This is a genomic window from Streptomyces sp. NPDC052682 (genome assembly GCF_040678435.1).
In the GTDB taxonomy this organism is placed as follows: Bacteria; Actinomycetota; Actinomycetes; order Streptomycetales; family Streptomycetaceae; genus Streptomyces.
The window spans coordinates 260,637-318,307 of sequence record NZ_JBFATS010000001.1 but is presented as its reverse complement, the minus strand read 5'-3'; the positions used below and the strand labels follow the sequence as shown (position 1 = coordinate 318,307).

The 57,671-nt window shown below is 73.5% G+C and carries 44 protein-coding genes and 3 tRNA genes (1 of these 47 only partly in view); 21 read left to right on the top strand and 26 right to left on the bottom strand.

Translation table 11 applies throughout. The features are described 5' to 3' along the window. A protein-coding gene (locus tag AB0K80_RS01370) for an MFS transporter (protein WP_365664616.1) crosses the window boundary here: on the bottom strand, positions 1-394 show its start. It extends 1,037 nt beyond the left edge of the window; the window shows 394 of its 1,431 coding nt (coding positions 1-394); it begins with the start codon at positions 392-394; its stop codon lies off the left edge, out of view. A gap of 111 nt (positions 395-505) precedes the next feature. Here AB0K80_RS01370 and AB0K80_RS01365 point away from each other — a divergent pair, with 111 nt between their 5' ends. Further along, the gene (locus tag AB0K80_RS01365) at positions 506-1,435 is read left to right on the top strand and encodes a helix-turn-helix domain-containing protein (RefSeq protein ID WP_365664949.1); all 930 of its coding nucleotides are present in this window, start codon (positions 506-508) and stop codon (positions 1,433-1,435) included. 468 nt (positions 1,436-1,903) lie between these two features. Here AB0K80_RS01365 and AB0K80_RS01360 read toward each other — a convergent pair whose 3' ends face one another. Further along, a complete protein-coding gene (locus tag AB0K80_RS01360) occupies positions 1,904-3,349 on the bottom strand; it encodes an MFS transporter (protein ID WP_365664615.1) in 1,446 nt (481 codons plus the stop codon). Between the two features lie 103 nt (positions 3,350-3,452). On the opposite strand from AB0K80_RS01360, the gene dusB reads away from it, so the two are divergent. Beyond that, positions 3,453-4,613: a tRNA dihydrouridine synthase DusB gene (dusB, locus tag AB0K80_RS01355; protein ID WP_365664948.1), complete on the top strand. Its 1,161-nt coding sequence runs from the start codon at positions 3,453-3,455 to the stop codon at positions 4,611-4,613. A 66-nt stretch (positions 4,614-4,679) separates the two neighbouring features. Here the strand turns inward: dusB and AB0K80_RS01350 are convergent, their stop codons facing one another. Further along, on the bottom strand, positions 4,680-5,681 hold the full coding sequence (locus AB0K80_RS01350; protein ID WP_365664613.1) for an AsnC family transcriptional regulator: 1,002 nt from the start codon (positions 5,679-5,681) through the stop codon (positions 4,680-4,682). A 97-nt stretch (positions 5,682-5,778) separates the two neighbouring features. Between AB0K80_RS01350 and AB0K80_RS01345 the strand changes: the two genes are divergently transcribed. Continuing rightward, on the top strand, positions 5,779-7,254 hold the full coding sequence (locus AB0K80_RS01345) for an MFS transporter (protein ID WP_365664611.1): 1,476 nt from the start codon (positions 5,779-5,781) through the stop codon (positions 7,252-7,254). Between the two features lie 9 nt (positions 7,255-7,263). On the opposite strand, the gene AB0K80_RS01340 is transcribed toward AB0K80_RS01345, so the two are convergent. The 3 genes from AB0K80_RS01340 to AB0K80_RS01330 all read right to left on the bottom strand — a co-directional run bounded on the left by AB0K80_RS01340 (position 7,264) and on the right by AB0K80_RS01330 (position 12,646). Next, on the bottom strand, positions 7,264-8,931 hold the full coding sequence (locus AB0K80_RS01340; protein WP_365664946.1) for a CDP-alcohol phosphatidyltransferase: 1,668 nt from the start codon (positions 8,929-8,931) through the stop codon (positions 7,264-7,266). Positions 8,932-9,218: 287 nt separating this feature from the next. After that, positions 9,219-11,156, bottom strand: a complete 1,938-nt coding sequence (locus AB0K80_RS01335) for a glycogen debranching N-terminal domain-containing protein (protein WP_365664609.1) — start codon at positions 11,154-11,156, stop codon at positions 9,219-9,221. Next, positions 11,153-12,646, bottom strand: a complete 1,494-nt coding sequence (locus AB0K80_RS01330; RefSeq protein ID WP_365664607.1) for a hypothetical protein — start codon at positions 12,644-12,646, stop codon at positions 11,153-11,155. The genes AB0K80_RS01335 and AB0K80_RS01330 overlap by 4 nt, the downstream gene beginning before the upstream one ends. Positions 12,647-12,724: 78 nt before the next feature. On the opposite strand from AB0K80_RS01330, the gene AB0K80_RS01325 reads away from it, so the two are divergent. Both AB0K80_RS01325 and ppdK read left to right on the top strand, forming a co-directional pair. After that, a complete protein-coding gene (locus AB0K80_RS01325) occupies positions 12,725-13,960 on the top strand; it encodes an ROK family protein (protein ID WP_365664605.1) in 1,236 nt (411 codons plus the stop codon). Between the two features lie 406 nt (positions 13,961-14,366). Beyond that, the gene (gene ppdK, locus AB0K80_RS01320) at positions 14,367-17,114 is read left to right on the top strand and encodes a pyruvate, phosphate dikinase (RefSeq protein ID WP_365664603.1); all 2,748 of its coding nucleotides are present in this window, start codon (positions 14,367-14,369) and stop codon (positions 17,112-17,114) included. Between the two features lie 142 nt (positions 17,115-17,256). Here the strand turns inward: ppdK and AB0K80_RS01315 are convergent, their stop codons facing one another. From AB0K80_RS01315 to AB0K80_RS01290, 6 genes are all read right to left on the bottom strand, one after another. Continuing rightward, positions 17,257-17,766 carry an NUDIX hydrolase gene (locus AB0K80_RS01315; RefSeq protein WP_365664601.1) on the bottom strand — a complete coding sequence of 170 codons (510 nt, stop codon included), beginning with the start codon at positions 17,764-17,766 and terminating at the stop codon, positions 17,257-17,259. A gap of 92 nt (positions 17,767-17,858) precedes the next feature. Continuing rightward, positions 17,859-18,329 (bottom strand): excalibur calcium-binding domain-containing protein, encoded by a 471-nt coding sequence (locus AB0K80_RS01310; RefSeq protein WP_365664599.1) that lies wholly within the window; start codon positions 18,327-18,329, stop codon positions 17,859-17,861. Between the two features lie 87 nt (positions 18,330-18,416). Continuing rightward, positions 18,417-20,438 (bottom strand): hypothetical protein, encoded by a 2,022-nt coding sequence (locus AB0K80_RS01305; protein WP_365664597.1) that lies wholly within the window; start codon positions 20,436-20,438, stop codon positions 18,417-18,419. 224 nt (positions 20,439-20,662) lie between these two features. Next, positions 20,663-21,013, bottom strand: coding sequence for a nitrite reductase small subunit NirD (gene nirD, locus AB0K80_RS01300; RefSeq protein ID WP_365664595.1), 351 nt, complete (start codon positions 21,011-21,013; stop codon positions 20,663-20,665). Next, on the bottom strand, positions 21,010-23,628 hold the full coding sequence (gene nirB / locus AB0K80_RS01295) for a nitrite reductase large subunit NirB (RefSeq protein WP_365664593.1): 2,619 nt from the start codon (positions 23,626-23,628) through the stop codon (positions 21,010-21,012). The genes nirD and nirB overlap by 4 nt, the downstream gene beginning before the upstream one ends. Further along, positions 23,628-24,842: an FAD-dependent oxidoreductase gene (locus AB0K80_RS01290; RefSeq protein ID WP_365664591.1), complete on the bottom strand. Its 1,215-nt coding sequence runs from the start codon at positions 24,840-24,842 to the stop codon at positions 23,628-23,630. Before AB0K80_RS01290 ends, nirB begins: the two co-directional genes overlap by 1 nt. A gap of 310 nt (positions 24,843-25,152) precedes the next feature. Here AB0K80_RS01290 and AB0K80_RS01285 point away from each other — a divergent pair, with 310 nt between their 5' ends. Continuing rightward, on the top strand, positions 25,153-25,935 hold the full coding sequence (locus tag AB0K80_RS01285; RefSeq protein WP_365664588.1) for a TSUP family transporter: 783 nt from the start codon (positions 25,153-25,155) through the stop codon (positions 25,933-25,935). On the opposite strand, the gene AB0K80_RS01280 is transcribed toward AB0K80_RS01285, so the two are convergent. Continuing rightward, complete coding sequence (locus tag AB0K80_RS01280) at positions 25,932-26,816, bottom strand: NAD(P)-binding domain-containing protein (protein WP_365664586.1); 885 nt, start codon at positions 26,814-26,816, stop codon at positions 25,932-25,934. The genes AB0K80_RS01285 and AB0K80_RS01280 overlap by 4 nt on opposite strands. Positions 26,817-26,922: 106 nt before the next feature. On the opposite strand from AB0K80_RS01280, the gene AB0K80_RS01275 reads away from it, so the two are divergent. Next, positions 26,923-27,264, top strand: coding sequence for a helix-turn-helix domain-containing protein (locus AB0K80_RS01275; RefSeq protein WP_365664584.1), 342 nt, complete (start codon positions 26,923-26,925; stop codon positions 27,262-27,264). 27 nt (positions 27,265-27,291) lie between these two features. On the opposite strand, the gene AB0K80_RS01270 is transcribed toward AB0K80_RS01275, so the two are convergent. Next, a complete protein-coding gene (locus tag AB0K80_RS01270) occupies positions 27,292-27,909 on the bottom strand; it encodes a class F sortase (RefSeq protein ID WP_365664582.1) in 618 nt (205 codons plus the stop codon). A gap of 108 nt (positions 27,910-28,017) precedes the next feature. Continuing rightward, the gene (locus AB0K80_RS01265; protein WP_365664580.1) at positions 28,018-28,539 is read right to left on the bottom strand and encodes a hypothetical protein; all 522 of its coding nucleotides are present in this window, start codon (positions 28,537-28,539) and stop codon (positions 28,018-28,020) included. 281 nt (positions 28,540-28,820) lie between these two features. Between AB0K80_RS01265 and AB0K80_RS01260 the strand changes: the two genes are divergently transcribed. Next, on the top strand, positions 28,821-29,405 hold the full coding sequence (locus tag AB0K80_RS01260; RefSeq protein ID WP_365664578.1) for an NAD(P)H-dependent oxidoreductase: 585 nt from the start codon (positions 28,821-28,823) through the stop codon (positions 29,403-29,405). A 21-nt stretch (positions 29,406-29,426) separates the two neighbouring features. Here AB0K80_RS01260 and AB0K80_RS01255 read toward each other — a convergent pair whose 3' ends face one another. Together AB0K80_RS01255 and AB0K80_RS01250 are read right to left on the bottom strand one after the other, a co-directional pair. Next, the gene (locus AB0K80_RS01255; RefSeq protein ID WP_365664576.1) at positions 29,427-29,852 is read right to left on the bottom strand and encodes a gamma-glutamylcyclotransferase family protein; all 426 of its coding nucleotides are present in this window, start codon (positions 29,850-29,852) and stop codon (positions 29,427-29,429) included. 34 nt (positions 29,853-29,886) lie between these two features. After that, the gene (locus tag AB0K80_RS01250; RefSeq protein ID WP_365664574.1) at positions 29,887-32,280 is read right to left on the bottom strand and encodes a molybdopterin oxidoreductase family protein; all 2,394 of its coding nucleotides are present in this window, start codon (positions 32,278-32,280) and stop codon (positions 29,887-29,889) included. 418 nt (positions 32,281-32,698) lie between these two features. Here AB0K80_RS01250 and AB0K80_RS01245 point away from each other — a divergent pair, with 418 nt between their 5' ends. From AB0K80_RS01245 to AB0K80_RS01235, 3 genes are read left to right on the top strand one after another with little or no spacing between them, the layout of a single operon-like run. Beyond that, a complete protein-coding gene (locus tag AB0K80_RS01245) occupies positions 32,699-34,219 on the top strand; it encodes an amino acid adenylation domain-containing protein (RefSeq protein ID WP_365664572.1) in 1,521 nt (506 codons plus the stop codon). After that, a complete protein-coding gene (locus AB0K80_RS01240; protein ID WP_365664571.1) occupies positions 34,216-35,475 on the top strand; it encodes a hypothetical protein in 1,260 nt (419 codons plus the stop codon). Before AB0K80_RS01245 ends, AB0K80_RS01240 begins: the two co-directional genes overlap by 4 nt. Positions 35,476-35,491: 16 nt before the next feature. Next, positions 35,492-36,262: an enoyl-CoA hydratase-related protein gene (locus AB0K80_RS01235; protein ID WP_365664569.1), complete on the top strand. Its 771-nt coding sequence runs from the start codon at positions 35,492-35,494 to the stop codon at positions 36,260-36,262. A gap of 145 nt (positions 36,263-36,407) precedes the next feature. On the opposite strand, the gene AB0K80_RS01230 is transcribed toward AB0K80_RS01235, so the two are convergent. Further along, a complete protein-coding gene (locus AB0K80_RS01230; RefSeq protein ID WP_365664567.1) occupies positions 36,408-37,109 on the bottom strand; it encodes an ElyC/SanA/YdcF family protein in 702 nt (233 codons plus the stop codon). Positions 37,110-37,413: 304 nt separating this feature from the next. On the opposite strand from AB0K80_RS01230, the gene AB0K80_RS01225 reads away from it, so the two are divergent. From AB0K80_RS01225 to dnaG, 4 genes are all read left to right on the top strand, one after another. Further along, positions 37,414-38,223, top strand: coding sequence for a sirohydrochlorin chelatase (locus AB0K80_RS01225; RefSeq protein ID WP_365664944.1), 810 nt, complete (start codon positions 37,414-37,416; stop codon positions 38,221-38,223). Positions 38,224-38,301: 78 nt separating this feature from the next. Then, positions 38,302-39,579, top strand: a complete 1,278-nt coding sequence (locus AB0K80_RS01220; protein WP_365664565.1) for a deoxyguanosinetriphosphate triphosphohydrolase — start codon at positions 38,302-38,304, stop codon at positions 39,577-39,579. Between the two features lie 143 nt (positions 39,580-39,722). Next, the gene (locus tag AB0K80_RS01215; RefSeq protein ID WP_365664563.1) at positions 39,723-40,988 is read left to right on the top strand and encodes an FAD-dependent oxidoreductase; all 1,266 of its coding nucleotides are present in this window, start codon (positions 39,723-39,725) and stop codon (positions 40,986-40,988) included. Positions 40,989-41,027: 39 nt separating this feature from the next. Continuing rightward, on the top strand, positions 41,028-42,947 hold the full coding sequence (gene dnaG / locus AB0K80_RS01210; protein ID WP_365664561.1) for a DNA primase: 1,920 nt from the start codon (positions 41,028-41,030) through the stop codon (positions 42,945-42,947). 6 nt (positions 42,948-42,953) lie between these two features. On the opposite strand, the gene AB0K80_RS01205 is transcribed toward dnaG, so the two are convergent. Beyond that, the gene (locus AB0K80_RS01205) at positions 42,954-43,952 is read right to left on the bottom strand and encodes a nucleotidyl transferase AbiEii/AbiGii toxin family protein (protein ID WP_365664560.1); all 999 of its coding nucleotides are present in this window, start codon (positions 43,950-43,952) and stop codon (positions 42,954-42,956) included. After that, complete coding sequence (locus tag AB0K80_RS01200) at positions 43,949-44,650, bottom strand: hypothetical protein (RefSeq protein WP_365664558.1); 702 nt, start codon at positions 44,648-44,650, stop codon at positions 43,949-43,951. Before AB0K80_RS01200 ends, AB0K80_RS01205 begins: the two co-directional genes overlap by 4 nt. A 103-nt stretch (positions 44,651-44,753) precedes the next feature. Here AB0K80_RS01200 and AB0K80_RS01195 point away from each other — a divergent pair, with 103 nt between their 5' ends. Further along, a complete protein-coding gene (locus AB0K80_RS01195) occupies positions 44,754-46,043 on the top strand; it encodes an RNA polymerase sigma factor (protein ID WP_365664556.1) in 1,290 nt (429 codons plus the stop codon). 37 nt (positions 46,044-46,080) lie between these two features. On the opposite strand, the gene AB0K80_RS01190 is transcribed toward AB0K80_RS01195, so the two are convergent. The 4 genes from AB0K80_RS01190 to AB0K80_RS01175 all read right to left on the bottom strand — a co-directional run bounded on the left by AB0K80_RS01190 (position 46,081) and on the right by AB0K80_RS01175 (position 51,769). Further along, positions 46,081-48,009, bottom strand: coding sequence for an ABC transporter ATP-binding protein (locus tag AB0K80_RS01190; RefSeq protein WP_365664555.1), 1,929 nt, complete (start codon positions 48,007-48,009; stop codon positions 46,081-46,083). Next, entirely contained in the window at positions 48,009-49,742 is a 1,734-nt protein-coding gene (locus tag AB0K80_RS01185) for an ABC transporter ATP-binding protein (RefSeq protein WP_365664553.1), read from the bottom strand. Before AB0K80_RS01185 ends, AB0K80_RS01190 begins: the two co-directional genes overlap by 1 nt. Before the next feature lie 128 nt (positions 49,743-49,870). Then, the gene (locus tag AB0K80_RS01180; RefSeq protein WP_365664551.1) at positions 49,871-51,325 is read right to left on the bottom strand and encodes an FGGY family carbohydrate kinase; all 1,455 of its coding nucleotides are present in this window, start codon (positions 51,323-51,325) and stop codon (positions 49,871-49,873) included. Between the two features lie 138 nt (positions 51,326-51,463). Then, the gene (locus AB0K80_RS01175; protein ID WP_365664549.1) at positions 51,464-51,769 is read right to left on the bottom strand and encodes a YtxH domain-containing protein; all 306 of its coding nucleotides are present in this window, start codon (positions 51,767-51,769) and stop codon (positions 51,464-51,466) included. 158 nt (positions 51,770-51,927) lie between these two features. Here AB0K80_RS01175 and AB0K80_RS01170 point away from each other — a divergent pair. The 3 genes from AB0K80_RS01170 (at position 51,928) to AB0K80_RS01160 (ending at position 52,355) form a co-directional block, all read left to right on the top strand. Continuing rightward, positions 51,928-52,000: transfer RNA gene (locus tag AB0K80_RS01170), tRNA-Asn, on the top strand. Positions 52,001-52,005: 5 nt separating this feature from the next. Next, positions 52,006-52,078, top strand: a tRNA-Asn gene (locus AB0K80_RS01165). A 200-nt stretch (positions 52,079-52,278) separates the two neighbouring features. Beyond that, positions 52,279-52,355 (top strand) — tRNA-Ile (locus AB0K80_RS01160). Between the two features lie 19 nt (positions 52,356-52,374). On the opposite strand, the gene AB0K80_RS01155 is transcribed toward AB0K80_RS01160, so the two are convergent. Continuing rightward, positions 52,375-54,648, bottom strand: a complete 2,274-nt coding sequence (locus AB0K80_RS01155; RefSeq protein WP_365664547.1) for a PQQ-binding-like beta-propeller repeat protein — start codon at positions 54,646-54,648, stop codon at positions 52,375-52,377. Positions 54,649-55,153: 505 nt separating this feature from the next. Here AB0K80_RS01155 and AB0K80_RS01150 point away from each other — a divergent pair. Beyond that, a complete protein-coding gene (locus AB0K80_RS01150) occupies positions 55,154-55,555 on the top strand; it encodes a hypothetical protein (RefSeq protein ID WP_365664545.1) in 402 nt (133 codons plus the stop codon). A gap of 76 nt (positions 55,556-55,631) precedes the next feature. Here the strand turns inward: AB0K80_RS01150 and AB0K80_RS01145 are convergent, their stop codons facing one another. Continuing rightward, positions 55,632-56,447 carry a methyltransferase domain-containing protein gene (locus AB0K80_RS01145; protein WP_365664543.1) on the bottom strand — a complete coding sequence of 272 codons (816 nt, stop codon included), beginning with the start codon at positions 56,445-56,447 and terminating at the stop codon, positions 55,632-55,634. 209 nt (positions 56,448-56,656) lie between these two features. Here AB0K80_RS01145 and AB0K80_RS01140 point away from each other — a divergent pair. Beyond that, the coding region (locus AB0K80_RS01140) for a serine/threonine-protein kinase (RefSeq protein ID WP_365664541.1) at positions 56,657-57,671 on the top strand (1,015 nt) is incomplete at its 3' end.

The following is a 57,671-nucleotide window of genomic DNA, read 5'->3' as shown; positions in this document are numbered from 1 at the left end:
CCTGCGGCACCATCGCGGCGGCCGACGCGCCCTGCGCGACCCGGGCCGCCACCAGCGACCAGGCGCCTGGCGCGAGTCCGCACGCCAGCGAGGTCAGCCCGAAGGCCGCCATGCCGGCCAGGAACAGCCGCCGCCGGCCGAACAGGTCGCCGAGCCGGCCGCCGAGGACGAGGAGCACGGCGTACGCCACCCCGTACCCGGCGACGACGAGTTCCAGGACCGACTCGCTCGCGGCGAGGTCGGTGCCGATGGTGGGCAGGGCCACGTTGACGATGAAGAAGTCGATGAGGGGGAGCGCCGCGGCCAGCAGCACGGCGAACAGTCCCAGGTCGCCGAGGGAGGGTGTGGCCTGCGGAGATCTGACGGAGCGTGAGGTGAGGATGGTTTCGGTCACGGCACCGAGACTGCTGCCCGGCTCAGACTGGTACCAGAGTGTCCTTGTCCTGGTACAAGCACTACCTGGAAACAGGTTGCGGGCGGCGGCAGGCTGGAGGGCATGACGACCATGGCCCAGGAGACGGTCTCCCGCGCGCCCGAAGCGCCCCGCCAGGCATCCCCGGCGACACCCCGTCAGGCGTCCCGTCAGGCGCCCCGCGACGCCGACATCCGGCGGCACGAGCTGGCCGCGTTCCTGCGCAGCCGCCGTGAGCGGATCACCCCCGAGCAGGTCGGTCTGCCGCGCGGCCGCCGGCGCCGTACGCCCGGGCTGCGCCGCGAGGAGGTCGCCCAGCTCTCCGCCGTCGGCGTCACCTGGTACACGTGGCTGGAGCAGGCCAGGGACATCCAGGTCTCCGTGCAGGTGCTCGACGCCCTCGCCCGCGCCCTGCTGCTGGACCCCAGCGAGCGCGCCCACCTCTTCCAGCTGGCCGGGGCGGTGGACCCGACCCCCGCGACCGTCTGCCCGTCGGTCACACCCGCGCTGCGGGCCCTGCTGGAACAGGTCGAGCCGTTCCCGGCCTGCCTGCAGAACAGCCGGTACGACATCCTGGCGCACAACCGCACGTACGGGCAGCTGCTGTGCGACCTGGACGCGGTGCCGCCCGAGGACCGCAACTGCATCCTGCTGACCTACACGCACCCCGAGTGGCAGTCCTCGATCGTGCGCCTGGAGGAGACCCAGCGGCTGATGGCCGCCCGCTTCCGCGCCACGATGGCCGGTCATCTGGGCGAGCCCGCCTGGAAGATGCTGCTCAAGCGGCTGCGCACCGAGTCCGCCGAGTTCCGCGCCGCCTGGGACCGCCACGAGGTCGTCGCCCACCGCAGCAAGCGCAAGGAGTTCCGCAACCGCCACGTCGGCCTCGTCACCGTCGACCACACCGACCTGTGGCTGGGGCCGCAGCCGGGGCCGCGGATGGTGACGTACGTACCGGCCGACGAGGAGTCGCGCCGGCGTCTGGAGAGACTGCACGCGATCGCCGTGGGGCGGCAGGGGTAGGGGTGGTTCGGCGGGGTGGGGTGGAGGGCCCGTTGGGGGGTTTGGCGGGCCGGGGTTGCGGGAGGGGGCTTGCAGACGGTGGCTTGACGGCCGGGCCTGCGGAGGGGGCTCGGCGGGTCAGGGCTTGGCGGCCGGAGCTCGACGGGAGGGGCTTTCGGCGGCTGGGGCTCTGCTGGACAGGGCTCCGCCGGACAGGCTCGGCGGAAGGGCAAGTCTCGGCGGGCCGGGTTCGGCGGCCGGGGGTTCGGCGGCTGGGGGTTCGACGGTGTGGCGCTGCGCCAGCCGTACGCGCCAGGCCAGCGCGTCACTGCGGCTGAGGGCCGTACCGCTGGCACCGGCCGGGGCCTGCGGGATGTGGCTCAGCGGGCCGGGGCTCAACGGCCGGGGCTCTGCTGGACAGGGCCCGGGGGAGGGGGCTCGACGGCCAGAACTCGGCGGAAGGGGAAGGCCCGGCCGGACCGGCCCGGCCTACGCGCCGAGCCCCGCTGCCTCCCGTACCTCCTCCGACTCCAGCCGCCGCGCCGTGCGCTCCGCGGTGCGGCGGGCCCAGGGGCCGCTGGTCAGGGCGCCGAGGGCCAGGACCGCGAGGCCGCAGGCGGTGATGATCCACCAGCCGGGGCGGGCGGCCGGGACGAACGTGTCCCGGTACGACGACGCGCCCACGCCCGCCGCCAGGACCGCCCCGACCACCGCCACGCCGAGGGTCGAGCCGAGCTGGCGGCTGGTGGAGGCGACGGCGGCGGCCACGCCGGCCTGGGCGCGGGGCATGCCAGAGACGGCGGTGTTGGTGATGGGCGCGTTGACGAAGCCGAAGCCGATGCCGAACAGGACGTAGCCGACGAAGAGCGTGACGTCGGACGTCTCGGCCTGGAAGACGGCGAACAGGGCGCCGCTCGCCGTCATCGCGCCGCCCGCGATGAGGAGGGACAGGCGCGGGCCGCGACTGCCGACCAGGCGGCCGGACAGCGGGGCGCACAGGAAGGTCGGGGCGGCCATGGGGAGCATCCACAGGCCCGCGTGCAGGGCGTCCAGACCGCGGACGTTCTGGAGGTAGAGCGTCGACAGGAAGAGGAAGCCGCCCAGGGCGGCGAACCCGCTGACCGCGATCACGGTCGCCCCGCTGAACGGCGCGGAGCGGAAGAACCGCAGGTCGATCAGGGGTTCCGCGCGGCGCGGCTCGTACCACAGCAGGCCGAGCAGGGCGGCCGGCGCGACGACGGCGAAGGGAGCCACGGCGCCGAGGGACGCGTGCGGCGTCGCGATGATCGCGTACGTCAGGGAGCCGAACAGGGCGATGACCAGGAGCTGGCCGACCGGGTCGGGGCGGCGGGCGCGGTCCGCGCGGGACTCGGGGACGAACCGCCAGGTGAGCAGCAGCGCGGCCAGGCCCACCGGGAGGTTGACCCAGAAGATCGCCCGCCAGCCGACGGACTCCACCAGCAGGCCGCCCACCAGCGGACCGGCCGCCATGGAGATGCCGACGACCCCGCCCCACACGCCGATCGCCCGGGCGCGCTCGCGCGGGTCGGTGAAGGTGTTGGTGATGATCGACATGGCGACCGGGTTGAGCATGGAGCCGCCCACCGCCTGCACCATGCGGAAGACCACCAGCAGGTCGAGGCTGGGCGCCAGGGAGCACAGCAGCGAGCCGAGACTGAAGACGACCAGCCCCGCCATGAACACGCGCTTGCGGCCGATCCGGTCGGCCGTGGAACCGGCGAGCATCAGCAGCGAGGCCAGGACCAGGGTGTACGCGTCGATCGTCCACTGCAGTCCGGACGTGCTCGCGTGCAGGTCGCGCTGGAGAGACGGCAGGGCCACGTTCAGGACGGTGTTGTCCAGGCTCACGATCAGCAGGCTCATGCAGCAGATCGCGAGCACCAGCAGACGGCGTCGAGGACTGAGCTCGGGCATGGGCCTCATCGTACGTCCGACTCGATAGTGTGTCTAACTAATGACCTCTACAGGATCCTGGATCCGGCTACCCCTCGGGGTGCGTGACAATGGGGGAATGCCCATGCCGACGTCCACTCCCACCGCCGTGACCACCCCGACCCTGCGGATCGGCCCGCACACCGTGCGGCCGCCCGTCGTGCTCGCACCCATGGCCGGGATCACCAACGCGCCCTTCCGCACGCTGTGCCGGGAGTTCAGCGGTGGCAAGGGCCTGTTCGTCAGCGAGATGATCACCACCCGGGCCCTGGTCGAGCGCAACGAGAAGACCATGCAGCTGATCACGTTCGACGCGAGCGAGAAGCCGCGCTCGATCCAGCTGTACGGCGTCGACCCGGTGACCGTCGGCAAGGCCGTCCGCATGATCGCCGAGGAGGACCTCGCCGACCACATCGACCTCAACTTCGGCTGCCCGGTGCCGAAGGTGACGCGCAAGGGCGGCGGGTCGGCCCTGCCGTACAAGCGGAACCTGCTGCGGGCGATCCTGCGGGAGGCCGTCAGCGGGGCCGGGGACCTGCCGGTGACGATGAAGATGCGCAAGGGCATCGACGACGACCACCTGACCTACCTGGACGCCGGGCGCATCGCGGTCGAGGAGGGCGTCACCGCGATCGCGCTGCACGGCCGTACGGCGGCGCAGCACTACGGCGGGACGGCCGACTGGGACGCCATCGCCCGGCTCAAGGAGCACGTGCCGGAGATCCCGGTGCTCGGCAACGGCGACATCTGGTCGGCGCAGGACGCGCTGCGGATGGTGCGGGAGACCGGGTGCGACGGCGTCGTGGTCGGGCGGGGCTGCCTGGGCCGGCCGTGGCTGTTCGCGGACCTGGTGGCCGCGTTCGAGGGCCGTACGCAGGACATCGCCCGGCCGACGCTGCGGGAGGTCGCCGACGTCATGGTCCGGCACGCCACCCTGCTCGGAGAGTGGATCGGGGACGAGTCCCGGGGCGTCATCGACTTCCGCAAGCACGTCGCCTGGTACCTGAAGGGCTTCTCGGTCGGCTCCGAGATGCGCAAGAAGCTCGCGATCACCTCCTCGCTGGAGGAACTGCGGGCCGGGCTCGACGAGCTGGACCTGGACCAGCCGTGGCCGGCCGGCGCCGACGGCCCGCGCGGCCGCACCTCCGGCAACAACCGGGTGGTGCTGCCGGACGGCTGGCTGAAGGACCCCTACGACTGCGCGGGCGTGGCCGAGGACGCCGAACAGGACACCTCCGGCGGCTGAGTCCGGACAGCGGGGGTGGGCGCCGGGCTGAAGGAGACCGGATGCCGTGTGTCGTCCGGCAACCGGTTAGCGACGACTGCGCAAGGGCGGTTTGCCCGTGGCCGGAAGGAGCCCGGCCATCTTGATGGTGCGCAGCACGGGCGCGGTTTCCAGGGCCCGGATCGCCTTCAGGGCACCCAGCCGTTCGGTGAGGTAGCGGTGCAACGCCGCGGGGTCCGGGCACAGGGCATGGGCGGTGAGATTGTGGGGTCCGGTCACGGCGGCCACGTAGGCCAGCTCCTCGTGCCGGGCCAGGGTACGGGCGACCTGGTCGAGGTCGGCGGGGGCGACCGCCATCCACAGCAGCGCCTGCGTGGTGACGCCCAGCAAGCCGGAGTCGAGTTCCACGTCGAAGAAGAGCCGGCCGTCGGCCCGCAGATGGTCCAGCCGGCGCGCGACGGTGGCGGGCGACCAGCCGGTGGCCGTGGCGAGGCTGCTCAGGCTCGCCCGGCCGTCGCGCTGGAGGGCGGCGAGCAGGTCGGCGTCCGCGCCGCCGAGGGCCGCGGGGGTCCCGGCGGCGGCGCTGACAGTCACCGCGGTGCGCAGGCGGCGCTGCTGCGCGGCGTCGAGGGCCTGTCGGTGGCCCGACCAGGCGGTGGGCCCACCGAGGTAGGTGTGCAGCACGCAGTGCGCTGAGACCGCGGTGATGCCGACGGTGCGCGGGATGTCGTGCAACAGCAGCGCGTGCCCGGCGGGCCCGTCGGCGGTGGAGGTGTGCACGATCGCGACGATCTCGGTGCCGCCCGAGGCGAGCTTGACCCAGGAGGTGTCGGTGCGGCGGGCCAGCGCGTCGGCCAGGTCCTGGGCGGCGCGCGGGCCCGCGGTCAGCCGCAGCAGCCACTGGGTGCGGTCGTTGGCGTGCGGCTCGGCCAGGCCCACCACCCGCAGCGCGGCGTCCGCGCACAGCCGCCGGTAGCGGCGGGAGACGGTCTGCGCCGAGACGCCCAGGGCGTCGGCGATCACGCTGAACGGCGCCCGCCCGTCGATGCGCAGGGCATGGATGAGACCACGGTCGATGGCGTCCAGCATGGGGGAATCATGCACCAGAGGCCCTCCCGTGGAGTTATACGGCGATCCGACCGCCCGAAGTGGAGGCCGCCGGGCGGAGGGGCGCACGCTCGGGCGCATGTCGTACTCCACCACCCCACCCCCGCAGCGGCGGCGCTGGGCCGCACTCGCCGTGCTGCTGGTCGCCGAGGCCATGAACCTCCTCGACGCCACGATCATGACCGTCGCGGCCCCGGTGATCCGCGCCGGCCTGGGCGGCCCCGTCTCCAGCATCCAGTGGTTCAGCGCCGCGTACACCCTGCCCTTCGCCGTCTTCCTGATCACCGGTGGGCGGCTGGGAGACATCGCCGGCCGGCGGCGGGTGTTCCGCTTCGGCACGGCCGGCTTCGTCCTGGCCTCACTGGGATGCGCGCTCGCACCGTCCACGGCGGTCCTGATCGCCCTTCGGGCGGTGCAGGGCGCGGCGGCCGCACTGGCCGTTCCGCAGACCATCGGCATGATCCGCGCTCTGTTCACCGGCCCGGACCTGGCCCGGGCGATGGGCACCATCGGGCCGGTCATGGGACTCGCCGCGGTCACCGGCCCGGTGGTCGGCGGCGCGCTGACCCAAGCGGATGTGCTGGGTTCCTCCTGGCGCGCGGTCTTCCTCGTCAACGTCCCTCTCGGCGCCGCCGTGCTGGCGGCCACGCCGCTGCTGCCGGAGGACCGTGCCGCGCCGCGACCGCGGCTGGACCACGCCGGCACGGCGCTGGCGGTGCTGGGCAGCGGCCTGCTGGTCTGTCCGCTCATCCAGGGCGGCACACACGGCTGGCCGGGCTGGTGCTGGGCCATGCTCGCCGCCGGCGGCGCGGTACTGGCGGGCTTCGCCGCCCATCAACGGCGGCGGGCCCGTGGCGGGCGCAGCACGCTCGTCGAGCCGGGCTTGTTCGCCGACCGCGGTTTCACCGCCGCGCTGGTGTCCAGCGTGCTGTTCTTCGCGGTGGTGGGCGGCCTGATGCTGGTGGCCGCACTGCAGATGCAGCTGGGCCTGCACCGCGACGTCCTCTCGGCGGGCTTCACGCTGCTGCCGTGGTCGGCGGCGATGGCGCTGTCGTCCTGGGCCGCCGGCGCCTGGCTCGTACCCCGCTACGGCGCCCGGGTGATGCGTGCCGGACTGCTGGCGCTGCTCGCCGGAGTCGGATCGGCCGCAGCCGTGTATGCCACCAGCGACCCCGCCTCCTACCCCTGGCCGCTGCTGCCCGCGCTGGCCGTGGCAGGGGTCGGGCAGGGCCTGTACGCCGTGCCGTTCTTCACCACTGCCCTGAACCGGGTCCGCCCACCCGAGACGGGCTCTGCCGCCGGCCTGCTCAACGCGGTACAGCAACTCGGCGGCACGCTCGGCATCGCCCTGCTCGGCAGTGTCTTCTTCCATGCCGCGGCGCCCGGCGACCCCACCCCGGCCGCCGCCGCGCTCCCCGGCGCGCGCAACGCCTTCTGCCTCGCCGCCGCTCTCGTCCTCGCGACCGCGGTGACCACCGCCATGATGCTCCCGCGGCGCCGCCCGTCGCCCGCGAACCAGGAGGAGCGCTTCGTGCCGGACACCAGGGTCAGGTGACGGCCCCTCTCACCCCCCGGACGGATGCGGAGTCGACCCGAACGCCGTCAGGAAGCGGTCCCGGAAGGAGCTCATCTTCCACACCGGGGCCGTCCTGGCCGGCTTCAGGCCGGGGGTCCAGTTCCAGTCGGCGACCTTGTCCAGGACCTTCGGGTCCTTGGCGACGATCGAGACCGGGACGTCGCGGCTGGCGTGGTTGCCGCTGACCCGGGCTATGGGCTGGTGGTCGCCGAGGAAGACCAGGACCGTGTCGTCGGTGCCGTAGCGCTGCAGCCACTGGGTGAGGCTGGTGACCGAGTACTGGATCGACTTGCCGTACTCCTCGCGGGACTTGGTGGTGTCGGTGATGATGTCCGCCGGCTTCTTGCCGGCCTTCTGGACGGCGGTGAACAGCGAGCCGTCGCCCAGGTCGTCCCAGTCGACCATCTTCGGGATCGGTGCCCAGGGCTGGTGGCTGGAGGTCAGGATGACGAGGGACATCAGCGGCTTGTCGTGCGCGCGGCCGTGCACCTGGCGCTGGAAGGCTTCCAGGGCGTACTGGTCCGGCATCGTCGACCAGCTGAACTTCGGGCCCTTGTAGCCCAGTTGGAAGGCGTTGTAGACCTTGTCGAGGCCGTACCACTTCGCCTCCGGCCAGCCCTTCTGCACGCCCGGCATGACCCCCACGGTGTCCCAGGCGCCGGTCTTCTGGAACGCCTTGGTGAGGGTGAGGTGCTCGCCCGCGGTGACCGTGCGGTAGCGGCGCTGGTTGTCGATCCACAGCCCGGACATGGTCGTGGAGTGGCCGAGCCAGCTGCTGCCGCCGTAGGTCGCCGAGGTGAGCCAGCCGCTGCGGGCCTGGAAGCCCGCCTCGGCGAGGGCCTTGGTGCTCGCGTCGAGGGTGCTGCCGACGCCGGGGGCCATGACCGGGTCCTCGATGGCGCTGCGGCCGTAGCTCTCGATGAACGTGAAGACGACGTCCTTGCCGCGCAGGTCGGGCACCAGCTGCTCGGGCGGGGTCGCGCCGAAGGAGTCCGCCCTGGCCTCCTTGGCGAAGGCCGCCTCGTCCCGCAGGGAGTCCAGCGTGCGCCGCACGTGCACCTCCAGGGCCCCGGCCGCCCGGTCGGAGGCCAGCGGCAGTCCGAGGAACTGCAGGTTGAGGGCCGTACAGGTGATCCACACCGTGCCGGCGACCAGCGCGCCCCGGGTGGCCCGGGCGCGGTGCCGGACCAGCAGCTCGCCGAGCCGGACCGTCGCCCCGACCATGACGGCCACCAGCAGCAGGACGAGCACGACCACACCCACGGCCGCGCCGGTCGCCACCGCCGGACCCGCCAGGTCCGCGACGTACGACTGGGCGTCCGGGAGCAGGGCCCAGTCCAGTGCCGCGTTGAAGCCCCGCCCCAGGTACTCGTTGAACCCCATGTCCAGCAGGTTCAGCAGGGTCAGCACCGCCAGGCCCGTGCCGTACAGCGCCGCCGCGGCCAGGCGGGGGCGGCGGGGCAGGGCGAGCAGCACCACCGCGCCGATGATCGCCTCGGCCGGGATCCGGGTGAACCGGGCCGGCCGCAGCGCGAACAGCTGGTTGGGCAGCAGCAGCGCGCCCAGCACCAGGGCGGCGGCCAGGGCGGTGACCGTCCAGGACAGGGCGCGGGCGGCGGCCGGGTGCCGGGTGCGCCACGTGCGCCAGTGGGCGATGCGGGCCTTGAGGGAGGAGGGACGGGGGTGCTCCGCCCGGCCGGCCGGCGGACCGGCCGCCTCGGCGGGGGCGTCCCCGACGGCGGCGCCGGGTGTGTCGGGCAGCTGGCGGAGGCGCGTGAAGACCGGCACCCGAAGGTCCTTCCGTACGAAACCCGTGGTACGGCGGACCCGATGTGGGGGAGTCGGGTCCGCCGCCCTTCCGTACGGCCGCGTCGCGCGGTGTGTTCAGCCCGCCGGGCCGGTCCTCGGCAAACACCCGGCAAACGTCGCGTCAAACCGGGCCCCTACGCCCCTCCCACCGCCGTGAGCAGCGCCAGCGGGGCCGCCGCCGAGCGCGACTCGCGCACGCACGCGTGCGGGTAGGGCACCGGCTCCGGGTGGGTGCCCCGGTCGTAGCCCGCGAGCACCTCCGGCAGGCGGTGGCCGGTGGCGGTGGCCGCGTCGACCAGGCCGTGCGCGACCGTACGGGCCTCGTCGTGCAGCCCGTAGCGGGCCAGGCCCAGCGCGATCAGCGCGTTGTCGTGCGGCCAGACCGAGCCGCGGTGGTAGGAGAGCGGGTGGTAGGCGGCCTGCCCCGCGGCCAGGGTGCGCACGCCCCAGCCGGAGAAGAAGTCGGGCTCCAGCAGGCGGCGGCCCACCAGTTCGCCGTACTCCTTGTCTAGCAGGCCGGACCACAGCAGGTGCCCGGCGTCCGAGGCGAGCGCGTCGACCGGCTTGCCGGTGCCGTCCAGGGCGAGCGCCGGGAAGTCGTGGTCCGGCATCCAGAAGTCCCGCTGGAAGCGGTCGCGCAGGTCGCCCGCCGCCTGCTCCAGCAGGGCCGCGTACGTCTCGTCCGCCCACACCGTGCGCGCCAGCCAGGCCGTGCGGCGCAGGGCGTCGTACGCGTAGCCCTGGGCGCCGGCGGCGACCACCGGGCCGTGCGGGCGGGTGCCGTCGGCCGAGCAGATCGCGCCGGGGGAGTCCTTCCAGTTCTGGTTGGCCAGGCCGCCCCGGTCGGCGCGGTAGACCAGGTAGCCGCGCGAGGTGAGCCCGCCGTGGTCCAGCATCCAGCCGACCGCGGCCCGGGCGTGGGCCTCCAGACGGCGGGCCGTCGCCGTGTCCCCGGTCTGTTCGACGTAGGCGCCGAGCAGGACGAGGAAGAGCGGGGTGGCGTCGACCGAACCGTAGTAGCGGCCGTAGGGGACCTGCCCGAAGTGCGCCAGCTCGCCGTGCCGCACCTCGTGGACGATCTTGCCGGGCTGGGCCACCGCGTCCACGCCGGTCTCGGTGGCCTGCGTGGCGGCGAGCGCCGGGAGCGTGGCGGCGGCCAGGGCGGGGCGGTACGGGAGCGCGAAGAGGGAGGTCAGCAGCGCGTCCCTGCCCAGCAGGGTGAGGAACCAGGGGGCGCCCGCGGCCGGGACGCGCAGCGCCTCGCCGTCGGGGCCGGCGGCCGGGACCTGGAGCGCGGCGAGGTCGGCCAGGGCCCGCGCACAGGCCGCGGCCAGCTCGGGCCAGCCCGTCGGGAACGCCACGCCCGTCATGAACGCGCCCTCCTCGGCGAGGAGCCGCTCGTGGAGGGCGGCCGGGTCGCGCGGCACCCGCAGGGCCCGGTTCTCGCCGTGCGGGCGGGCCATGACCCGCAGGACGAGTTCGGCCGTGCCGTGCGGTGCCAGCTCCAGCGTCCAGGTCAGGCGGCGGGCGCCGGTGCCGGTCTCCTCCACGGCGTCGGGGGAGGGGTCGGCCGTCACGGTCGTACAGGAGCGCCACTCGCCGCGCCGGTAGGTGAACTCCACGCCGTGGCCGAGGGCCTTGCGGGTGCGGACCGCGCCGGCCTTCATGTAGGTGCGGTGGTCGCTGCGGAGTTCGAACTGGTCGGCGAAGTCGGCGTCGGCGGTCACCGCGAGGCGGACCGTGGCCGGCACCGGGCGGTTGCTGGTCACCTTCAGCGACTCGACGAACGCGCCCTCCCCGACGGCCTGTTCACGGAAGAGGGTGTAGGCGGGCGGCTCGTCGCGGCCGCCGCGCGGGACGAGCACACAGCGCGCCACGTCCCCGTCGGCCACCGGGGTGAGGATCTCCGGCACGGCCCCGTCCACGGTCAGCTGCCACCGGCTCAGGTGCCGGGCGTCCCGTACGAATAACCCGTCCGGGGTGCTCACGCCCCGCACCCCGCTGATGTCCCCCCGGTCGCCCACGGCGGCGAACGTCCCGCCGTGCACGAGCAGATGATGCCGGTCCGTCATCCCCGGTCCCCTCCCTTGGTCGCTGTGACGCCGTGCCTGTCCCATCCGGGCCGGCCGTGCAGCAGGTCGAGCGTGAGGGCGGCGGTCCAGCCGAAGCCGGTCGCGCCGCAGGCCTCGCCGGTGTACGGATCGACGTACTCCGCGAAGCCGGAGGTGTCCGCGATCCGCAGCATCGCGCGGCGCAGCGCGGCGGCCCGGCCCTGCTCGCCGTGCTGTCTCAGGCCGCGCTCGATCAGCCAGCCGGTGTTGAACCAGGCGGGGCCCCGCCAGTAGCGGTGCGGATCGAAGGCCTCGCCGAGCAGGTCGTAGCTGGGCACCATGCGGGTCGTCCCGCCGAGCCCGAAGTGCGGTCCGCTCAGGGTGCGCACCAGCGTGGCGGCGAGGTCGTGCGGCAGGGTGGGCAGCAGCAGCGGGACCAGCCCGGAGACACCGCGTTCGGGGAGGAGCCGCCCGCCGGGCACGTCCCGGCACAGGAACATCCCCGCCGCCGGGTCCCACAGCCGGTCGACCAGGGCCGCCGTCAGCCGCTCGGCGCGCGCGTGGCGGGCGGACGCGGCCGCGCCCAGTTCCCGCGCGATCCGGGCCAGGGCGTGTTCGGAGGCGATGAGCAGCGCGTTGAAGGACGGGTCCTCGACCGCGAAGTCCCCGGCACCGGGCCCCCGGCTTGCGTCCGGCTCGTCCCGGTAGCCCCGGTCCCGGTAGTCGGCCGCCAGCCGCACGTACCGCCCGTAGTCCAGGTCCGTCGGCCGGTCCTCGGGGGCGCCGTGGGCGAGGTCGGCGCGGCGGAAGGAGCGGGCCGGGGCCGGTGTGACCCGGGACAGCGGCCGGTCCCAGCAGGGGCTGTTGTCCATACCCTGTTCCCAGGGGTGCACGACGGACACCAGCCCGCCGCCGCCCAGGTCACGCCGGTGCAGCAGATACCGGTGCCAGGCGGCGAGCCGCGGATACAACCGGGCGAGGAAGCCGCGCGACCGCGACAGGCCCGGATCGGCCTCGTGCACCAGCCAGGCCGCCAGCGCGTGCACCGGTGGCTGCACGATCCCGGACGTCTGTACGGTGCGCGGGGCGCCCGCCGCGCGCCCGGCGGTGGAGGAGCGCCAGAAGTCGGGGCTCGGGAAGTACGCGTCGAGGGGGACGGAGGGGTTGAACACGATGTGCGGGATCCGCCCGTCGGCCCACTGGGCCGCCAGCAGCGTCTCCAGCTCCGTCTGCGCCCGCAGCGGCGACAGGTGCCTGAGCCCGATCGCGATGAACGCCGAGTCCCACGACCACTGGTGCGGATACAGCTGCCGCGAGGGCACGGTGGACGAGCCCGTCCAGTTCTCCTCCAGGACCCGGGCGGCCCTCAGACGCAGGGACGCGGGCGCAGGCGCCCGCTCGGAGGAGGCCGGATCGTATGCGACCAAGTGGTGCGTGGTACGTGGGGTCAGTTGGGCGGTGCGTTCCACTCGGGGCTCCCCGCGAGACGTCCGGCCGACCGGTTCGGTCATGGCCACCATGGAGTTACGTCTATTTAACACGCAAAACTCACTATGTAATGCAGGCTTGAGCAACACAAGGGGGTGCGCATGACCGGACGGCCGGGCAGGACCGGGACGACCACCAGAGCGGGCGGTCAGGCGAGCGCCGGCGACCTGCTCCACCTGGTGCGCAGCGGCCGCGCCACGACCCGGGGCGCCCTCCAGCAGGCCACCGGACTGTCCCGGGCCACGGTCGGCCAGCGCCTGGACCGGCTGTTCCGCGCGGGCTGGCTGCGCGAGGGCGCCGGGGGGCCGGTGGACTCGCCGCTGGGCGGCCGCCCCTCCATCACCCTGGAGTTCGACGACGAGCACGCCGTCGTCCTCGCCGCCGACCTCGACACCCGGCACGCCCGGGCCGCCGTGCTGTCCCTGTCCGGCGAGCTGTTCGCCGAGCACTCCGGCACGCTGGTCGTCGAGGACGGGCCGGACGCGGTGCTCGGCGAACTGGGCCGCTGGTTCGCCGCGCTGCTGGAGAAGGCCGGCCACGGGCCGCAGGAGGTCTGCGGCATCGGTCTCGCCGTGCCCGGGCCGGTCGACACCGAGACCGGGCGGGTGGTCCAGCCGCCGATGATGCCCGGCTGGGACGGCTACGACGTGACGGGCCGGCTGGCCCGGGCCTACACCGAGCACACCGGCGGCGCGGCCGTGCCGGTGCTCGTGGACAACGACGCCAACCTCATGGCGTACGGCGAACAGCGCACCGGCTATCCCGACTGCTCGGCGTTCGTGCTGGTCAAGGTCTCCACCGGCATCGGCGCCGGGGTCGTGGTCGACGGCTCGGTGTACCGGGGCATCGACGGGGGCGCGGGGGACATCGGGCACATCCGGGTGCCGGAGGGTGCGGGGGCGCTGTGCCGGTGCGGCTCGTACGGCTGCCTGGCCGCCGTCGCGAGCGGGGGCGCGGTGGCCCGGCGGCTGGCGGAGTCGGGGGTGCGGGCGGCGTCCGGCTCGGACGTACGCGACCTGCTGGCGGCCGGGCATCCCGAGGCGGTCGGGCTCGCCCGGGAGGCGGGGCGCCGGGTCGGGGACGTCCTGGCCACGGTGGTGACCCTGCTCAACCCCGGCGTGCTGATGATCGCGGGCGACCTGGCCGGCACGCCCTTCCTCACCGGCGTGCGCGAACTGCTCTACCAGCGCGCGCTGCCCCGCTCCACGGCCCACCTGGACGTGGTGACGTCCCGGCTGGGGGAGCGGGCCGGTCTGGTGGGGGCCGGAGCGCTGGTCGTGGAGCACCTGTACGCGCCGGAGCGGGTGGAGGAGCGGCTGCGGGCGCTGGGCGTGTGACGGGGGTGTTTCCGCTCCCGGAGGCCGTCCGGATGGTGAAATCCGCTCGGCTGTGGCAGCGTGATTCTCGCCACCCTTGATAAGGGTTGCGCTCAGATGAGCGGATCTTGAGCGACTGCACTTCTCCAAAGGGTGGCACTGAGTGCCACCCTTTGATCGTTCATCGAGCGAACTCAGGCGTGTCATGAGCCGCTCATCTGAGCGACAATCCGTATCTACGGGCGTTGCTGTCTTCAAGAAGTGAAAACATCCGGCCGTCTTCGCTTGCCCTGCCTTGACTTTCGATCCGGTGGCGGACGAGTGGTTACAGGCGCATGACGCGCAAGTGGACGTACCCAGACGCCTTCGATCTGGGTATGTTCCTCGCCGTCAGGGCAGCCACCGCGTCCTCGAGGAGTCGAGACCCGTGTCGGAAAACAAAGATCCCCAGGTAGCTGAGCACGGTAAGAGCGTTGAGGGCGTGAAGTTCGTTTACGACTTCACCGAGGGCAACAAGGACCTCAAGGACCTCCTCGGCGGCAAGGGCGCCAACCTCGCCGAGATGACGAACCTGGGCCTTCCGGTCCCGCCCGGCTTCACCATCACGACTGAGGCCTGCAAGGTCTACCTCGACAGCGGCGAGGAGCCGGCGGCACTGCGTGACGAGGTGAGTGCGCACCTCGAGGCGCTCGAGACCCGGATGGGCAAGAAGCTCGGCCAGGCCGACGACCCCCTGCTGGTCTCCGTCCGCTCCGGCGCCAAGTTCTCGATGCCCGGCATGATGGACACCGTCCTCAACATCGGCCTGTCGGACAAGTCCGTGCAGGGCCTGGCCAAGCAGGCCGGCGACGAGCGGTTCGCCTGGGACTCCTACCGCCGTCTGATCCAGATGTTCGGCAAGACCGTCCTCGGCGTCGACGGCGAGCTGTTCGAGGACGCCCTCGACAAGGCCAAGGCGGCCAAGAAGGTCACGGACGACACCCAGCTGGAGGCCGCGGACCTGAAGAAGCTGGTCACCACCTTCAAGAAGATCGTCAAGAAGGAGACCGGCCGGGACTTCCCGCAGGACCCGCGCGAGCAGATGGACCTCGCCATCCGCGCGGTCTTCGACTCCTGGAACGGCGACCGCGCCAAGCTCTACCGCCGCCAGGAGCGCATCCCGCACGACCTGGGCACCGCCGTCAACGTCTGCTCCATGGTCTTCGGCAACCTGGGCCCGGACTCCGGCACGGGTGTGGCGTTCACGCGCGACCCCGCCAGCGGCCACCAGGGCGTCTACGGCGACTACCTGCAGAACGCCCAGGGCGAGGACGTCGTCGCGGGCATCCGCAACACCGTGCCCCTCGCGGAGCTGGAGCGGATCGACAAGAAGTCCTACGACCAGCTGATGCAGATCATGGAGACGCTGGAGAACCACTACAAGGATCTCTGCGACATCGAGTTCACCATCGAGCGCGGCCGGCTGTGGATGCTCCAGACCCGGGTCGGCAAGCGCACGGCGGGCGCGGCCTTCCGTATCGCGACCCAGCTGGTGGACCAGGGCCTGATCGACGAGGCGGAGGCGCTCCAGCGCGTCACCGGTGCCCAGCTCGCGCAGCTGATGTTCCCGCGCTTCGACGAGAGCGCGACGGTCCAGCAGGTCGGACGCGGCATCGCGGCCTCGCCGGGCGCCGCGGTCGGCAAGGCGGTGTTCGACTCCTACACCGCCGTGAAGTGGTCCCGCTCCGGCGAGAAGGTCATCCTCATCCGCCGCGAGACCAACCCCGACGACCTGGACGGCATGATCGCGGCCGAGGGCATCCTGACCTCGCGCGGCGGCAAGACCTCCCACGCGGCCGTCGTCGCGCGCGGCATGGGCAAGACCTGTGTCTGCGGCGCCGAGGAGCTGGAGGTCGACACCAAGCGCCGGCGGATGACCGTACCCGGCGGGCACGTCGTCGAGGAGGGCGACGTGATCTCCATCGACGGCTCCACCGGCAAGGTCTACCTGGGCGAGGTGCCGGTCGTGCCGTCGCCGGTCGTGGAGTACTTCGAGGGCCGCATGCACCCGGGCGCCGACGACGCCGACGAGCTCGTCGAGGCGGTGCACCGCATGATGTCCTTCGCCGACCGCAAGCGCCGCCTGCGGGTGCGCGCCAACGCGGACAACGCCGAGGACGCGCTGCGCGCCCGCCGCTTCGGCGCCCAGGGCATCGGCCTGTGCCGTACCGAGCACATGTTCCTCGGTGACCGGCGTGAGCTGGTGGAGCGGCTGATCCTGGCCGACACGGAGGCCGAGCGCGAGAAGTCCCTGAAGGAGCTGCTGCCGCTGCAGAAGCAGGACTTCGTCCAGCTCTTCGAGGCGATGGACGGCCTGCCGGTCACCATCCGCCTGCTCGACCCGCCGCTGCACGAGTTCCTGCCGGACATCACCGACCTGTCGGTCCGGGTCGCGCTGGCGGAGGCCCGCCAGGAGCCGCACGAGAACGAGCTGCGCCTGCTCCAGGCCGTGCACCGGCTGCACGAGCAGAACCCGATGCTGGGGCTGCGCGGGGTGCGCCTCGGCCTGGTCATCCCCGGCCTGTTCACCATGCAGGTCCGGGCGATCGCCGAGGCCGCGGCCGAGCGCAAGGCCGCCAAGGGCGACCCGCGCGCCGAGATCATGATCCCGCTGGTCGGCACCGTCCAGGAGCTGGAGATCGTCCGCGAGGAGGCCGACAAGGTCATCGCGGAGGTCGAGGCCGCCTCCGGCACGTCGCTGAAGCTGTCGATCGGCACGATGATCGAGCTGCCGCGCGCCGCCCTGACCGCCGGCCAGATCGCCGAGGCCGCGGAGTTCTTCTCCTTCGGCACCAACGACCTGACGCAGACGGTGTGGGGCTTCAGCCGTGACGACGTGGAGGCGAGCTTCTTCACGGCGTACCTGGAGAAGGGCATCTTTGGCGTCAGCCCGTTCGAGACGATCGACAAGGACGGCGTCGGCTCCCTGGTCAAGCTCGCCGCCCAGGCCGGCCGCCGGACCCGGCCCGACCTCAAGCTCGGCGTCTGCGGCGAGCACGGCGGCGACCCGGAGTCGGTGCACTTCTTCCACGAGGTCGGCCTCGACTACGTCTCCTGCTCCCCGTTCCGCATCCCGGTGGCCCGCCTGGAGGCCGGCCGGGCGGCGGTCCAGGCGGAGGGCAGCGACCACCGGTAGACCCCCGGGCCCGTCAAGGGCCCCCGAAGCCCCGGAGCCGTCGCGGTCCCCGACCCTCAAACCGATCGCGGCGGCTCCGGAACACCGAGGAGGGCGGCACCCGTGCGGGGGTGCCGCCCTCTCCCGTGCGGGACCGGCCTCGTCACAGCGGCTTGCCCTCCCGCAGGCACACCACCGTCCCCGACCGTGCGGCCGTGTGCAGGGTCGTGAGGGTCGGCAGCGGGGTCATCAGGGGGAGCTTCGCCAGGTCCGGCACGGTGAACCAGCCGTGGGCGTCGTGCTCGGGGCTGTGGCGGACGGGCCGGCCGGGCGGCAGGAGGCCGCCGTGGAAGTAGAAGTCGATCACCGGGCCCGTGTCCTTCACGTCGGCCCGGTGGTCGTAGCCGACGTACCGGGGCACGTGGGGCAGGGCGATGCCCGTCTCCTCGTGCAGTTCGCGCAGGGCGGCGCCGACCGGGTCCTCGCCGTGGTCGAGCATGCCGCCCGGCAGCCCCCAGGTCCCCGCGGCGGGCTGGCCCTCGGCGTAGCGCAGCAGCAGCAGCCGGTCCTCGGCGTCGAACAGCAGCACACAGGACGCGACGATGGTCTGCGGGAGTGTCCTGACCCACTCCGCGCGGGGCAGTACTGCGGTCTCGGTGGCGGTGGTGTCCACGCTGGTGTCCTTCCGTCGGCTGGGCAGCCCGGTGCTCGGCTGCCCAACCGGAGGAACGGCCGGACGCGCGGATGGTCACCCGCGTGATCACGTCAGGTGTCGCAGGCGATCCCGTCGTCGTCGCGGTCGAGGTGGGAGGCGTAGCCGGGTTCGCCGCGGTGGATCGGGGCGGCGCCGGCCGCGCGGACCTCGCTGCAGTTGGCGTAGTACACGTCCTGGCCCCCGGAGTCGTCGCCGCTGCTGCCGGTGCCGGTGCCGCTGCCGGCCGCCGGGCGCGGGGTGACCGTCTTCGTGACCTCGACGGTCTTCGTGGTGGTCACCGTGGGGGCCGGTTCCGGTTCCGGTGTCGCCGTCACGGTCGCCGTGGTGGTGACGGTGACCGTCGGCCGGGGCTTGGCGGCGGCGGGCTTGGCGTCCGTCGCGGGATCGTTTCCGCCGGCGCCTATGCCGGCGCCGACGAGGAGGGCCAGCCCGAGGGCGGGCAGCAGGTAGCGCTTGCGGGCCCACCGCGGCGTCGGGCGGGCCGGCTGCGGCACGGGCGGTGTGGTGTACGGGTTGGTCATGTCGTCCCCCCAGGCAGATGGTGCGTGAGGGGACGACCGTACGGCCGCTCCGGGAGAAGTGGGGGTCGGGTGACCAAGTTGTGACGGTCATGTGAAGGGGGTGGGGCCGGGTGCGGAACGCCTCTCCCCGAGCAAGTCGTCTGTCAGCGCCCGCAGTTCCTCGTCCAGAAGGATCGCCCGGTAGTCGGGCCCCGGCGACAGACGCCGGTCGCGGTCCCGCAGCGTGCGCAGGGCGGCCCGCGCCGCCGGGGTGAGCACGCCGATCCGGGCCAGGGCGCGCAGGGCGTCGGCGAACAGGCCGTAGCGGTCGTCGCCGTCGGCCATCGGCAGGACGAACTCCGCCAGGACCGGCACGCTCGGCTCCGGCTCGCCGGTGATCGCCCAGAGGGCCGCGGCCGCCCGGAGCCGGGGTTCGCCCTCGGCGTGCTCCATGATGTGCCGCACCCGGCCGGCGTACGGCGCGGCGGCGGGACCGAAGTCGGCCAGGAGGTGGAGCGGGCCGTAGAACGGGGCCTTGTCGGTGAGTACCGCGTCGCCGATGAGCCGCAGCGCCCGCTCCCGGTCGCCGCCCAGGCGCCAGGCGGCCCAGGCCACCGTCTGACGGTTCCTCGGCTGGTCGAGGACCGCGCAGCCGCGCACGGCGGGTTCGGCCGAGGCGGCGGCCGGTCCCATCGCCGCCAGGGCCTGGACGGCCGACAGGGACACGGCCGGGTCGGCCAGCAGCGGCACGACCTCCGGCAGCGCGGCCACGGCCCGCCCTCCCCACGCCCGCAGGACGCGCAGGAACGCGCCGGTCAGCGGGCCGGCCCCGCCGTAGTGCGCGGCGTGCTGCCGCATCACCTCCCGCAGCGGGGGCAGCAGGACGTCCGCGTGGGACCGCAGCGGGGCCAGGACCTCGTCGAGCTCCGGCAGACGAGGGTCGCCGGCGCAGTAGCCGCGGCCGTAGTGCTCCCGGTACGGCGCGTACAGCCGCTCGACGAGCCCGGGCAGGGCGCGCGGGTCGCCGATCCTCGCCAGCGCCCAGCGCGCGTAGTCGCCGACGGTGCCCTCGAGGTAGTCGACGTCGTCCTCGCCGGGGTCGTCGGCCAGCTCGGCGAGCCGGTCGGCGTACGGGGCCGCCCGCCGGCCGAGCACGGCGAGCAGGTGCGCGGCCTTGAGCCGTACGGAGCTGTCCGGGTCGGCCAGCAGCGCGCCCGCCACCGGCAGCAGCGCGGGTGCCGTGGAGGGCCGGCGCACCAGCAGCCGCCATGCCTCGGTGAGGGCGGCCCGGTGCAGTGCGGTGTCCAGGGCACGGTGTGCGGCCCCGGCCAGCCGCAGCACCAGCGAGGTCGCCGCCGGGGTGTCGTGCCGGAGGAGGCCGGCCAGCCAGGGGACGAGATCCGTGCGGGAGTAGCCGTGCTCGACGCCCGGCATGTACCAGACCGCCGCGAAGTCGTGCTCCTCGGCGAGGGCGTCGACCAGCGTGTCCAGCCGGCGGACCGGCATCCCGGGGTCGAGGTGCGCCCAGGCGAACACGGCCGCGACGCGCAGGACGGGGTCGCCGTCCCGCAGGACGCCGGCCAGGACGGCGCGTACGCCGGCGCGCACGTCGTCCCGCGCCCCGGCCGCGGCCCGGCCGAGGTGGAGCAGCAGGGGCAGCCGCACCGTGGGGTCCGGCTCGGCCCGCCACCGGTCCAGCAGGTCGGCGGCACCCTCCGCGAGGGGGAGCGCCTCCCGGCGTACCCGCGGGTCCGGGTCCGCGAGCAGCGCGCGGATCGCGGGCCGGTGGCGTCGCCATGCCGCGGGCCAGCCCTCGTCGACCAGGTGGGGCGCGGCCGTCGCGGCTTCCTGGTGCAGCGCGACCAGCAGGTCCACGAGCGCGAGCCGTTGGGCCTGCCCGGGGTCGGCCGCCAAGGCCACGAGGAAGGGCAGCGCGGCGGTCGCCGCCGAGGGCACCCGGCCGTTCCCCGCGGCGAGACAGGAGAACAGCGGGTAGGTGTCCTCCTCGCCGGCCTCCGCGCCGCCGAGCGCGAGACGGCGCAGCACGCGGGGCACCTCGCTCACCGGGTGCTGCGGCAGCGCCGACTCCAGCCGGTCCCAGGGCACCGCGTCCAGGGATCGCGCTGTCATGGCCGTCACTCCCACCCCACGCTGCCGACGATGCGCCACCGGCCGCCATCCTGGCACCGGGCGGGGCGCCGTGTCGCGCGTGATGTCCCGTCAGGCCGTGACGCCGCTGGCCACCACCGAGGCCGGGTCGCCGGAGGCCGGGCAGACGACGGCGGCGGCCACCGTCCGGGTGGCCGCCGCCGCTCACTGTGCCGGTATCCGTGGCCTCGCGGCCAGGGGGTACGTCAGGAAGCCCGCACCTCGTACGTCGCCACCCGCACCGCCTCGTCGTCCAGGCACTGCCCGGACTCCAGGTCGAAGCGCTGCTTCAGCAGCGGGGAGGCCACGAACGGGCGGCCCTGGTGGGTGCCGGTCAGGCCGCGGGAGAGGACCGCCGCGCCGGTGAACGGGTCGCGGTTGTCGATGGCGTACAGCCGGCCGGCCCGGTCCCGGAAGAGGGCCGCCTGCCGGCCGTCCGGCAGCAGGGCCGCCACGCCACGGCCCGGGAACAGCGTGCTCAGGTCGCAGACCGGGATCCAGTCGCCGTCCAGCTGGAGTTCTACCTTCAGGTCAGTGGTCTCGAGAGCCAGGGTCATCGCTGGGCGCTTCCTTCCAGGACGTCTGCCGCGTCGTCGGTGGGCCGCATGCCGATGCTCAGCAGCGGCAGGTCGGGCTTGATCTGGTCGCGCTCGGGCACGAAGGAGACGACCGGGTCCGGGGTGTCGGGCGCGTTGACGAACGACACGAACCGGGCGAGCTTGTCGGGGTCGTTGATGGTCTCGGCCCACTCGTCGCGGTAGTTCGCCACGTGCGCCTGCATGAGCTGCTCCAGCTCCTCGCAGATGCCGAGCGAGTCGTGCACCACCACGTCCCGTACGTGCTCCAGGCCGCCCGGGATCCGCTCCAGCCAGGTGGAGGTGCGCTCCAGCCGGTCGGCGGTGCGGATGTAGAACATCAGGAACCGGTCGATCAGACGGATCAGTTCGGCGTCCGACAGGTCCTGCGCGAGCAGGTCCGCGTGGCGCGGGGTCGCGCCGCCGTTGCCGCCGACGTACAGGTTCCAGCCGTTGGCGGTGGCGATCACGCCGAAGTCCTTGGACTGGGCCTCGGCGCACTCGCGCTGGCAGCCGGAGACGGCCGACTTCAGCTTGTGCGGGGAGCGCAGGCCCCGGTAGCGCAGCTCCAGGTCGATGGCCATGCGCACCGAGTCCTGCACGCCGTAGCGGCACCACGTCGAGCCGACGCAGGACTTCACGGTCCGCAGGGCCTTGCCGTAGGCGTGCCCCGACTCGAAGCCGGCGTCCACCAACCGGGCCCAGATCAGGGGGAGTTGCTCGACGCGGGCGCCGAACATGTCGATCCGCTGGCCGCCGGTGATCTTCGTGTAGAGGCCGAAGTCGCGGGCGATCTCGCCGATCACGATGAGTTTCTCCGGGGCGATCTCGCCGCCGGGGATGCGCGGCACGACCGAGTACGAGCCGTTCTTCTGCAGGTTGGCCAGGAAGTGGTCGTTGGTGTCCTGCAGCGCGGCCTGCTCGCCGTCCAGGACGTAGCCGCTGGCGCCGATCGTCGGGGCGAGGGAGGCGATGATCGAGCCGACCGCGGGCTTGCAGACCTCGCAGCCGTCGCCGCCCCGGGCCTGCTCGCGGCCGTAGCGGTCCAGCAGGTCCTGGTAGGACGTGATGCGCAGGGCGAGGACGATCTCGTACAGCTCCTCGCGGGTCTGGGAGAAGCAGCCGCACAGGCCCTTGTCGACCTCGATGCCGCTCGCCTCCAGCTCGGCGTTGACGAGCTGGCCGAGGACCTTCACGCAGGAGCCGCAGCCGGTGCCGGCCTTGGTGCACTTCTTGACCTCGGGCACCGTCGTGCACTGGTGGTCGGTGACCGCGCCGCGGATCGTGCCCTTGGAGACGTTGTGGCAGGAGCAGATGATCGCCTCGTCGGGCAGCGCGGACGGGCCGAGCTGGGCCGTCTCCCCGGCCCCGGCGGGCAGCACCAGCGACTCGGGCGCGACCGGCGGGACCGAGCCGGTGAAGGCCTTCAGCGTGCCGTAGGCCTCCGCGTCGCCGACCAGGATGCCGCCGAGCAGGGTGCCGTCGCGGCCGATGACCAGCTTCTTGTACAGGCCCGCGCGGGAGTCGGAGTAGACGACGTCCAGGCAGTCCTCGGTGGTGCCGTGCGCGTCACCGAAGGACGCCACGTCCACACCGAGCAGCTTCAGCTTGGTGGACAGGTCGGCGCCGGTGAAGGCGGCCTCGTCCTCGGCGATGGTCGCCGCCGCCGTCTCGGCCTGCTCGTAACCGGGCGCGACCAGGCCGTACACCCGGCCGTCCGCGGCCAGCGCGCACTCGCCGATGGCGAACACGTGCGGGTCGGTGACCGTGCGGCACTGCTCGTCCACCGCGATGCCGCCGCGCTCGCCGACCGCCAGGCCGCAGTCGCGGGCCAGCTGGTCGCGGGGGCGGACACCGGCCGAGAAGATCACCATGTCGGTGGCGATCTCCGAACCGTCGGACAGCTTCATGCCGGTGACCGCGCCGTCCTCGCCGGTCACGATCTCCTGCGTGCCCGTCCCGCAGTGGACGGTCAGGCCCATGTCCTCGATGGTGCGCAGCAGCGCGGCGCCGCCGCCCTCGTCCACCTGCACCGGCATCAGCCGCGGCGCGAACTCCACGATGTGCGTCTCGACGCCCAGCCCCTTGAGCGCGCCGGCCGCCTCCAGGCCGAGCAGACCGCCGCCGACGACGGCTCCCGTCGACGCCCTGGTCTTCGCGTACTCCTCGATGGCGAGCAGGTCCTCGATGGTGCGGTAGACGAAACAGCCGGTGGCGTCCTTGCCCGGCACCGGCGGCACGAACGGGTAGGAGCCGGTGGCCAGCACGAGGACGTCGTAGTCGACGACCAGACCGGACCGTGCGGTGACCTTCCTGGCCTCGCGGTCGATCGTCTCCGCCGGGTCACCGACGTACAGCTCGATGCCGTGGTCCTTGATGAACTCCAGGTCCGTCAGGGACAGGTCCTCGGGCGTCCTGCCCGAGAAGTACGAGGTGAGCTGGACGCGGTCGTACGCGGGACGCGGCTCCTCGCACAGCACGACCACGCGGTGCGTGGCGGTCAGGCCGCGCTCGGCCAGCGCTTCGAGGAAGCGCTGGCCGACCATGCCGTGGCCGACGAGCACGATCGTGGGGGTGCCCCCCAGGTTGGCGGTCATCAGGAGCCTCCATCGTTGGTGAGCAGGTGGAGCAGCGGGCCGTTGTCGGGGAGCGGCTCTGCTCCCTCCCAGGCGCGGGCGAGCGCGCCGACCGTGCCGAGTTCGCCGACGAGGACCCCGCCGACCAGGCGGTCGTCGCGGACGACGACCTTGCGGTAGGTGCCGCGGGTGGCGTCGGCGAGCTGCACGACGTCGTCGCCCGGGCGCGCCTCCGTCTCGCCGAACGCGGCGAGGTCGAAGGGGCTGTCGTGCCCCGTGAGGGTCAGCCGGGTCAGGGAACGGGTCCCGGTGTAGCGGGCGGTGGGGTCACCGGCCAGCAGTTCGGCGAGCGCGTCGGCCTGTTCCAGGGCCGGGGTGGCGAGCCCGTACACCAGCCCGTTGTGCTGGGCGCAGTCGCCGACGGCGTGGATGTGCGGGTCGCAGGTGCGCAGCGCGTCGTCGACGAGGATCCCCTTGTCGACCGCGAGTCCCGCCTCCTTGGCCAGACCCACCCTCGGATGGACCCCGCAGGCCAGCACCACGAGGTCGGCGTCGAGGGCGTAGCCGTCGTGCAGCTCCACCGAGCGGACCGCGCCGCCGACGCAGCGCACGTCCCGTACCCGGCACTCGGTGTGGACCTCGACGCCCAGCTCGGTCAGGTGCCGCTTGACCAGCTTCGAGGCGGCTGGGTCGAGCTGACGCTCCATCAGCCGCTCGGACTGCTGGGCGAGGACGACCTGCGCGCCGCGCAGCGCCAGCGCCCGGGCCGCGGACACGCCGAGCAGCCCGCCGCCGATGACGACCGCCTTCACCCCCGGCCGGACGGCCTTGGACAGCCCCAGGCAGTCGTCCATGGTCCGGAACGCGTGCACGCCCTCGGGCAGTTCGTGATCCTCCGTGAACAGCCCGCGCAACGGCGGCAGCACCGGGTTGGAGCCGGTGGCCAGGACCAGCGTGTCGTAGCCGATCACCGAGCCGTCCTCGCAGCGCACGGTCCGCCCGTCGCGGTCGATGCCGGTGACCCGGCCGCGCACCAGCTCCGCGGGCGCGGGCAGGGCGATCACGTCGGGGCTGTACCGTCCGGCGAGCACCTCGGCGAGCAGGACCCGGTTGTAGGGCCGGTGCTCCTCCTCGCCGATCAGCGTCGCGGGCGTGCCGAGCTCACCGAGCCGCCGGGCGAGACGTACGCCCGCGAGGCCGGTGCCGATCACCACCACACGCTTATTCGAGGTCATGTCCACGAGCGTGCGGTGCCGGTGTTTCCCGGCAGCATCACCTCTGTTTCCCGCGCGGAACGCTGCCCTCAGCGGGGGAGGGGGGTGGGTGTGAGGGTTCGAAGGACGCCGGTGCGGCCTGCTGTGAGGCGGGCGGGGCCGGATTGCGCACGGGCCCCCTGGTTCCGGCTTTTGCGTGCAGGCGGCATCGTCTACGACCCGCGGGTCCCGCCGGAAGCCGCGGGCGCACACCCAGGTGACCCCCAGGCACACCTCAGGTGACCCTCAAGTCGATGGACCACCCAACCATCCCCTCCGTAGGGTCGCGACCGTGCCCGAGATCTCGCTGACCATGGTCGCCCTGCTGTGCCTGGCCGCCCTCGCCGCCGGGTGGATCGACGCGGTGGTCGGGGGCGGCGGGCTCCTGCTGCTCCCGGTCCTCCTGCTGGGCCTGCCCGCCGGCACCCCGGCCGCGCACGCGCTCGGCACCAACAAGGCCGTCGCCATCGTCGGCACGACCGGAGCCGCCGTGACCTACGCCCGCAAAGCCCCGGTGGACGTCGGCACGGCCGTCCGGATCGGGCTGGCCGCCCTGGCCGGATCGTCCGCCGGGGCCTTCTTCGCGGCCGGAATGAGCACCGAGGTGCTCAAGCCGGTGATCATGGTGGTGCTGCTCGGGGTGGCCGCCTTCGTGATCCTGCGCCCCGCCTTCGGCACGGCCCCGGCGACGGGCCCGGCCACCCGCCGCCGGATCCTCGCCGCGATCGGCCTGGCCGGCCTCGGCATCGGCTTCTACGACGGTTTCGTCGGCCCCGGCACCGGCACCTTCCTCGTGCTCGCGCTCACCGCCGTGCTGCACCTGGACCTGGTGACCGCCTCGGCCACCGCCAAGATCGTCAACTGCTGCACCAACGCCGGAGCCCTGGCGATGTTCGCCTGGCAGGGCGCGGTGCTGTGGCACCTGGCCGCGCTGATGGCGGTGTTCAACCTGGCGGGCGGCACCCTGGGCGCCCGCACGGCCCTGAAGAAGGGCAGCGGCTTCGTACGGATCGTCCTGCTGACGGTCGTCTTCGCCCTGGTGGCGAACCTGGCCTACGAGCAGTGGCTCGCCTAGCGGGTGGCGAGCAGGTCGACCACACCGGTGGTGTCCTCGTCGCCGTGCCCGGCGGCGAGCCGGCGGCGCATCAGTTCCAGGAACGGCGTGAGCAGTTGCGGGCTGACGCCCTGCTCCTCGGCCGTCCGCAGCAGGGTGGCGGTGCCCGCCACCTGCATCGCCAGGGTGGAGACCACGCCCTGCGTGTAGTCGCCGCTCGCCAGGTGCGCGGCCGTCTGGTGCGCGGCCGGGGCCATCGCGGTCAGCCAGTCGGTGAGCAGCGGTGCGAACTCCTCGGGGGCGATGTCCTCCCGGCGGATCAGCGCGAAGGCGTGCGTGATGCCCGCGAACATGCCGTACATCGCGCTCAGCAACGCCACGTCGTGCAGCGCCGCGAAGCCCGGGTCCTTTCCGGCGTACCGCGTGCCGGCCGGGACGGCCAGGGTGTCCCGGTGCTCCTCGAACGCCTGCGCGGAGCCGCTGTAGAAGACGTATCCGCCGGAGTCCGGGTCCCCGATCATCGGCGGTACGGCCATGATCCCGCCGTCCAGGTAGCGGGCGCCGCGCGCCCCGGCCCAGGCGGCCCGGGCCCGGGCCTGCGCGGGGGTGCCGGTGGTGAGGTTCACCAGGTCCCGCCCGGACAGGACGGCCTCCTCCAGGGCCTCGCCGACGGAGGCGTCGTCGAGCAGGCAGGCGACCACGAGCCGGTTCGCGGCCACCGCCTCGGCGGCGGTCCGGGCCACGGTGGCGCCCTCGGCGGCGAGGGCCTCGGCGCGGGCCGGGGTGCGGTTCCAGACGGTCACGGGGTGCCCGGCGGCGAGCCAGGCCCGGGCCAGGGCGGTGCCCATGGCGCCGGTGCCGAGGAGGGTGAGGGGAGCGGACACGGGTGCGTTGTCGGTCATGGCTTCAGGCTCGCCGCAGGGGGATAACCTGCTCAAGTACGCACTTCCGAGTGGGTGATTACCGCGAGGGAAGGGTGCAGGCAGCGACAGGGGGAGGGTGCCGGACATGGCGACCGGACGGCGGCCGGGGGCGTACGTCTGCGGGATCGACGCGGCGATGGATGTGATCGGCGGCAAGTGGAAGGTGCTCATCCTGTGGGCGCTGCACGTGCGGCCGTGCCGCTTCGGGGAACTGCGCCGGGAGCTGCCGGGGATCACGGAGAAGGTGCTCGCCTCCCACCTGCGCGAGATGGAGGCCGACGGCCTGGTGCACCGCGAGGCGTACGACGAGGTGCCGCCCCGGGTGGAGTACTCCCTGACGCCCCGGGGCGCGTCCTTGAACGAGGCGCTGGAGCCGCTCGGGGCCTGGGGCAAGGCCCACGTACTGGTGCCGGAGCGGGAGCGGTGACCTGCCCGCCGTCCGGGAGGCCCGGTCTCAGCGGCTGCCCGTCAGATGCGCGAACACCACGACGTTGCCCTGGTAGCCCGTGCCGCGTGCGTAGCCGCCGCCGCAGGTGATGACCCGCAGTTCGGGCCGGGGGGCCGCCCCGTACACCTTCTCGTCGGGGAAGTCCTTCGCGGGGTACACCTCCACCGCGTCCACGGTGAACACGGCCACGCCGCCGTCGCGCCGGTCCACCTCGATCGTGTCGCCCCGCTTCAGGGCGCCGAGGGAGTAGAAGACGGCCGGGCCGTCGGCGTTGTCGACGTGGCCGGCGACGATCGCCGTGCCCCGCTCGCCGGGGGTGGTGCCGGCCTGGTACCAGCCGGCGAGGTCAGGGCGGTCGGCGGGCGGGACGTCGAGGCTGCCGGTGCGCGTCAGGCCGAGGCCCGTCAGCGGGGCGTTCACGCGGATCGCGGGGATGCGGATGCGGTCGGGCGGGGAGGGCGGCAGCGCGGGCGCCGAGCGGGTGTCGGCCGGGCCCGAGTGGGCCCGGCCCGCCGTCGGCTGCGGCGGGGCATGCGTCGCGGTGCCGCTGCGCAGCAGCCAGGCCCCGGAACACAGGGCGACGACCGTGACGCCCGCTATGGCGGCGTCGCTGAGCCTGCGCACGTGCGCCTCCTCGATGGGCCCCGTACCCCCCTCCGGGCCGCGAGGGGCGTCGGACCCGGAGGGAGAGGGGACATGCGGTACCGGTGGACGGACAGCGGAGGGTGCCCGTCAGATCCCGTCGCCTCTCGCCCGGCGATGCAGGAGCCAGGTACCGCCCGCGGCGGCGACGGCCAGAGCCGCCACACCGGCCGCGGTCTGCACGGGATCGGGGCCCAGGGCGCCGCCGATCCCCGTCTTGACGCTTCCTCTGGGGTGCACCTGCTGGCGCGGGGGCGTGAGGGTGACCACCAGGTCGCCCGTCACCCGCAGGCCGCCTCGCACACAGGACGCGGCGATCTCGTACGTCCCGGGCTGCGCGCCGGGCGGCACCCTGAACCGGCCCGTCGCGCCCTGCTTCCCGGTGCCGGGCGCCAGCGGGAACGTACCGGCCCCCACCGCGCTGGCGTCGCCCGCCGCGGTGCCGCCCGGGCCGCACGCCGCCGTGGTGACGGTGACGTGGCCGCCGGGGACGACGGACGGCGGGGAGAGCTCCAGGCCGCCGGTGCCGGACGCGGACGCGGGCGAGGCGAGGAGGCCCGCGGTGGCGACGGCGAGCGCGCTACCGGTCAGCAGCCGGACGGTACGTCGCATCGATGCTCCTTCGGGCCGGACGGTGGTGCCCCTGCACGTCGGGTGCACTGTCGAGGTGCACTTCCGAGGTAAGGGGCAAGGGAGCCGGAGCGCTCCCTGAGGGGATGTCAGAAGCAGCTCCCATGGGGCCGGACGGCCCCCTTCTGTGCGGTGTTCCCGCAGGTCAGCGGCGCACGGGCGGGTGCCGGGCGGAAAAGCGGGGGCGCGCGTGTGAACGGGTGACCGGCGCCGGCGCAGCGGCACTTGACCTCAAGCTGACTTGAGGTACGACGCTGTGCCGCATGAAGACAGCCACCGATGCCCTGCACGTGACCGTCGTCGTCGGCAGCAACCGCCACGGCCGCTTCGGCCCGGTCGTCGCCGACTGGCTCCTCGACCGCGTCCGGGACCGCGACGACCTGGTGCCCGACGTCGTGGACGTCGCCGCCGCCGACCTGCCCATGTCCTTCGACCGCACCCCGCAGGCGACCGCCGCGCTGGCCGAGGTCACCCCGAAACTGGCCCGCGCCGACGCCTTCGTCGTCCTCACCCCCGAGTACAACCACTCCTTCCCGGCGGGCCTGAAGAACCTCATCGACTGGCACTACGCCGAGTGGCGCGCCAAGCCGGTGGCCCTCGTGTCCTACGGCGGCATCTCGGGCGGCCTGCGCGCGGTCGAGCACCTGCGCCAGGTCTTCGCCGAACTGCACGCCGTGACGATCCGCGACACCGTCTCCTTCCACCACGCGGGCGCCGCCTTCGACGACACCGGGCGCCTGAAGGACCCCTCCGGCCCGGACGCGGCGGCCAAGGCGATGCTGGACCAGCTCACGTGGTGGGGACGGGCGTTGCGGGAGGCCCGGCAGAGGTGGCCGTACGAGGGCTGACCGCGCGGCCCGCCGCGGGGGTCAGTGCCGCGCCCGCCAGTCGCCGCCCTCGATCCGCTTGCCCCGGGAGCGCAGCCGGGCGGCCACGGCGGGGGCGGCCACGTAGACCCACGCCCGTACGGCCGTGCCGTCGGCGTCCCGGACCACCTCACGCGCGACCCGCTCGTACAGGTTCCGCGGCGACCCGGGCGTGTACTCCTCCAGCCGGTCCAGCTCGGCGAGCAGCTCCCCGTACACCTCCGGCAGCGCGGTGACCAGCTCCCCGGCCACCACCCCGCCCGGCTCCTCGACGGCGTACGGATAGCCCGGCCCGGCGTACAGCACCGCGCCCCTGAGGCGTCCCGGTTCCTCGGCGCGGGTGCGGCCGCGCAGGAAGAGGTCGTGGTTGACCTCGCCGGGGCGGAGGGTGCCGTAGACGAAGAAGGGGAGACCGGGATCGTCGCTCACGCAGAGGATTCTCTCTCCCCCCGCGCCCTGCCGGTCAGGACCGCACCGCCTCCACCCGCACCGCGCACGCCTTGAACTCCGGCATGCGGGAGGTCGGGTCGAGGGCGGGGTTGGTGAGGGTGTTGGCGCGGCCCTCGCCCGGCCAGTGGAACGGCATGAAGACGGTGTCGGGGCGGATGGCGGCCGTGATGCGGGCCGGGGCGACCGCCCGGCCTCGGCGCGACACCACCGCCACCGGGTCGCCCTCGGACGCCCCGAGGCGGGCGGCCAGGCGCGGGTGCAGCTCGACGAACGGGCCCGGGGCGGCGGCGTTCAGCTCGTCGACCCGCCGGGTCTGGGCGCCCGACTGGTACTGCGCCACGACCCGGCCCGTGGTCAGCAGCACGGGGTACTCGTCGTCCGGTTCCTCGGCGATCGCCCGGTGCGAGACGGGCACGAACCGTGCCCTGCCGTCGGGCGTGGCGAACCGGTCGAGAAAGAGGCGGGGGGTGCCGGGGTGCACCCCGGCGGGCAGCCCCTCGTCCCCCACCCGGGGAGCACCGGCGCCGGCGCTGGGCACGCCCTGGGGTGCCGTCCCGGTCGTGGTGGCCGGGGTGGTGGGTGTTCCGGTGCCGGGCGTGCCCTGGGGTGCTGTCCCGGCCGTGGCGGCGGGCGTCTCGTCGGTGGTCACTGGCGTGGCGGGCGGGCCGTCCGGCTGGGCCGGGTCGTCGGGGAGTGTGTCGAGCGTGGCATCCTCGCAGTCCTCCGGGCCGGCTGCCGAGTCCGGCCCGCGGCCGGCGGCGCTCCCTGGGGGGACCACCGGGTCCCGCGGGAGCGCCGGGCACGGCCAGAACACCCCGTTCTCCTCCGCGAGCCTGCGGTAGGTGATCCCCGAGTAGTCCGCCAGGCCGCCCGCGCTCGCCCGGCGCAGCTCCTCGAAGACCTCCTCGGGGTCGGTCGGGAAGCCCTTCTCCAGGCCCCGCTCGCCCCCCAGCCGGGCGGCCAGCTCGTGCAGCACCTCCAGGTCGCTGCGCACCCCCGGCGGCGGGGTGATCGCCCGGCGGCGCAGCAGCACCCTGCCCTCCAGGTTGGTGGTGGTGCCGGTCTCCTCCGCCCACTGCGTGACCGGCAGCACGACGTCCGCGAGCGCTGCCGTCTCCGACAGCACCACGTCGCACACGGCGAGGAAGTCCAGCGACCGGATGCGCTCCTCGATGTGCGCGGCGCGCGGCGCCGACACCACCGGGTTGGAGCCCATCAGCAGCAGCGACCTGATGTCCGTGCCGAGCGCGTCGAGCAGCTCGTACGCGCTGCGCCCCGGCCCCGGCAGCGCGTCCGGGTCGACGCCCCACACCTCGGCCACGTGCCGCCGGGCCGCCGGGTCGTCCAGCTTGCGGTAGCCCGGCAACTGGTCGGCCTTCTGCCCGTGTTCGCGCCCGCCCTGCCCGTTGCCCTGCCCGGTCAGGCAGCCGTACCCCGACAGGGGCCGCCCCGCCCGCCCGGTCGCCAGGCACAGGTTGATCCACGCGCCGACCGTGTCGGTGCCCTTGGACTGCTGCTCGGGCCCCCGCGCGGTGAGCACCATGGCGTGCTCCGGCTCGCAGAACAGCCGCACGGCTTCCCGGAGTTGAGGAACGGACACCCCCGTGATCCGTTCCACGTACTCCGGCCAGTGGGCCATCGCCGCCGCCCGGGCCTCCTCCCAGCCGGCCGTGCGCTCGGCGATGTACTCCTCGTCCGTGCGCCCCTCGGCGATGACCAGGTGCAGCAGGCCGAGCGCGAGGGCCAGGTCGGTGCCGGGCCGGGGCGCCAGGTGCAGGTCGGCCTGCTCGGCGGTCTTCGTGCGCCGCGGGTCGACCACGACCAGCGTGCCGCCGTTCTCCTTCAGTTCGGTGAGGAAGCGCAGCGACGGCGGCATGGTCTCCGCCAGGTTCGATCCGACCAGGATCACGCAGCCCGTCTTCGGGATGTCCTCCAGCGGGAACGGCAGCCCCCGGTCCAGCCCGAACGCCTTGCTGCCCGCGGCCGCCGCCGACGACATGCAGAACCGGCCGTTGTAGTCGATCTGCGAGGTGCCCAGCACCACCCGGGCGAACTTCCCGAGCGCGTACGCCTTCTCGTTCGTCAGCCCGCCCCCGCCGAACACTCCGACCGCGTCCGGCCCGTGCTCGGCCCGCGTGCGGGACAGCGCCCCGGCGATCCGGTCCAGTGCCTCGTCCCAGGAGGCCGGCACCAGCGTGCCCTGCGAGCGCACCAACGGCGAGGTCAGCCGCACCCGGGACGAGAGCACCGCGGGCGCCGTACGGCCCTTGCCGCACAGCGCGCCCCGGTTCACCGGGAAGTCCACGCGCTCGCTCACCTCGACGGTCCCGTCGGCCGTGGGCGTCAGGTTCATCCCGCACTGCAGGGCGCAGTACGGGCAGTGCGTGGGCGTCGCGGAGTTCTGCATGCCGCCCACAGTGCTTCGCCCGTGTTACGTCCGGGACGGCGCCGCGTTACGCGGCCGGGACGGGGACCTCCCCGCCGCCGCCCGCCCGGCGTGAGGCACACACCGGCCCACCGGCCAAGCACACCCCGGCCCACCGGCCAGACACACACCGGCCCCACCTGCGGGTCGCCGCCGACCGGGCCGCGCGTTGCCGCTGCGACAGAAAAAGCCACATGTGGCTCATTGCTGACCTTTCTTGGCCGATCCGGCGTCGTTGAGTGTTGAAGCAGCAGCACTACAGTCCTGCTACGCGCAGCGCTCGCAGCTCTCCGCACGGCGTTCGACACCCGGGCATGCCCCCGCTCATCCGGCTGCATCCACATGCGGCTCAACCGCTGTGTGGCCACCCCACTCGAAACAGCCAGGAGGACACCCCGCCATGCCCCTGCGCGATCTGAGCCCCCGCGACCGTGACCTCTTCCGGCAGTACGGCCACGGCCCCGCCGTCCCCGTCCCCGACCCGCTCGTCCACCACGCCGTCGAACGGCAGGCGGCCCGCACCCCGCACGCCCTGGCCGCCGAACACCTCGGCGCCACGCTCACCTACGGCGCGCTCGACCGCCGCGCCGACGCCCTCGCCGCCCGCCTGGTCCGCGCCGGCGTAAGGCCCGGCGACCACGTCGGGCTGTTCGTCCGCCGCTCGATCCCGATGCTGGTCGGCCTGCTCGGCATCCTGAAAGCGGGCGCCGCCTACGTCCCCCAGGACATCGGCCTCGCGCCCCCGGCCCAGCTCGGCCACGTCATCCGCACCGCCCGCACCCGCGTGATCCTCACCGTCACCGAGCACGCCGACCGGATCCCGCTGCCCGACGGCCACCTGCTGCTCGCCCTGGACGAGCCGCTGCCCGACGCCCCGCGACCCCGCACCGCCGTACGCCCCGACGACGGCTGCTACGTGCTGTTCACCTCCGGCACCACCGGCCGCCCCAACGGCGTGAAGGTCACCCACCGCAACGTCGCCAACATCCTGCTCACCGCCCCCGGCGACCTCGGCATCCGCCCCGGCGACCGCGTCGCCCAGCTGCTCAACATCGCCTTCGACATGGCGGCCTGGGAGATCCTGGGCTGCCTCGCGCACGGCGGGACCCTGGTGGTGCGCGGCAAGGACATCGCGGCCGCGGCCCGCACCGCCGACGTGCTGATCGCCACCCCGACCGTGCTGTCCGGCATCGACCCCGACACCTGCCCCCGCGTCCGTACGGTCGCCGTCGCCGGGGAACCCTGCCCGCGTCCGCTGGCCGACCGGTGGGCGAGGCGGGCCGCCTTCCACAACTGCTGCGGCCCGACGGAGACGACCATCGTCAACACCATGCGCCGCCACGACCCGGCCGCCCCGCTGCTCACCATCGGCCGCCCCACCCCCAACAACACGGTCTACGTCCTGGACGCCGACCGCCGCCCGCTGCCCATCGGCGAGGTCGGCGAGATGTGGGCGGGCGGCATCTGCGTCTCGGCCGGTTACCTGGGAGACGACCGGCTGAACGCCGAGCGGTACGCCCCCGACCCGTTCCTCGGCGGCGGCCGGCGGATGTTCCGCACCCGTGACCTGGGCCGCTGGACCCCCGACGGCGAGCTGGAGCACCTCGGCCGCACCGACGACCAGGTCAAGGTGCGCGGCTTCCGCGTCGAACTGGACGCGGTCTCCGCCGTGCTGGAGTCGGCCGCCGGCTGCGCCCGCGCCGTCACCCTCCAGCGCGACGCCCGCACGCTGGTGTCCTTCGTCTGCCCGGCCGACGTCGACCCGGAGGCGGCCCGCCGCGCGGTGGCGGACGCCCTGCCGTACTACTGCGTCCCGGCGGAGATCCTCCCCCTGCCCTCCCTCCCCGGGACCGACCGCGGCAAGGTCGACAAGCAGGCGCTGCTGCGGCTCGCCCAGGAGCGCACGGCGGTGGCCCGATGACGACCTCGCTCGACCGGCCGACCGCCGACCTGCCCCCGCCGGCCTCCGCCGTCCGGCGGCTGTTCAAGCACCCCCGCCTGATGCACTACAACCGGCTGGCGGTCACCGTGCTGCTCGTCAACGCGGCCTTCGCGTACGCCCGTTGGCCGCTGAGCGCGGACACCCTCGGGCACGCGGCCCTCGCCGACCTCGCCCTGGCCGTCCTCGTCCGCCAGCAGTACGTGATCAACCTGTTGTTCCGGCTGGCGACCTCGGCCCCCACCAGCTGGCCGCTGAAGGTCCGCTGGACGCTGGGCAAGGTGTACCACTTCGGCGGGCTGCACGTGGGCGGGGCGCTGGCGGGCTCGGCCTGGTTCGTGACGCTGGCGGTCACCGTCACGGCGGACGGGGGCGACGCGCCCCTGATCGCCGTGAGCTGGCTCCTGGTGGGCCTGCTCGCCGTCATCGTGGCCACCGCCCTGCCGCCCTTCCGCTCCCGCCACCACGACCACTTCGAGACGATCCACCGCTTCGGCGGCTGGGCCGCCCTCGCCCTGTTCTGGACGCACACCCTGCTGTCCGGCCCGCGCCCGGTCCCGCTCACGGTCCTCGCGGTCGTCACCTTCAGCGTCGCCCTGCCCTGGCTGCGGCTGCGCAGGGTCGAGGTCCGCGTCGAACGCCCCTCGCGGCACGTGGCGCTGGCCCGCTTCGACCACGGCGAGACGCCCTTCGCCGGCTCCTCCACCGCCATCAGCCGCAGCCCGCTGAAGCAGTGGCACTCCTTCGCCAACGTACCCGCCCCGGGCCGGTCCGGCTTCCGGCTCACCATCTCCCGCGCGGGCGACTGGACCGGCTCCTTCATCGACGACCCGCCGTCCCGGGTGTGGGTGAAGGGCATCACCACCGCCGGGGTCGCCCACATCGAGACCCTCTTCACCCGGGTGGTGTACGTGGCGACCGGCAGCGGCATCGGCCCCTGCCTGCCCCACCTGCTCGCCGGTGAGGTGCCCTCCCTCCTGGTGTGGGCGACCCGCGACCCCCGCGCCACCTACGGCGACGCCCTCGTCGAGGAGATCCTCGCCGTCCAGCCGCACGCCGTGGTCTGGGACACCTCCCGGCACGGCAAACCCGACATGGTGCGCCTCGCGTACGCCGCGTACCGCGACTTCGGGGCGGAGGCGGTGATCTGCATCTCCAACAAGAAGCTCACCTGGCAGGTGGTGCACGGGCTGGAACGGTGCGGGATTCCGGCGTACGGCGCGATCTGGGACTCGTGAACAGCGGGAGGAACGCATGAACACGCTCACGACGCAACGTGACGGGCACGTGGTGACCGTCCGCCTGCACCGCCCCCACGTCCGCAACGCGCTCAGCTCCGAGCTGCTCGCCGAACTCCTCGGCGTGCTGCGCCCGTTGGACGACGACCCCACGGTCGGCTGCGTCGTCGTCACCGGATCGGAGCCCGGTGTCTTCGCCGCGGGCGCCGACATCAGGGAGATGGCCGGGAAGACGGCCGCGGAGATGGCGGCGGAGGACTACTTCGGCGCCTGGGAGACCTTCGCCGACCTGCGCACCCCGAAGATCGCCGCCGTCCGGGGCTACGCGCTCGGCGGCGGCTGCGAGCTGGCCATGATGTGCGACCTGGTGATCGCCGGCGAGTCGGCCGTCTTCGGCCAGCCGGAGATCAGGCTGGGCGTCATCCCGGGCATCGGCGGCACCCAGCGCCTGACCCGGCTGGTGGGCCGGGCCAAGGCCATGGACCTGGTGCTCACCGGCCGCACGATGGACGCCCGGGAGGCCGAGAGCTGCGGCTTGGTCTCCCGCGTGGTTCCCGACGACCAGGTCCTGGCCGAGGCCCTGGACGCGGCCGCGACCATCGCCGGGTACGGCCGTACGGCGGTCCGGGCGGCCCGCGAGTGCGTCGACCGCGCCCTGGAGACCGGGCTGCGCGACGGCATCCGCTACGAACGCCGCGTCTTCCACGCCCTGTTCGCGACCGAGGACCAGAAGGAGGGCATGACCGCGTTCCTGGAGAAGCGGCCGCCGCGCTTCCGGGGCCGCTGACCGGCCCGAGCGCGACCGCGCCGTACAACCGAACCGGGACCGGGAGCGGCGGCGGCCACTCCCGGCCCCGGCCGCACCGTGAACCCAGACCTCACCGAGCGCCCGCACCGCACCGAAGGCCCGCACCGCACCGCGGGCCCTCACCTCACCGTGAGCCGGCCGCACCGGCCGCCGTCAGCGCCCGCTGCACCCCCTGCTCCTTCGGGCCGAGGAAGCGCGGGTCGGGCCGGACGGCCGCGTCCCAGGCCGCCTTGCCCGCCGCGAGGATCTCCCGGGCGCCCCCGTAGTACCAGGTGGCGTCGTGCACGGCGTCGACGCCGACGCCGTACGACGTGACACCCGCCGCCTGGCACAGCGCCACCGCCCGCCGGATGTGGAAGCCCTGGCTGATCAGCACGGCCCGGTCCACGCCGAAGATCTTCTTCGCGCGGACGCAGGAGTCCCAGGTGTCGAAGCCCGCGTAGTCGCTGACGATCCGTTCGCCGGGGACGCCGTGGCGCGTGAGGTAGGCCCGCATCGCGTCCGGCTCGTCGTAGTCCGCACGGCTGTTGTCACCGGTGACCAGCACCACCTCGATCCGGCCCCGGCGGTACAGCTGTGCCGCCGCGTCCAGCCGGTGCGCCAGATACGGGGACGGCTCCCCGGCCCACAGCCCCGCCCCGAAGACGACGGCGACCTCGGTCCGCGGCACGTCGGCCCTGGTGTACAGCCGGTCACCCGCCACCGTGTACAGCCACGTCGCCGGCAGCAGCGCCAGCACGCACACCGCCATCACGGCCTGTACGAGCCGGCGCTGCCCGGCACGGGTGCGCGGCAGGCGCGGTCTGAACTGTCCTAGGCGACGCATCTCACGGCCCCTCCCCGGTCGGCGTACGACAGTCTGGACGTGCCGTGCGGCCTCCCGGTTCATCGCCCACCCTGTGACCAGCTTCACCCCGCAGGGTGAAACCACAGGTCACACCGCCTCACACTCCCGGGGCACCCGACCGTGAAGCGCCGGAAAACACCCGTCATTCCCACGCAACGGGGCGGCAACGTCCCCCCGCGACCATCGGTGCATGACGGCGTCGAAACCTGATCACGACGAGCCCACGACCGGCCCCGGCGCCCAGCCGCCCCAGGGGGACCACCTCGACAGTACGGCGCACCTCATGAACCGGATCAGCAGTCAGCTCACCAGCCGGCTCCGCCTCGTCCCGCCGCCCGCCGGCCGCCGCCCCGCCCTGGTGGTCGTCGCCCACGGCAGCCGCGACCCGCGCGCCCTGAGCACCGTACGCGCGCTCCTCGACGACGTCCGCGCCCTGCGCCCCGGCCTGCCCGTGCACCTGGGACACATCGAGCTGAACGAGCCCCTGCTGCCCGGCACGCTCGCGCGGCTCGACGCCCGGGGCACCGAGGAGGCCGTCCTCGTCCCGCTGCTGCTCAGCCGCGGCTACCACGTCAAGCAGGACATCCCCGAGATGGCCGCCGAGGCCCGGGCCCGCACCCGGGTGGCCGCCCCGCTCGGCCCGCACCCGCTGCTCGTCGACGCCCTGCAGGCCCGCCTGACCGAGGCCGGCTGGCCCGCCCGCACGGACGAGGCCACCCGCCGCGTCAGCGGTGTCGTCCTGGCCGCCGCCGGCTCGCGCGACCCCGACTCCCGGATCGACACCGGCCGCACCGCCCGGCTCCTCGCCGACCGCCTCGGCGTCCCGGTCCTGCCCGCCTACGCCTCCGCCGCCGCACCGACGGTTCCCGACGCCATCCGGGCCCTGACCGCCCGGGGCCGCCACCGCATCGCCGTCGCCTCCTACTTCACGGCCCCCGGCCGCTTCGCCACGCAGTGCGCCGAGGCGGCCCCCTGGATCGCCGCGGCCCCCCTGGGCACCCACCCGGCGATGGCCCGCCTAATCCTGCACCGCTACGACCAGACCCTGGCAACACCGGCGACCGCGGACCCGGTGACACTGGCCTCGGCCTGACGACGCCGGGTTGGGGCGACACCTCCGGGGGCAGACGCTCACGCGCAAGGCACACCCCCCTGCCCGTACTGTCGACCCATGGCAGGCACCCCGACACCCCCACCCGCCTACGACCCGGCCTCCCTCGCCCGCTGGGTCGAGGAGCCCGACAAACACCCCGGCCGCACCGCCTTCCAGCGCGACCGCGCCCGCATCCTGCACTCCGCCGCGCTCAGGCGCCTGGCGGGCAAGACCCAGGTGGTCACGCCCGGGACCAGGGGCCCGGCCTGGGACGCCAGCCCCCGCACCCGCCTGACCCACTCCCTGGAGTGCGCCCAGGTCGGCCGCGAGCTCGGCGCGGCCCTCGGCTGCGACCCCGACCTCGTCGAGGCGGCCTGCCTCGCCCACGACCTCGGCCACCCGCCCTTCGGCCACAACGGCGAACAGGCCCTCAACGAGTTCGCGCGGGACTGCGGCGGCTTCGAGGGCAACGCCCAGTCCCTCAGGCTCCTCACCCGCATCGAGCCCAAGCGGTTCACCGCCGAGGGCTCCGTCGGCCTCAACCTCACCCGCGCCACCCTCGACGCCGCCACCAAGTACCCCTGGCCGCGCGGCGCCCACCCCACCGACCCGGCCTCCCCGAAGTTCGGCGTCTACGACGACGACCGCCCCGTCTTCGACTGGGTCCGCAAAGAGGCCCCGGGCACCCGCACCTGCTTCGAGGCGCAGGTCATGGACTGGTCCGACGACGTGGCGTACTCGGTGCACGACGTGGAGGACGGCCTGCACGCCGGCCACATCGACCCGAACTGCCTGCACGCCGAGCCCGAACGGCAGGCGGTCTTCGCGGTCGCCGTCGGCCGCTACGTCCCCGCGGACACCGACCCGGCCGAACTGGCCGCCGCCCTGGACCGCCTCCTCGCCCAGGACTGGTGGCCGCACGGCTACGACGGCACCGCCCTGGCCCAGGCCCGCCTGAAGGACGCCACCAGCCAGCTCATCGGCCGCTTCTGCCTCGCCGCGCAGCACGCCACCCGGGCGGTGTACGGCGCCGGGCGGCTCACCCGCTACACCGCCGAACTCGTCGTCCCGCGCGAGACCCGTCTGGAGTGCGCCGTTCTGAAGGCGGTCGCCGACCTGTACGTCATGCAGCGCGCCGAGCAGGAGCGGCTGCGCGCCGACCAGCGGATCGTGGTGCTGGAACTGGCCGAGGCCCTCACCGCCCGCGCCCCCGACGGGCTGGACCCGCAGTTCCGCGCCCTGTTCGGCCGGGCCGCGGACGACCGGGCCCGCCAGCGGGTGATCGTCGACCAGATCGCCTCCCTCACCGACGCCTCGGCCCGCTCCCTTCACGCCCGTCTGACGGGGCAGGCATGACACCGGCGGGGCGGCAGGGGCAGCAGGGACAGGTGCACGCCCGAAGGTGACCGTCCGTGGCCTGATCGGGTCACTCCCTCTTCCCCCCTCACGCTCCGTGCGGGACGCTCGCAGGGGGGCGGAACACGAACAGGAGGCACCACGTGGTCGACGCGGATCAGACGTTCGTCATCGTCGGAGGCGGCCTGGCCGGCGCGAAGGCGGCTCAGACGCTGCGCGCGGAGGGCTTCACGGGCCGCGTGATACTGATCTGCGACGAGCGCGACCACCCCTACGAACGTCCGCCGCTGTCCAAGGGCTACCTGCTCGGCAAGGCGGAACGCGACAGCCTCTTCGTGCACGAGCCCGCCTGGTACGCGCAGGCCGACATCGAGCTGCACCTCGGCCAGACCGTCGACGCGATCGACCGGGCGGCGAAGACGGTCCACTTCGGCGAGGACGGCACGGTCGTCCGCTACGACAAACTGCTGCTGGCGACCGGCGCCGAGCCGCGCCGCCTGGACATCCCCGGCACCGACCTGGTGGGCGTGCACCACCTGCGCCGGCTCGCCCACGCCGAGCGCCTCAAGCAGGTCCTGACCACCCTCGGCCGGGACAACGGCCACCTGGTGATCGCCGGCGCCGGCTGGATCGGCCTGGAGGTCGCGGCGGCGGCCCGCGAGTACGGCGCGGAGGTCACCGTCGTGCACCGGGGCCCGACCCCGCTGCACTCGGTCCTCGGCCCCGAGCTCGGCCAGCTCTTCGCCGAGCTGCACCGCGAGCGCGGTGTCCGTTTCCACTTCGGCGCGCGGCTCACCGAGATCGTCGGGCAGGACGGCATGGTCCTCGCGGCCCGCACCGACGACGGCGAGGAGCACCCCGCCCACGCGGTCCTGGCCGCCATCGGCGCCGCGCCCCGCACCCACCTGGCCGAGGCGGCGGGCCTGGAGATCGCCGACCCGGCGCTCGGCGGCGGCATCGTCGTCGACGAACGGCTGCGCACCTCCGACCCCGACATCTACGCGGCCGGCGACGTGGTCTCCTTCCCGCACGCCCTCTTCGAGGCCCGGCTGCGCGTCGAGCACTGGGCCAACGCGCTCAACGGCGGCCCGGCCGCGGCCCGCGCGATGCTCGGACAGGACGTGACGTACGACCGCCTGCCCTACTTCTTCACCGACCAGTACGACCTGGGCATGGAGTACTCCGGCTCGGCGCCGCCGGGCACCTACGACCAGGTGGTGATCCGGGGCGACGCGGGCAAGCGGGAGTTCATCGCGTTCTGGGTGAGGCAGGGCCGGGTGCTGGCCGGGATGAACGTGAACGTGTGGGACGTCACCGAAACCGTCCAGCGGCTGATCCGCTCCAGGGCGCCGGTGAACACCGAGGCGCTCGCCGACCCGCACGTCCCGCTGGACAGCCTCGTCCCGTAGCCGCGGGGGAGTGTCATTCCTGCCCCGTAGAATCACTCCGTGGCAGGACGGATCAACGACGAGGACGTGAAGGCGGTACGGGACGCGGTCCCGATCGACGCCGTGGTGTCCGAGTACCTCCAGCTGCGGGGCGCGGGCGGCGGCAACCTCAAGGGCCTGTGCCCGTTCCACGACGAGAAGTCACCGTCCTTCCAGGTCAGCCCCAGCAAGGGGCTGTTCCACTGCTTCGGCTGCCAGGAGGGCGGCGACACCATCACGTTCGTGATGAAGATCGACCACCTCTCCTTCTCGGAGGCGGTCGAGCGCCTCGCCGCCCAGGCGGGCATCACCCTGCGCTACGAGGAGGGCGGGTACAACCCCACCCACCAGCGCGGTGAGCGCATCCGCCTGGTCGAGGCGCACAAGCTGGCCGCCGAGTGGTACGCGGAACAGCTCGCGACCTCCCCCGAGGCCGAGACCGGCCGGATCTTCCTCGCCGAACGCGGCTTCGACCAGGCCGCCGCCGTGCACTTCGGCGTCGGCTACAGCCCGCAGGGCTGGGACCACCTCACCCGCTACCTGCGCGGCAAGGGCTTCAGCGACAAGGAGCTGATCCTCTCCGGCCTCGCGCAGGAGGGTCGCCGCGGCCCGATCGACCGCTTCCGGGGCCGTCTGATGTGGCCCATCCGCGACATCGGCGGCGACGTCGTCGGCTTCGGCGCCCGCAAGCTGTACGAGGCGGACAACGGCCCCAAGTACCTCAACACCCCCGACACGGCGATCTACAAGAAGTCCCAGGTCCTGTACGGCATCGACCTGGCGAAGAAGGAGATCGCCAAGACCTCCCGGGCGGTCGTCGTCGAGGGCTACACCGACGTCATGGCCTGCCACCTCGCCGGGGTCCGCACGGCCATCGCCACCTGCGGCACCGCCTTCGGCGGCGAGCACATCAAGATCCTGCGCCGGCTGCTCATGGACAACGGCAGCGCCCGCGTGATCTTCACCTTCGACGGTGACGCCGCCGGCCAGAAGGCGGCCCTGCGCGCCTTCGAGGACGACCAGAAGTTCGCCGCCGAGACCTACATCGCCATCGCCCCGGACGGCATGGACCCCTGCGAGCTGCGCCTCGCCAAGGGCGACGAGGCCGTCGCCGACCTGGTCGAACCCCGCACCCCGCTCTTCGAGTTCGCGCTGCGCCAGATTGTCGGCCGCTACGACCTGGACACCCCGGCGGGCCGCGCGGCGGCCCTGGACGAGGCCGCCCCCGTCGTGGCCCGCATCAAGAACAGCGGCGCCCAGCACGAGGTCGCCGTCGAGCTCGCCGGCATGCTCGGCATCCTCGACACCCAGTTCGTCGTCAAGCGTGTGGCCCAGCTGGCCCGCTGGGCCCGGGAACGCGGCACCAAGGGCCCCGCCCCGGACCGGCACCAGCGCGGCCCGCAGCAGTACACCGCCCCCGCCCCGGCGGCCCCGCGCGGCCCGGCCCTCAACCTGCGCAACCCCGTCTACGCCACCGAACGCGAGCTGCTCAAACTCGCCCTCCAGCGACCCGAGCTGGTCTCCCCGGCCTTCGACGCGTACGGCGTCGACGAGTTCACCGCCCCGCCCTACGCGGCCGTACGCCAGGCCATCCTCGACGCGGGCGGCGCCGAGTACGGCACCCAGGACCCGCAGGACTATCTGGTCCGGGTGCGCGAGGCGGCTCCCGACGACACCGTCCGCGCCATGGTCACCGAGCTCGCGGTCGAGCCGATCCTGCTGCACCGGGGCGCCAAGGAGGCCGACGAGACCTACGCCGGCGCCCAGCTGGTCACCGTCCGCCGCCGCGCGGTGGAACGCCGCATCCGCGACCTGCAGAGCACCGTGGCCCGCCTGTCCACCGGCGGCGACCCCGCCCAGCTGGCCGCCGTCCAGAACGAACTGTGGGTGCTCCAGCAGTACGACCAGGCCCTGCGGGCGCACGGCGCCGCCGCGCTGTGAGCCGGGTCAGCCCCCGGCCGCCTCGAACGTCGGCGTCACGGCCCGCACCAGCCGGTCCGCGAACTCCTGCTCGGCATCCCTGAACCGGGGATACTCGGTCACGAAGTGCTCCCACTCCACGGACGCGACCGCTTCCCGCACGTCCTCCAGCAGGATCTCCTCGCGGTACGAGTACGGCCACTCGCCCGACAGCCGGAACACCTCGTGCAGCAACTCGTAGCGCAGGGGGTGCCGCTCGGCCAGCAGCACGGCGTCGTACAGGTCCTTGCCCTGGGCGTGCAGGTCGTTGATCAGCCACATCAGCTTCCAGGCCAGGGACAGCTCCGGGGTGGCCGCCTGCACGAGCGCGCCGCCCGGCAGCTCGACCGGCCCGGGCTCCTCGGGCAGCCGCTCGGTGAAGACGAAGTCGAGCTGGACATGCCCGCCGGGCAGCCCGGGCGCGCCCCAGGGCAGCACCATGCGGCGGCCCGGCACCCGGTCGTAGGTCCAGATGTCCTCGACCACCGCGCCCCGGGCCGAGATGCCGACCTGCCGTCCGCGCGCGTCGGCCAGCTCCTGCGCCGCCTGTGCGATCCCGGCCAGCATCCGCTCGGTCCGGCCGTCCTCCATCCGCCAGGTGTGGGGGACGACGACGAAGTCCAGGTCGCCGGGCTCCCGGGCGGCGTCCCCGAACCACGCCGCCATCAGTACGCTGCCCCGCAGCACCAGCGCGTCCACCCACTGCGAGCCGGCGATCGCCTCCAGCACCAGGTACAGGGCCCGGCGCCGGGCCGCCCGCCACGCCGCACCCCGCGCCGGGTCGCCGAACCGGGGGTCGGTCGCCCGGTAGGCGTTCTGATACTGCTTCAGCGACGGGTCGAAGACCGGACGCTGCGTCACGTCGTCACCCGGCACCCACTGCAGGGTCTTCGGCAGGTCCTCGGCCCTGCGGGTGGCCTCGTCCAGCGGCTCCCGCGGTATATCGGTGCTCCGCCACCCGAACCCCTGCCACGCCGACCCGCTCATCCGCCTGCCCTCACCGGTTCCTCGATCCAGCCGTCGTCCACCGACACATCACTGTCGTAGAGCACGAACTCCCGCTCCACGCCCAGCACGTCCAACCCGTCCAGCTCCGCCAGCAGCCGCTGCAGCGCCCGCCCCGCCCCCTCGGCGCCCACCCCGCGGCACCGCTGCGTCACGAACCGCTCGTGCCGGGCACCGGCCCGCGGCCGCCGCGCGTTCCACGACAGATGGGCCCCGTGCGGGATCACCCGGGCCGCCAGCGCGGCCAGGTCGGTGTCCGCGTCGAGCAGCAGCTTCACATGGTGCTCGAAGTACCGTTCGTCGTCCGCGCCGAGCCGCGCCGGCACCTCCGGCGCCCACGGTGCCGACTCGGTCTTCACCCGGACCGGCTCGAACCCGTCCGCCCGCAGCCGCGCCACGACCTGGCGCACCCGCGCCGCCTGCTCGGCGTACGACGCGGAGCCGGACAGCGTGAGCATCGGCTGCTCCCGCACCCGGCCGCGGGCCAGCACGATGTGCGTCAGCTTCAGACCGGCCGCGTCCGCCCACCGGCGCAGCCGCGCCCGGGCGCCGGGACCGGCACAACGGACCGTCACATGGGACTCGTACACGGACGCGGGCGGGGCGGCGGAAGGGGAAGGGGAAGGGGAAGGAGAAGCGGACACCCCCGGATCGTGGCAGACCGGGGGGAGCGCGGGCATCCGGATTTCCGGGCGAGGGTCACCGCGCGGTCACGGACCGGACGCAAAAAGTCATCGCACGCCCCTCGTGGCGACGATGTGTCGTACCCCACACTGGGTTCCGGTGCCTGAGTCCTCGGAGCGCGGCCGATCCGTCCCCGACGGGTCCCAGACCCCCGCGGTTCCGCTCATCGCGTACGGGACGGACAGCGGCGAGGCCGCCGACTCCGCCCCCGAAGTACCGCTGCCGTACCCCCCAGCAGCGATCATCCTGGAGGTCGCTTCCGTGCAGACCCAGACCCTGATACCGACCGACACGTGTACGGACGGCACGGAACCCGACGCGGAGACGGGCGTGCTCGTCGCGATGCCCGCGCCGGGCCGTGCCGCGCACCACCCCGAGACGGAGCCGCCGGCCCCGGCCGACCCGGCCGAGCCGCCCGCCGAGGCGCTGGAGACGGTCACGGAGACCGTCGTGCCGGCCCGGGTCACCGAGACGGGCGGCCCCTCCTCGGACCTGTTCCGCCAGTACCTGCGGGAAATCGGCCGCATCCCCCTGCTCACCGCGGCCGAGGAGGTGGAACTGGCCCGCCGTGTCGAGGCCGGCCTGTTCGCCGAGGAGAAGCTGCTCAGCACGCCCGACCTGGACAGCCGGCTCGCCCACGACCTGGACCGGCTCGTGGTCATGGGCCGGATGGCCAAGCGCCGCCTCATCGAGGCCAACCTGCGGCTGGTCGTCTCCGTCGCCAAACGGTACGTCGGGCGCGGCCTGACCATGCTCGACCTGGTGCAGGAGGGCAACCTCGGGCTGATCCGGGCCGTGGAGAAGTTCGACTACGCCCGCGGCTACAAGTTCTCCACGTACGCGACCTGGTGGATCCGCCAGGCCATGTCCCGCGCCCTGGCCGACCAGGCCCGCACCATCCGGGTGCCCGTGCACGTCGTCGAGCTCATCAACCGGGTGGTGCGCGTACAGCGCCGCCTGCTCCAGGAGCGCGGCCAGGAACCCACCCCCGAAGAGGTCGCCGCCCACCTGGAACTGCCGCCCGAGCGGGTCAGGGAGGTGCTGCGCCTCGCCCAGGAACCCGTCTCCCTGCACGCCCCGGTCGGCGAGGAGGACGACGTCGCCCTCGGCGACCTCATCGAGGACGGCGACGCCACCAGCCCGGTGGAGTCGGCCGCGTTCCTGCTGCTGCGCGAGCACCTGGAGGCGGTGCTCTCCACCCTCGGCGAACGCGAACGCAAGGTGGTCCAGCTCCGCTACGGCCTGGCCGACGGCCGCCCCCGCACCCTGGAGGAGATAGGCCGCATCTTCGGCGTCACCCGCGAGCGGATACGGCAGATCGAGTCCAAGACCCTCAACAAGCTCCGCGACCACGCCTTCGCCGACCAGCTGCGCGGCTACCTGGACTGAGCCGGGGGCCGCTCCCGGGGAGCGGCCCCCCGCCCGCCTAGTCGACCTCGGCGACGGCCTGCGCGAACTGCGCCTTGTACAGCCGCGCGTAGGCCCCGTCGGCCGCCAGCAGCTCCGCGTGGGCGCCCTGTTCGACGATCGAGCCGTTCTCCATCACCAGGATCGTGTCGGCGTCCCGGATCGTCGACAGCCGGTGCGCGATGACGAACGAGGTCCGCCCGTGCGCCAGTTTCGCCATCGCCTTCTGGATCAGCACCTCGGTGCGCGTGTCGACCGACGACGTCGCCTCGTCCAGCACCAGGATCACCGGGTCGGACAGGAACGCCCGCGCGATGGTGATGAGCTGCTTCTCACCGGCGCTGACCCCGGTGCCCTCGTCGTCGATGACGGTGTCGTAGCCGTCGGGCAGGGTCCGGATGAACCGGTCCGCGTGCGCGGCCCGCGCGGCCTCCTCGATCTCCCCGCGGGTGACCTCCCGGGCCGCCCCGTACGCGATGTTCTCGGCGATGGTGCCGCCGAACAGCCAGGTGTCCTGCAGCACCATGCCGATCCCGGCGCGCAGCTCGTCGCGGGACATCTCCGCGATGTCGACCCCGTCGAGGCTGATGCGCCCGCCGGTGACCTCGTAGAACCGCATGAGCAGGTTGACCAGCGTGGTCTTGCCCGCGCCCGTCGGGCCGACGATGGCGACCGTCTGCCCGGGCTCCACCGTCAGCGACAGGTCCTCGATGAGCGGCTTGTCGGGGTCGTAGCGGAACGACACGTGCTCCAGCTCCACCCGGCCGCGCAGCCGCTCCGGCCGCACCCCCGGCACCGGGTCGGCCTGCTGCTCCTCGGCGTCGAGCAGTTCGAAGACCCGCTCGGCGGAGGCGACACCGGACTGCACGAGGTTCGCCATCGACGCGACCTGCGTCAGCGGCATCGAGAACTGCCGCGAGTACTGGATGAACGCCTGCACGTCACCGATCGACAGCGCGCCCGAGGCCACCCGCAGACCACCGACGACCGCGACGAGCACGTAGTTGATGTTCGAGACGAAGAACATCAGCGGCTGCATGATGCCGCTGTTGAACTGCGCCCGGAAACCCGCCTCGTACAGCGCCTCGTTCTGCTCGGCGAACTGCTGCGCCGACTCCTCCTGCCGCCCGAACACCTTCACCAGGGCGTGCCCGGTGTACATCTCCTCGATGTGCGCGTTGAGTTTGCCGGTGGTGCGCCACTGCTGCACGAAGTGCGGCTGCGACCGCTTGCCGACCCGGGTGGCGACGACGAACGACAGCGGCACGGTCACCAGCGCCACCAGCGCGAGGATCCAGGAGACGTAGAACATCATCGCCAGCACACCGATGATGGTCAGCAGCGAGTTGATGAGCTGGCCCATCGACTGCTGCAGCGTCTGCCCGATGTTGTCGATGTCGTTGGTCGCCCGGCTCAGCACCTCGCCGCGCTGCCGCTGGTCGAAGTACGACAGCGGCAGCCGGGACAGCTTCGTCTGCACGTCCTCCCGCATCCGGTACATCGTCCGGTTCACGGTCCGGTTCACCAGCCGGGTCGCCACCGCCATCAGCAGCCCCGCGACGGCGAACACGGCCACCGCGAGCAGCAGCACACGCCCGACGGCGGTGAAGTCGATGCCCTGGCCCGGGGTGAAGTCCGTGCCGCGCAGCATGTCGGCGACGTCGCCGTCCCCGCGCTCGCGCATGGAGTCAAGGACCTGCTCCTTGCTCGCCCCCCGCGGCATCTCCCGCCCGACGATCCCGGCGAAGACCAGGTCGGTCGCCCTGCCGAGGATCTTCGGCCCGACGACGTTGAGCCCGACGCTCAGCAGCACGCACAGCAGCAGCGCGTAGATGGTCAGCCGCTCCGGACGGAACCGGGCGAGAAGCCGTCTGCCCGACCCCTTGAAGTCCATCGACCGCTGATCGGGGCCGCCGCCGGCCATCATCCGCCCCATCGGCCCGGCCATCAGGCAGCCTCCGCTTCCGTCAGCTGGGAGAGCACGATCTCCCGGTAGGTCTGGTTGTCCGCCATCAGTTCGTGGTGCCGGCCGGAGCCCACCACCCGGCCCTCGTCGAGGACCAGGATCCGGTCGGCGTCCCGGATGGTCGCCACCCGCTGGGCGACGATCACCACGGTCGCCTCGGCGGTCTCCCGTGCGAGGGCCGCGCGCAGGGCCGCGTCGGTGGCGTAGTCCAGCGCGGAGAAGGAGTCGTCGAAGAGGTAGATCTCCGGCCGCTGCACCAGCGTCCGGGCGATGGCGAGCCGCTGGCGCTGACCGCCGGAGACGTTGGTCCCGCCCTGCGCGATCGGCGCGTCCAGCCCGCCCTCCAGCCGCTCGACGAACTCCTTGGCCTGCGCCACCTCCAGCGCGTGCCACAGCTCCTCGTCGGTGGCGTCCGGGTTGCCGTAGCGCAGGTTGGTCGCCACCGTCCCCGCGAACAGGTACGGCTTCTGCGGCACCAGCCCGACCGTCCTGGCCAGCAGCCGCGGATCGATGGTCCGTACGTCCACGCCGTCGACGAGCACCTCCCCGTCGGTGGCGTCGAACAGCCGGGGCACCAGCCCCAGCAGCGTCGACTTGCCGCTGCCGGTCGACCCGATCACGGCCGTCACCTCACCGGGCCGCGCCACCAGGTCGATCGCCTTCAGCACCGGCTCCTCGGCACCCGGATAGCGGAACCCCGCGCCCCGGATCTCCAGGTGCCCGTGCCGCCGCAGCTCCGTCACGGGCGCGACCGGCGGCACGACGCTCGACTCGGTCTCGAGGACCTCCTGGATGCGCTCGGCGCACACCTCCGCGCGCGGCACCATCATGAACATGAAGGTGGCCATCATCACGGACATGACGATCTGCATCAGATAGGCGAGGAAGGCGGTCAGATCGCCGATCTGCATCCCGCCGCTGTCGATGCGATGGGCACCGAACCACACCACCGCGATCGACGACAGGTTCACCACCGTCATGACCACCGGGAACATCAGCGCCAGCAGGTTGCCGGTGCCCAGCGCCATGTCGGTCAGGTCGGCGTTGGCCTTGCGGAACCGCTGCTGCTCGTACGTGTCCCGCACGAAGGCCCGGATCACCCGGTTGCCGGTGATCTGCTCCCGCAGCACCCGGTTCACCGTGTCCAGCCGGACCTGCATGGCCCGGAACAGCGGCCGCAGCCGCCGTACGATCAACGTCACGCAGACGCCGAGCACCGGCACCACCGCCACCAGCACCCCGGACAGCGGCACGTCCAGGCCGAGCGCCATCACGATGCCGCCCACGCACATGATGGGCGCCGACACCATCAGCGTGAACGTCATCAGCGCCAGCATCTGCACCTGCTGGACGTCGTTCGTCGTACGGGTGATCAGCGAAGGCGCGCCGAAGTGACCCACCTCGCGCGCCGAGAACGACTGCACCCGGTCGAACACGGCCGCCCGGACGTCCCGCCCGAGCGCGGAGGCCGTACGGGCGCCGTAGTACACGGCCCCGATGTTGCACACGACCTGCGCCAGCGAGATGCCGACCATCAGGCCGCCGTAGCCGAGGATGTAGCCGGTGTCGCCGTGGACGACGCCCTGGTCGATGATGTCCGCGTTCAGCGTGGGCAGGTAGAGGGTGGCGCAGGTCTGCAGGAACTGCAGCAGCACCAGCAGGGTGAGGGGTTTTCGGTACGGACCGAGGTGGGCCCGCAGAAGTCGTATGAGCACGCTGCTTCTCTCGGAGTCGGCGAGGAGGGGAAGGGCGGTCGGTTGCCCCTGGCCCCTATCGTCGAACACTCCACCCGCGTTACCTCAACCGATTAATCCCTCAGCGGATCCCGCCGGGCCCGGCCGGCCTAGGGGCGGAACGCCCCCGGATGGGTCTGCTCCCGGACCGACACGAACTGCTGCCGCACCGCCTGGCCCACCGCGAGTTCCTCACCGGGCTCCAGCACCTGCGCCGCCGCGCCCTGCCAGGCCGGCGGGGTGCGCGGGTCGAGAGTGCCCTGGGACACGCCGAGCGCCCAGGCGGCCTGCCGGGCGGCACCGATCGCGGCGTAGTCGGCGGGCTGCGGCACCACGACCTGCGTCCCGAACAGCGAGGGCGCCGCGGCCTGCACCGCGGGCAGCTCGGCGGCCGGCCCCAGCAGGAAGATCCGCCGCACCTCCACGCCCCGGCCGCGCAGCACGTCCAGCGCGTCGGCGAGCCCGCACAGCATCCCCTCGAACGCGGCCCGCGCCAGGTGCTCCGGCTTCATCGACTCCCGTCTCAGCCCGGCCAGGGTCCCGGCGGTGTGCGGCAGGTGCGGGGTGCGCTCACCCTCCAGATAGGGGAGCAGGACCAGCCCGTGCGCCCCCGGCGTCGACTTCATCGCCAGGTCGGACAGGCTCTCCAGATCCGGCAGCCCCAGCAGCTCGGTGGCCCCCCGCAGGGCCCGTACGGCGTTCTGGGTGGTCACGACCGGCAGGTGCATGCCGGTCGCGTCGGCCAGGGCGGTGATCATCCCGCTGCCGTCGACGAGGGCCTCCGGGTGCACGGCCATGACCGACCCGGACGCGCCCAGCGACACCACCGCGTCGCCCAGCCCGATCCCGAGCCCGAAGGCGGCGGCCATCGTCTCCCCGGTGCCCGCGGAGATCAGCAGCCCCTCCGGCGTCGTACCGGCCGCCTCGGCCGGGCCGATCACCTCCGGCAGCAGGACCTGGTGCCCGAGCGCCAGCTCCACCAGGTCGGGCCGGTACGCCCCGGTGGCCGCCGACCAGTACCCGGTGCTCGAGGCACCGCCGCGGTCCGTGGTCCGCCGCACCGGCCGCCCCAGCAGCTGCCACACCAGCCAGTCGTGCGCCTGCATCAGCACGGCGGTGCGCAGGGCGTTGTCCGGCTCGGTGCGGGCCAGCCAGCGCAGCTTGGTCACCGGCTGCGCGACCTGCGGTACGCAGCCCACCGCCTGCGCCCACGCCTCACGCCCGCCGAGCGCGTCGATCAGATCGGCCGCGGCGACCTGCGTCCGCCTGTCGGCACCGACCATCGCCGGACGGACCGTGCCGCCCTGCGCGTCCAGCGGTACGACCGCGTTCTGCTGCGCGGACACCCCGATCGCCTGCACACCCTCCAGCAGCCCGCCGCCCGCGGCCTCGCCCAGGGACAGCAGCCACGCCTGCGGATCGACGTCGGCCGGGCGCCCTCCGCCCTCCGGCATCTCCACCGGATGCGGCGCATAGCCCTGCCGGAGCACGGCTCCCGTGTCCGTGTCGCAGACGACGATGCGAGTGAAATCGGGCGAACTGTCCAACCCGGCGACTATCCCCATGGCGAAAATTCTGCCGTACCGCAGGGCCGGCTCGGGCCGTGGGCGCCGCCGGGGCAGCCGCCGGGTGCGGGCGCGGGTGCGTCGCGGCTGCTCGCGCGGTTCCCCGCGCCCCTCAGGGCGTCGTACGCGCCGTCGGCGTCAGGTGTTGCTGGTGCCCCAGTCGTCCTCGCCCGGCCCGTGGGTCGCGCGCTCCTTCAGGGAGCGGACCCGGTGCGCCACCGAGTCGGGGACGCGGTCGCCGACCTTGTCGCTGACCACGTGGTACGCCTTGCCGGCGATCTCGCGGCTCTGCTGGGCCGCCGTCTCGGCGGTGTTGCGGACGGTGGGGTTCTGCGCGATCCGCCGGGCGGACTTCCTCAACTGCTCGTAGCGTTCGCGCCCGGCACGTGTGCCCAGCACGTAACCCACAGCTGCTCCGGCGACGAACGTGAGCCGGTAACGCATGGCGGCCACCCTTCCCTTGCACAGGTCTCCGGTACGGCGTCGGCGACGGGGAGTGCCGATTGGCAAAGCACCCCCCTGCTTGCGCTAATGTATGTGTCGCAGCGAGCGCGCGCCCCCTGGCGAATACCCAGGCAGATGCGTTCGATGCAACGAGTCATTCCTCCGTAGCTCAATTGGCAGAGCAGCCGGCTGTTAACCGGCAGGTTACTGGTTCGAGTCCAGTCGGGGGAGCTCGGTCCTCCGTAGCTCAATTGGCAGAGCAGCCGGCTGTTAACCGGCAGGTTACTGGTTCGAGTCCAGTCGGGGGAGCACGCTGAACGAGGACCCCACCGGGGTCCTTTTTCATGTCCGGGGCCGGACTTCCTGGATCTTCGCGGGAACCGCGTGCGGTGCAGCGGAGTCCTCATGGTCACGTAGGCCGTACGCAGCCGACCATCCGAAGCAGGAGATCGTATGAGCGGCTATGCTGCGGCAGACGGCGCGCACACATGTACGCGACACGCCGCTATGGGGCGGTAGCTCAGCCGGTTAGAGCAGCGGACTCATAATCCGTCGGCCGTGGGTTCGAGTCCCACCCGCCCCACCAGAAACAGGCCCTGACCTGCTCACACGGCCAGGGCGTGCAGGTTCGGGCCGCTGGACAGGTAGAGCATGTCGTCGGTCACCACGGGGGCGTAGTCCGCCTGCGCCCCCGTCGCGAAGTTCCACAGGAAGCTGCCGGTAGCGGCGTCCACTGCCGACAGTGTGCCGCCCTGGCCGACGGCGTACACGACTCCGCCGGTCACCGTCGGGTCCGCCCGCACGGTGTCGCCGGCCGAGAACGTCCAGCGTCGCTCGCCGGTCGCTGCGTCCAGGGCGTTCAGCCGGTTGCCCTCGCTGCCGACATACACCACGCCGTCCGCGATCACCGGCGCCATGTAGTCATAGCTCCCGGTGCGAAACGACCAACGCCGCGCGCCCGTGGCGGCGTCCAGCGCGTACAGGGACTTCCCCGTCACGCCGGCGAAGACCCGCCCGCCGGCCACCGCCAGCGTGCGCACCCAGTCGCCCAGGTCGGTCTGCCAGCGCGGTTCGCCGGTCGCGGTGTCCACTGCGTAGAGCGTGTTGGCGCCGCCGCTGTCGCTGTCGTGGCCGACGTACAGGACGCCGTCCGCCAGTCTGGGTCGTGCGGACACGTCGTCACCCACCTCGAACGTCCAGCGTCGCTCGCCGGTGGCCGCGTCCACCGCGTACACGGTGCCGCCGCCGACCAGGTACGCCACACCGTCGGCGACCACCGGGTCCCAAGACATCGCACGCCGCAGCGGCAGCGTCCACCGCTGCTTGCCCGAGGCGGCGTCGATGGCGTACGCGGCCTCCTTCCCACCCGTGTACGCCACGCCGTCGACCACGCTCAGCCAGCCGTTCAGCTCGGTGTCGGCGTGGAACAACCAGCTGTTCCGGCCGGTCGCGGCGTTCAACGCCCTGACGTATGCCCCGTTGACCAGGTACGCCCTTCCCCTGGCCACGGCGGTCCGGGACGCGGTGGTGTCGGTTTTCCACCGATGCGATCCGCCGGCGGCGTCCGCCGCGGTCACAGACTCGCGTGTGGTGACGTACAGCAGGCCGTCTGCCAGGACCGGCGGTGCGGTGATCGGGCTGCGGAGGTCGAGGCTCCACATCGTCGTCGCCTCTGTCCTGGCGTCGGTCGGCACCGTACGGCCGGTGTAGTAGTGCTCGGCCAGGGCCGCTGCGGCCCAGCTGACTCCCGCGGCGGCGGTGGTGCCGGCCAGGCCGAGCAGGACGTGCCGCCGGGACGGCAGGGATGCCAGGGGCGGCCCGGACGGAGTGGCGGCGGTCCCGGCGGCCGGCCGGAGCGCAACGGTCGCGGTGCTCCCGGGCGGGCCGGATGCGGTGCGGTCCTCGATCGGGACCTCGGGACGGGAAGCCGGCGTGACGGCGGCAGCAGACGTCTGTGGCGACACGGGGGTGGGCACGGGGAGGGCCGGACGGGTACTCAGTTCCCGGGCGACCGGGGTGGGCAGCCAGTCGGTTCCGGCGAGGGACCGGGCGGTCGGGGGATCGTCCCCGGCAAGGCGGGTCAGCTGCTCCAGCAGCGCGGGCAGTTCGGGCCGCTCGGCGGCCTCCTTCGCCAGGCAGGACTCCACCAGGTCCCGCAAGCCGGACGGAACGGCTTCCAGGCCGGGTTTCTCGTAGACGGCGCGGAAGTTGACCGCGTGCGCAGGGCCGGTTCCGAACGGCGCCGTCCCGGTGGCCGTGTAGGCCAGCACCGCGCCCAGGGCGAAGACGTCGCAGGCAGGACCGACGGGTCCGCCGACCACCTGCTCCGGGGCCATGAATCCCGGCGTGCCCACCACCATGCCGGTGCCGGTGAGCGCGCTGGCGCCGCCGACCACCGAGATCCCGAAGTCGATCACCCGCGGCCCGTCCACCGCGAGCAGCACGTTGGACGGCTTGAGGTCCCGGTGGACCACTCCGGCCGCGTGGATCACCTCCAGCGCCTCGGCGAGTGCCGCGCCCAGCGCGACCACGGGCGCCGCCGCCCACCGGCCGTACGCGCTCACCGCCTCGCCCAGGGACACGCCCGGCACGTAGGCGGTCGCCAGCCACGGCGGGGACCCGTCGATGTCGGCGTCGACCACACCCGCGGTGAACACCCCGTTCACCCGTCGGGCGGCGGCGACCTCGCGCGCGAACCGCCGCCGGAACTCCGGATCTCCGGCCAGCTCGGGACGTACGACCTTCACGGCGACCGCGCGGCCACCGGGGGAGCGGCCCAGATACACCTGGCCCATGCCGCCGGCCCCCAGCCGGGCCACGATCCGGTACCGGCCGACCCGACCCGGATCTCCCGCCGTCAACTCGCCGAACGCGGCCACCCCGACGCCCCCCTTCCCCGCATCCCGACCGGCGGAACCGGCCGAATCGTACCCATCCGCCGCTGCGATGGCGGCAGTCGCGCCAGAAGAGGCCGACGCGCCGTTCGGTGATCGCAGTGCGACGGCAGCATGCCCGAGGCGGCACCGGCCCGAACCCGTCATCGTCTCGGCACCCTGAGCTCCTCGCCGTCCGACCAGCGTCTCCCGGATTCCCGGACCGGGCCGGGGCGGGGATCCGCCGTCCTGCGTCCGACCTGGGGCGACGCGCGCGCCGCCGGGGCCGGCAGGAGACGGCGGCCAAGCCGCGCGGCTAGGTTCTCCCCAGTTCGGGCGGCAGAGGAAGGGGCAGCGCATGCACCCAGGTCAGCAGGTGGAGTTCCAGGCCTCGTGCGGGCACCTGATCTCGGCTCCGGCCGGTCGCGCCGGGCAGGACGTCCGCTGCCCCCATTGCCGGGAGGTGGTCCGGGTCCCGGCGCCCGGCGTTCCGTACGCTGCACCCGCAGCCGTGCCGTCCGCAGCCGTCGAGCCGATCGGGCTGACCGCGCTCTACGTGACCGCGCTGCTCGGCGGCCTGCTGGGTGCCGGGCTCATCTACCTCGTCATGTTCGACGAGTTCGACGAGTCCGAGCTGGTCACGATCACGCCGCTGTGGTTCTTCCCGGTCGTTTTCGGCTTCTACGGTGTGGTCTCCCAGCGGTTGCTGCGTCGTATCGCCTCGGGGCGCGCCGGAACACTGGGTGAGGCCGCCCGCATGTCGATCGGCGTGGCCGGCCCCTTGGCGGGCCTGGTGCTCTTCCCCTTCCTGGTGCTGAAGTGGCGCAGTTCCCTGCTCGTGTCGGCGGCGGCGGCGGTCTTCTGGGCCGTACTGCTGTGGCTCTTCTTCGCAGCGGTCTTCCCGGCCCTGTGAGTGCGTCCGGCCGTGGCGGCGGCGCGCACCATCACCCGCAGCAGCACGGGGGTCGTGCCGTAAGGGAGTTCCTCCACTACGCGCGGCGCCCCCAGGCCGAGATCATCGGGGAGGTGGCCAGGTCGAGGCGGCCCGCGGTGACGGCGGCGAGATGGCGGTCGATCTCCTCGTCGGTCGCCAGGCCCGCGGCGACCAGCCGGCCGCGCACCTGCCGGACCGTCGCCGCCTCCAGCGCGGCGCAGGCCGCAGAGGTGATCGGGAAGTACGCGTCCGCCGCCACGTCGGTCAGGCCCGCCTCCCGCAGCTGCCGGGGCAGTGTGCGCCCGTAGGCCAGGTCGGCGCCGCGGGCGGCCAGCAGCGTACGGAACCCGGCCCGCAGCCGGTTGGCGAGCCGCTGCTCGGGCCCGTACTCGTCCGGGCAGATCAACGGCTGCAACGCCGGGTCGGCATCCTCCACGAGGAGCCATCCGCCCGGCCGGAGCGACCGGGCCATCGCCCGCAGGGCCCGCTCCCGCTCGGGGACGTGCACCAGCACCAGCCGGGCGTGGACGAGGTCGAAGCCGTCCCCCGGCGGGTCGTCGCGGCCGACGTCGTGGCGCAGCACCTCGACGACGCCTCCGCGGGCCGCCTCGGCCCACGAGGTGTCGATGTCGGTGGCCACCACCCGGCCGTCCGGTCCGACCCGGTCGGCCAGCCAGGTCACCACCGAGGTGCCGCCCGCTCCCACCTCCCAGCAGCGCCAGCCCGGGGCGATGCCGAGCTGCTCGATGTGGCGGAAGGTGGACGGGTCGAACAGGTCGCTGAGCGCGTCGAAACGCAGGCCCGCCTCGGACTGCGCGTTGTCCAGGAGGTAGCGGTCGTCGCCGGAGGAGGGCGGGGTGCCGGGCGTCATGCGGGTGATTGTCACAGTTGGGCAGGCGCAGGGCGTCTCCGGGTCCCGCCGTGTGACCAAGTGCGGGCGCAGAGTACGAGGTTGACGAGTCGTCATCTGTCCGAAGGCCGGTACGCTGGGTCGGCTGCGGCTCCCACCACCCTCCGTGTCCCCACGGGGGGTTCGGCCTGCGGCCGCCGAGTCGTCACGGAACTGAGGAAGACACGCAGGTGCTGATTGCGGGCCGGTATCGGCTGGAAACTGCCATCGGGCGCGGCGCGATGGGGGAGGTCTGGCGGGCGTACGACGAGACGCTGGGCCGGCCCGTGGCCGTGAAGCTGCTGCTGGGGCAGGACTCCGACCCCACGGCCGCCTCCCGGTTCCGTCTGGAGGCGCAGACCGCCGGGCGGCTCAACCATCCGCACGTGGTCGGCGTACTCGACTTCGGCGCGTACGAGGACCGGCTGTTCCTGGTGATGGAACTGGTGCAGGGCGACAGCCTCGCGGGCGTCCTGGCCCGCTCCGGGCCCCTGCCCGCCGAGCGGGTCGCCGACATCGCCGCGCAGGCGGCGGCCGGTCTGGCCGTCGCGCACCGGCAGGGCGTCGTCCACCGGGACATCAAGCCGGGCAATCTGCTGCTGGCCGCGGACGGCACCGTCAAGATCGGTGACTTCGGCATCGCCCGGTTCGTCGACGATCCGGCCGCCGCCCTCACCGCGACCGGGCAGATCGTCGGCACCAGCCTCTACCTGGCGCCCGAGCGCGCCCTGGGCAAGCCCGCCGGGCCGGCGGCCGACGTCTACGCCCTCGGGTGCGTGCTGTACCACCTGCTCACCGGGCGCCCGCCGTTCCACGCGGAGTCGGCCATGGCCATTCTCCACCAGCACCTCGACGCCCTGCCCGAGCCGCCCAGCCGGCTCGGCGTGCCCCTGCCGCCCGCCTTCGAGGGCTACCTGCTGGGCCTGCTCGCCAAGCGGCCCGAGGACCGGCCCACCGCCCAGCAGGCCGCCGACTGGTTCGCCAGCGGAGCGTGGCAGGGCCGTTCAGCGCCGCTGCCCGTCACCGCGCCCGACCTGCCCTCCATGACCGGCCCGCGTTCCGCGCCGGACCTGCACTCCGGGACCGGCCGGCGCTCCGTGACCGGCTTGTCCTCCGGGACCGGCCGGCGCTCCGTGACCGGCTTGTCCTCCGGGACCGGCCGGCGCTCCGTGACCGGCCTGTCCTCCGGTACCGGCCGGCGCTCCG

Coding starts and splice junctions, on each gene's coding strand:
- AB0K80_RS01365 (WP_365664949.1), top strand. CDS start 506: ATGGCCCAGGAGACGGTCTCCCGCGCGCCCGAAGCGCCCCGCCAGGCA.
- AB0K80_RS01360 (WP_365664615.1), bottom strand. CDS start 3,349: ATGCCCGAGCTCAGTCCTCGACGCCGTCTGCTGGTGCTCGCGATCTGC.
- dusB (WP_365664948.1), top strand. CDS start 3,453: ATGCCGACGTCCACTCCCACCGCCGTGACCACCCCGACCCTGCGGATC.
- AB0K80_RS01350 (WP_365664613.1), bottom strand. CDS start 5,681: ATGCTGGACGCCATCGACCGTGGTCTCATCCATGCCCTGCGCATCGAC.
- AB0K80_RS01345 (WP_365664611.1), top strand. CDS start 5,779: ATGTCGTACTCCACCACCCCACCCCCGCAGCGGCGGCGCTGGGCCGCA.
- AB0K80_RS01335 (WP_365664609.1), bottom strand. CDS start 11,156: ATGACGGACCGGCATCATCTGCTCGTGCACGGCGGGACGTTCGCCGCC.
- AB0K80_RS01330 (WP_365664607.1), bottom strand. CDS start 12,646: ATGACCGAACCGGTCGGCCGGACGTCTCGCGGGGAGCCCCGAGTGGAA.
- AB0K80_RS01325 (WP_365664605.1), top strand. CDS start 12,725: ATGACCGGACGGCCGGGCAGGACCGGGACGACCACCAGAGCGGGCGGT.
- AB0K80_RS01310 (WP_365664599.1), bottom strand. CDS start 18,329: ATGACCAACCCGTACACCACACCGCCCGTGCCGCAGCCGGCCCGCCCG.
- AB0K80_RS01305 (WP_365664597.1), bottom strand. CDS start 20,438: ATGACAGCGCGATCCCTGGACGCGGTGCCCTGGGACCGGCTGGAGTCG.
- nirD (WP_365664595.1), bottom strand. CDS start 21,013: ATGACCCTGGCTCTCGAGACCACTGACCTGAAGGTAGAACTCCAGCTG.
- nirB (WP_365664593.1), bottom strand. CDS start 23,628: ATGACCGCCAACCTGGGGGGCACCCCCACGATCGTGCTCGTCGGCCAC.
- AB0K80_RS01290 (WP_365664591.1), bottom strand. CDS start 24,842: ATGACCTCGAATAAGCGTGTGGTGGTGATCGGCACCGGCCTCGCGGGC.
- AB0K80_RS01280 (WP_365664586.1), bottom strand. CDS start 26,816: ATGACCGACAACGCACCCGTGTCCGCTCCCCTCACCCTCCTCGGCACC.
- AB0K80_RS01275 (WP_365664584.1), top strand. CDS start 26,923: ATGGCGACCGGACGGCGGCCGGGGGCGTACGTCTGCGGGATCGACGCG.
- AB0K80_RS01265 (WP_365664580.1), bottom strand. CDS start 28,539: ATGCGACGTACCGTCCGGCTGCTGACCGGTAGCGCGCTCGCCGTCGCC.
- AB0K80_RS01260 (WP_365664578.1), top strand. CDS start 28,821: ATGAAGACAGCCACCGATGCCCTGCACGTGACCGTCGTCGTCGGCAGC.
- AB0K80_RS01250 (WP_365664574.1), bottom strand. CDS start 32,280: ATGCAGAACTCCGCGACGCCCACGCACTGCCCGTACTGCGCCCTGCAG.
- AB0K80_RS01245 (WP_365664572.1), top strand. CDS start 32,699: ATGCCCCTGCGCGATCTGAGCCCCCGCGACCGTGACCTCTTCCGGCAG.
- AB0K80_RS01240 (WP_365664571.1), top strand. CDS start 34,216: ATGACGACCTCGCTCGACCGGCCGACCGCCGACCTGCCCCCGCCGGCC.
- AB0K80_RS01235 (WP_365664569.1), top strand. CDS start 35,492: ATGAACACGCTCACGACGCAACGTGACGGGCACGTGGTGACCGTCCGC.
- AB0K80_RS01230 (WP_365664567.1), bottom strand. CDS start 37,109: ATGCGTCGCCTAGGACAGTTCAGACCGCGCCTGCCGCGCACCCGTGCC.
- AB0K80_RS01225 (WP_365664944.1), top strand. CDS start 37,414: ATGAACCGGATCAGCAGTCAGCTCACCAGCCGGCTCCGCCTCGTCCCG.
- AB0K80_RS01220 (WP_365664565.1), top strand. CDS start 38,302: ATGGCAGGCACCCCGACACCCCCACCCGCCTACGACCCGGCCTCCCTC.
- AB0K80_RS01205 (WP_365664560.1), bottom strand. CDS start 43,952: ATGAGCGGGTCGGCGTGGCAGGGGTTCGGGTGGCGGAGCACCGATATA.
- AB0K80_RS01200 (WP_365664558.1), bottom strand. CDS start 44,650: ATGCCCGCGCTCCCCCCGGTCTGCCACGATCCGGGGGTGTCCGCTTCT.
- AB0K80_RS01190 (WP_365664555.1), bottom strand. CDS start 48,009: ATGGCCGGGCCGATGGGGCGGATGATGGCCGGCGGCGGCCCCGATCAG.
- AB0K80_RS01180 (WP_365664551.1), bottom strand. CDS start 51,325: ATGGGGATAGTCGCCGGGTTGGACAGTTCGCCCGATTTCACTCGCATC.
- AB0K80_RS01175 (WP_365664549.1), bottom strand. CDS start 51,769: ATGCGTTACCGGCTCACGTTCGTCGCCGGAGCAGCTGTGGGTTACGTG.
- AB0K80_RS01145 (WP_365664543.1), bottom strand. CDS start 56,447: ATGACGCCCGGCACCCCGCCCTCCTCCGGCGACGACCGCTACCTCCTG.